The 57,671-nt window shown below is 61.2% G+C and carries 41 protein-coding genes (2 of these 41 only partly in view); 21 read left to right on the top strand and 20 right to left on the bottom strand.

The genetic code is table 11. The annotated features are described in order from the left end of the window. Positions 1–1,059, bottom strand: the 5' portion of a protein-coding gene (locus tag ACUN8C_RS00985) for an ABC transporter substrate-binding protein (protein ID WP_445620526.1). It extends 213 nt beyond the left edge of the window; only the first 1,059 of its 1,272 coding nucleotides appear in the window; the start codon lies at positions 1,057–1,059; its stop codon lies beyond the left edge, outside the window. 257 nt (positions 1,060–1,316) lie between these two features. Between ACUN8C_RS00985 and ACUN8C_RS00980 the strand changes: the two genes are divergently transcribed. After that, complete coding sequence (locus ACUN8C_RS00980; protein WP_445620525.1) at positions 1,317–2,912, top strand: carbohydrate porin; 1,596 nt, start codon at positions 1,317–1,319, stop codon at positions 2,910–2,912. A gap of 96 nt (positions 2,913–3,008) precedes the next feature. Here ACUN8C_RS00980 and ACUN8C_RS00975 read toward each other — a convergent pair whose 3' ends face one another. From ACUN8C_RS00975 to glnA, 6 genes are all read right to left on the bottom strand, one after another. After that, complete coding sequence (locus ACUN8C_RS00975) at positions 3,009–4,346, bottom strand: deoxyguanosinetriphosphate triphosphohydrolase (RefSeq protein ID WP_445620524.1); 1,338 nt, start codon at positions 4,344–4,346, stop codon at positions 3,009–3,011. A gap of 58 nt (positions 4,347–4,404) precedes the next feature. Beyond that, positions 4,405–5,268: an isocitrate lyase/PEP mutase family protein gene (locus ACUN8C_RS00970; protein ID WP_108841008.1), complete on the bottom strand. Its 864-nt coding sequence runs from the start codon at positions 5,266–5,268 to the stop codon at positions 4,405–4,407. A gap of 132 nt (positions 5,269–5,400) precedes the next feature. Then, the gene (ntrC, locus tag ACUN8C_RS00965; protein WP_108841009.1) at positions 5,401–6,816 is read right to left on the bottom strand and encodes a nitrogen regulation protein NR(I); all 1,416 of its coding nucleotides are present in this window, start codon (positions 6,814–6,816) and stop codon (positions 5,401–5,403) included. Beyond that, positions 6,809–7,894, bottom strand: coding sequence for a nitrogen regulation protein NR(II) (gene glnL / locus ACUN8C_RS00960; protein WP_445620523.1), 1,086 nt, complete (start codon positions 7,892–7,894; stop codon positions 6,809–6,811). Before glnL ends, ntrC begins: the two co-directional genes overlap by 8 nt. Before the next feature lie 169 nt (positions 7,895–8,063). Then, complete coding sequence (locus tag ACUN8C_RS00955; RefSeq protein WP_445620522.1) at positions 8,064–8,594, bottom strand: DUF4124 domain-containing protein; 531 nt, start codon at positions 8,592–8,594, stop codon at positions 8,064–8,066. 182 nt (positions 8,595–8,776) lie between these two features. Next, the gene (gene glnA, locus ACUN8C_RS00950) at positions 8,777–10,183 is read right to left on the bottom strand and encodes a glutamate--ammonia ligase (RefSeq protein ID WP_108841011.1); all 1,407 of its coding nucleotides are present in this window, start codon (positions 10,181–10,183) and stop codon (positions 8,777–8,779) included. A 527-nt stretch (positions 10,184–10,710) separates the two neighbouring features. Here glnA and typA point away from each other — a divergent pair. Then, positions 10,711–12,543: a translational GTPase TypA gene (gene typA, locus ACUN8C_RS00945; protein WP_445620521.1), complete on the top strand. Its 1,833-nt coding sequence runs from the start codon at positions 10,711–10,713 to the stop codon at positions 12,541–12,543. Between the two features lie 212 nt (positions 12,544–12,755). On the opposite strand, the gene ACUN8C_RS00940 is transcribed toward typA, so the two are convergent. Together ACUN8C_RS00940 and ligB are read right to left on the bottom strand one after the other, a co-directional pair. Further along, positions 12,756–12,959, bottom strand: a complete 204-nt coding sequence (locus ACUN8C_RS00940; protein WP_445620520.1) for a hypothetical protein — start codon at positions 12,957–12,959, stop codon at positions 12,756–12,758. A 312-nt stretch (positions 12,960–13,271) separates the two neighbouring features. After that, entirely contained in the window at positions 13,272–15,014 is a 1,743-nt protein-coding gene (gene ligB, locus ACUN8C_RS00935; RefSeq protein WP_445620519.1) for an NAD-dependent DNA ligase LigB, read from the bottom strand. A gap of 131 nt (positions 15,015–15,145) precedes the next feature. Between ligB and ACUN8C_RS00930 the strand changes: the two genes are divergently transcribed. Further along, positions 15,146–15,448: a hypothetical protein gene (locus ACUN8C_RS00930; protein WP_445620518.1), complete on the top strand. Its 303-nt coding sequence runs from the start codon at positions 15,146–15,148 to the stop codon at positions 15,446–15,448. 172 nt (positions 15,449–15,620) lie between these two features. Beyond that, positions 15,621–16,253 carry a peroxiredoxin gene (locus ACUN8C_RS00925; protein WP_445620517.1) on the top strand — a complete coding sequence of 211 codons (633 nt, stop codon included), beginning with the start codon at positions 15,621–15,623 and terminating at the stop codon, positions 16,251–16,253. Between the two features lie 114 nt (positions 16,254–16,367). On the opposite strand, the gene wrbA is transcribed toward ACUN8C_RS00925, so the two are convergent. Beyond that, positions 16,368–16,976, bottom strand: a complete 609-nt coding sequence (gene wrbA, locus ACUN8C_RS00920) for an NAD(P)H:quinone oxidoreductase (protein ID WP_445620516.1) — start codon at positions 16,974–16,976, stop codon at positions 16,368–16,370. A 252-nt stretch (positions 16,977–17,228) separates the two neighbouring features. On the opposite strand from wrbA, the gene ACUN8C_RS00915 reads away from it, so the two are divergent. Both ACUN8C_RS00915 and ACUN8C_RS00910 read left to right on the top strand, forming a co-directional pair. After that, positions 17,229–18,398 (top strand): efflux RND transporter periplasmic adaptor subunit, encoded by a 1,170-nt coding sequence (locus ACUN8C_RS00915; RefSeq protein ID WP_445620515.1) that lies wholly within the window; start codon positions 17,229–17,231, stop codon positions 18,396–18,398. Further along, on the top strand, positions 18,395–21,511 hold the full coding sequence (locus ACUN8C_RS00910; protein ID WP_445620514.1) for an efflux RND transporter permease subunit: 3,117 nt from the start codon (positions 18,395–18,397) through the stop codon (positions 21,509–21,511). Before ACUN8C_RS00915 ends, ACUN8C_RS00910 begins: the two co-directional genes overlap by 4 nt. On the opposite strand, the gene ACUN8C_RS00905 is transcribed toward ACUN8C_RS00910, so the two are convergent. After that, entirely contained in the window at positions 21,481–22,284 is an 804-nt protein-coding gene (locus tag ACUN8C_RS00905) for a 2OG-Fe dioxygenase family protein (protein WP_445620513.1), read from the bottom strand. The genes ACUN8C_RS00910 and ACUN8C_RS00905 overlap by 31 nt on opposite strands. Positions 22,285–22,436: 152 nt before the next feature. On the opposite strand from ACUN8C_RS00905, the gene pdxA reads away from it, so the two are divergent. The 3 genes from pdxA to sbmA all read left to right on the top strand — a co-directional run bounded on the left by pdxA (position 22,437) and on the right by sbmA (position 26,879). Continuing rightward, positions 22,437–23,483 (top strand): 4-hydroxythreonine-4-phosphate dehydrogenase PdxA, encoded by a 1,047-nt coding sequence (pdxA, locus tag ACUN8C_RS00900; RefSeq protein WP_445620512.1) that lies wholly within the window; start codon positions 22,437–22,439, stop codon positions 23,481–23,483. A gap of 77 nt (positions 23,484–23,560) precedes the next feature. Continuing rightward, entirely contained in the window at positions 23,561–25,303 is a 1,743-nt protein-coding gene (locus tag ACUN8C_RS00895; protein ID WP_445620511.1) for an FAD-dependent oxidoreductase, read from the top strand. A 331-nt stretch (positions 25,304–25,634) separates the two neighbouring features. Then, on the top strand, positions 25,635–26,879 hold the full coding sequence (gene sbmA / locus ACUN8C_RS00890; RefSeq protein WP_445620510.1) for a peptide antibiotic transporter SbmA: 1,245 nt from the start codon (positions 25,635–25,637) through the stop codon (positions 26,877–26,879). Between the two features lie 95 nt (positions 26,880–26,974). Here the strand turns inward: sbmA and ACUN8C_RS00885 are convergent, their stop codons facing one another. After that, positions 26,975–27,457 (bottom strand): universal stress protein, encoded by a 483-nt coding sequence (locus ACUN8C_RS00885; protein ID WP_445620509.1) that lies wholly within the window; start codon positions 27,455–27,457, stop codon positions 26,975–26,977. A gap of 238 nt (positions 27,458–27,695) precedes the next feature. Between ACUN8C_RS00885 and ACUN8C_RS00880 the strand changes: the two genes are divergently transcribed. Both ACUN8C_RS00880 and ACUN8C_RS00875 read left to right on the top strand, forming a co-directional pair. After that, positions 27,696–28,643 carry a 2-hydroxyacid dehydrogenase gene (locus ACUN8C_RS00880; RefSeq protein ID WP_445620508.1) on the top strand — a complete coding sequence of 316 codons (948 nt, stop codon included), beginning with the start codon at positions 27,696–27,698 and terminating at the stop codon, positions 28,641–28,643. Positions 28,644–28,700: 57 nt separating this feature from the next. Beyond that, a complete protein-coding gene (locus tag ACUN8C_RS00875) occupies positions 28,701–29,282 on the top strand; it encodes a sugar O-acetyltransferase (RefSeq protein ID WP_445620507.1) in 582 nt (193 codons plus the stop codon). A 5-nt stretch (positions 29,283–29,287) separates the two neighbouring features. Here ACUN8C_RS00875 and ACUN8C_RS00870 read toward each other — a convergent pair whose 3' ends face one another. Together ACUN8C_RS00870 and murI are read right to left on the bottom strand one after the other, a co-directional pair. Then, positions 29,288–30,091, bottom strand: coding sequence for an isocitrate lyase/PEP mutase family protein (locus ACUN8C_RS00870; RefSeq protein ID WP_445620506.1), 804 nt, complete (start codon positions 30,089–30,091; stop codon positions 29,288–29,290). Positions 30,092–30,146: 55 nt separating this feature from the next. Next, positions 30,147–30,941, bottom strand: a complete 795-nt coding sequence (gene murI, locus ACUN8C_RS00865) for a glutamate racemase (protein WP_445620505.1) — start codon at positions 30,939–30,941, stop codon at positions 30,147–30,149. Between the two features lie 526 nt (positions 30,942–31,467). Between murI and ACUN8C_RS00860 the strand changes: the two genes are divergently transcribed. The 3 genes from ACUN8C_RS00860 to ACUN8C_RS00850 all read left to right on the top strand — a co-directional run bounded on the left by ACUN8C_RS00860 (position 31,468) and on the right by ACUN8C_RS00850 (position 43,897). Beyond that, a complete protein-coding gene (locus tag ACUN8C_RS00860; RefSeq protein ID WP_445620504.1) occupies positions 31,468–40,257 on the top strand; it encodes a GH36-type glycosyl hydrolase domain-containing protein in 8,790 nt (2,929 codons plus the stop codon). 104 nt (positions 40,258–40,361) lie between these two features. Further along, positions 40,362–42,458, top strand: coding sequence for a hypothetical protein (locus ACUN8C_RS00855; protein ID WP_445620503.1), 2,097 nt, complete (start codon positions 40,362–40,364; stop codon positions 42,456–42,458). A 128-nt stretch (positions 42,459–42,586) separates the two neighbouring features. Continuing rightward, complete coding sequence (locus ACUN8C_RS00850; protein WP_445620502.1) at positions 42,587–43,897, top strand: DUF3100 domain-containing protein; 1,311 nt, start codon at positions 42,587–42,589, stop codon at positions 43,895–43,897. 60 nt (positions 43,898–43,957) lie between these two features. Here the strand turns inward: ACUN8C_RS00850 and ACUN8C_RS00845 are convergent, their stop codons facing one another. The 5 genes from ACUN8C_RS00845 to fhuE form a co-directional block, all read right to left on the bottom strand. Beyond that, complete coding sequence (locus tag ACUN8C_RS00845) at positions 43,958–44,737, bottom strand: carbon-nitrogen hydrolase family protein (RefSeq protein WP_445620501.1); 780 nt, start codon at positions 44,735–44,737, stop codon at positions 43,958–43,960. Between the two features lie 50 nt (positions 44,738–44,787). Next, positions 44,788–45,042, bottom strand: coding sequence for a Txe/YoeB family addiction module toxin (locus tag ACUN8C_RS00840; protein WP_445620500.1), 255 nt, complete (start codon positions 45,040–45,042; stop codon positions 44,788–44,790). After that, the gene (locus tag ACUN8C_RS00835; RefSeq protein WP_445620499.1) at positions 45,039–45,290 is read right to left on the bottom strand and encodes a type II toxin-antitoxin system Phd/YefM family antitoxin; all 252 of its coding nucleotides are present in this window, start codon (positions 45,288–45,290) and stop codon (positions 45,039–45,041) included. The genes ACUN8C_RS00840 and ACUN8C_RS00835 overlap by 4 nt, the downstream gene beginning before the upstream one ends. Before the next feature lie 37 nt (positions 45,291–45,327). Continuing rightward, entirely contained in the window at positions 45,328–45,582 is a 255-nt protein-coding gene (locus tag ACUN8C_RS00830; RefSeq protein WP_445620498.1) for a hypothetical protein, read from the bottom strand. Between the two features lie 110 nt (positions 45,583–45,692). Then, positions 45,693–47,879 carry a ferric-rhodotorulic acid/ferric-coprogen receptor FhuE gene (fhuE, locus tag ACUN8C_RS00825; RefSeq protein ID WP_445620497.1) on the bottom strand — a complete coding sequence of 729 codons (2,187 nt, stop codon included), beginning with the start codon at positions 47,877–47,879 and terminating at the stop codon, positions 45,693–45,695. A 257-nt stretch (positions 47,880–48,136) separates the two neighbouring features. On the opposite strand from fhuE, the gene bioB reads away from it, so the two are divergent. The 7 genes from bioB to ACUN8C_RS00790 all read left to right on the top strand — a co-directional run bounded on the left by bioB (position 48,137) and on the right by ACUN8C_RS00790 (position 56,407). Beyond that, positions 48,137–49,210, top strand: a complete 1,074-nt coding sequence (gene bioB / locus ACUN8C_RS00820; RefSeq protein ID WP_445620496.1) for a biotin synthase BioB — start codon at positions 48,137–48,139, stop codon at positions 49,208–49,210. A 13-nt stretch (positions 49,211–49,223) separates the two neighbouring features. Further along, complete coding sequence (bioF, locus tag ACUN8C_RS00815; protein WP_445620495.1) at positions 49,224–50,423, top strand: 8-amino-7-oxononanoate synthase; 1,200 nt, start codon at positions 49,224–49,226, stop codon at positions 50,421–50,423. Then, positions 50,420–51,178: an alpha/beta fold hydrolase gene (locus tag ACUN8C_RS00810; RefSeq protein ID WP_445620494.1), complete on the top strand. Its 759-nt coding sequence runs from the start codon at positions 50,420–50,422 to the stop codon at positions 51,176–51,178. Before bioF ends, ACUN8C_RS00810 begins: the two co-directional genes overlap by 4 nt. Next, entirely contained in the window at positions 51,168–51,995 is an 828-nt protein-coding gene (gene bioC, locus ACUN8C_RS00805) for a malonyl-ACP O-methyltransferase BioC (protein WP_445620493.1), read from the top strand. Before ACUN8C_RS00810 ends, bioC begins: the two co-directional genes overlap by 11 nt. Beyond that, positions 51,976–52,701 carry a dethiobiotin synthase gene (gene bioD / locus ACUN8C_RS00800; protein WP_445620492.1) on the top strand — a complete coding sequence of 242 codons (726 nt, stop codon included), beginning with the start codon at positions 51,976–51,978 and terminating at the stop codon, positions 52,699–52,701. The genes bioC and bioD overlap by 20 nt, the downstream gene beginning before the upstream one ends. Beyond that, on the top strand, positions 52,698–54,047 hold the full coding sequence (locus tag ACUN8C_RS00795) for an adenosylmethionine--8-amino-7-oxononanoate transaminase (RefSeq protein ID WP_445620491.1): 1,350 nt from the start codon (positions 52,698–52,700) through the stop codon (positions 54,045–54,047). Before bioD ends, ACUN8C_RS00795 begins: the two co-directional genes overlap by 4 nt. Before the next feature lie 266 nt (positions 54,048–54,313). Beyond that, entirely contained in the window at positions 54,314–56,407 is a 2,094-nt protein-coding gene (locus ACUN8C_RS00790; protein WP_445620490.1) for a potassium transporter Kup, read from the top strand. A gap of 28 nt (positions 56,408–56,435) precedes the next feature. On the opposite strand, the gene ACUN8C_RS00785 is transcribed toward ACUN8C_RS00790, so the two are convergent. Then, positions 56,436–57,671, bottom strand: partial view of a TonB-dependent siderophore receptor gene (locus tag ACUN8C_RS00785; RefSeq protein WP_445620489.1) — the 3' portion only. Its footprint extends 816 nt past the window's final position; only the last 1,236 of its 2,052 coding nucleotides appear in the window; its start codon lies off the right edge, out of view; the stop codon is at positions 56,436–56,438.

Raw genomic sequence — 57,671 nt, 5'->3', positions numbered from 1 at the left:
TTCTTTATCCTGATAGAGCGCCGGCAGTGTCGGGTTGTAGGCGCCATCGATGGCGCGACGCTTTTGCTCATCAAGCGAGGTGAGAAAGGCGACCAGGTCGGCGGCCATGTCGGGATGATCGCTGTAGCGCGATACCGCCAGATTCCAGCCGCCCAGCACTCCGGCACTATGGCCATCCTTGCCACCGGCAGGCAGGGGGGCGACATCGACCCGGTCACGAATGCTGCTCTGCTCGGACTGCACCAGATCCCAGGCATAGGGCCAGTTGCGCATGAACAACGCATTGCCCGACTGAAAGACGCCGCGCGCCTCCTCTTCGGTGTAATTGAGCACGCCCCTCGGTGAAATATCGTCGATCCATCCGGCGGCCTGCGACAGTGCCTTCACCGCCTGTGGGTTATTGACGGTAATTTTGCCGTCCTCGTCGACGATGGTGCCGCCGTCGGGATAGCTGGCCATCCACTCCAGCGCGTTGACGGTCAACCCTTCGTAGGCACGGCCCTGAAACACATAGCCCCAGAAGTCACCGTGCCCGGCCTTGCGCTCACCGGCCTGCACGGTATGCGCCGCCTCGGTCAGCGCCTCCCAGGTAGCGGGGACTTCAAGGCCGTATTTGTCGAGCAGATCCTTGCGGTAATAGAGCACACCGGCGTCGGTGAACCAGGGCATTGCCACCAGCCTGCCATCGACGGTGTTGTTGTCGACGATGGCCTCAAAAAAGCCGTCGGTGGCATCTTTTGGCAGATGTTCATTCAGATCGATCAGATGGGGCGCCAGCATGCCGGGCCATACCACATCGATCTGAAACACATCGATGTCTCCGGAGCGCGAGCTGAGAATCTGCTGGTAAAGCGATAGCCGCTCGGTGGCCGAATTGGGTGTGGAGACAACCTCAACACTGTGGCCGCTTTTGGCCTCCCAGCGTTCAACCCCGGCCTTGCAAAGCTGCAGCTCGGCGCCCACGGCGCCGCAGGAAATGGTGAGATCAGCCGCAGCCGCCTGCGAGACGGCGCCGACGACCATCAACAGACAGCCTGCGGGAATCAATCCGGATTTCATGACAGCGCCTCCTGGGCAAACGCCAGATGTTTGGCTTAATCGTTTAAGTCAATCCGGAAAGGTACTTTTCGCCACACGATAGCGACATTGGACAATGGATTTATAACCTTTTGTCACAGAGACCAATGTATGAGTGAAACCTTAACCAAGGCTCTGTAAGTTCCTTTTACGATCCTGCGCCCACTGCGTGCATAACAAGACTGCCAGGCCAACGAGCAGAAGGATCGGGACAATAACCATAAACAAGGGACATCACCATGCCTTCGCCTCACCGCTTCACGCGTCACCCCCTGGCCGTTGCCGTTGCGCTGGCGCTGGCCCTGCCCACCAGCGCGCTGGCGGCTGACAGCTCGATCGAACAACGACTCGCCGAGCTGGAAGCGCGCATCGCCGCCTCTGAACGTCGAGCCAGCCTGGCAGAGCAGCGCGCCGCCCAGGCCGAAGCGGCGCTGGAAAAGCAGCAGGGCTCGCAGCAGCTGGTACAGGGCAACACGTCACAGAACACCGGAGAGGAACTTTCGGCCGGCAGCATTCCCTCTCAGGTGCGCGAGGAAGAGGGTGAAGGCGAAGGGCTATCCATGAGCGTCTATGCCCGTTCAGGGCTTTTGATTGGTAGTGACCGCAAGAGCTCGCCCGGCGGTCCCTACCTGACGCCGGCCGGGCGCTCGGGTGGCGCCGTAGGCCGACTGGGTAACGAGCCGGACACCTACGTTGAAACGGTTTTTGACTATAACCACCGTTCTGAAAACGGGGCGCACTCGCTGTATCGCATCATGCTGGCCGACGGCACCACCACCAGCAACGACTGGACGGCCGACGAGTCAGACCTCAACGTGCGTCAGGCCTTCGTTGAATTCAGTGACCTGCCCAGCTTTACCGGCGCGTTTGAAAACGCCTCGATCTGGGCGGGCAAGCGCTTTGACCGTGACAACTTCGATATCCACTGGCTCGACAGCGATATTATCTTTCTGGCCGGTACCGGGGCGGGTATTTACGACATCAGCGTGACCGACGGCTGGGACACCAGTTTCTCGCTGTATGGCCGCAGCTTCAGCAACTACCCCGTCGTCACCGACGAACAGCCCGAACTCAACGATGACACCGACAACCTGATCCTGACCTCCAACAACCGCTTCGGTCCCTGGCAGTGGATGATCAGCGGCATGTCGGCCAACGATAACGACGAGCGTGACAATGATCCCCGTGGTGGTATAACGGGCGACAACGTCGCTGAAAACGGCTTCCACACCATGGTGGCCTACCATGGCGACAGCTTCTTTGGCATGGGCGAAGGCACCTTCAAGACGGCCTTGATGTACGGCCACGGGCTGGGCGGTGAGGTCAAGGCACTGGGTTCTGACGGCAATCTGAACGAAGATGCCAATACGGCTCGACTGGCCGTCTACGGCACCACCTATCTGACCCCGAACTGGCGCATCGCACCGGCGCTGCTGGCCCAGACCAGTCACGACCGCTACGCCGACGGCGACCGCTATGACTGGGTCACTCTGAGTGCACGGCTGGCCAACGAGCTGACCGAAAACTTCGAGATGCAGTACGAGGCGAGCTATCAGTGGATGGATCTCGACCCTTCGGGATACGGATATCAGGATGACAACGGCAATCCTCAGGTCTTTCAGAGCGTCAACGGCGGTTATACGCGCCTGACCATTGCGCCCACCTTCAAACCGCAGGTTGGCGATTTCTGGAACCGTCCCGAGATTCGCCTGTTCGCCACCTGGAGCGACTGGGACGATGACCTCAACAACTTCTCCAATGATGACGCACTGGGCAGCGACGGCTTTACCGGCAGCGAGTGGACCTTTGGTACACAGATGGAGGTGTGGTTCTAAAAGAACGCGGAGTTTCCAACGAAAGACGCGGAGTGCGGCCATGCCGCACCCCGCGTTTTTTTGGTCCTGATCTGCCTGGCGCCTGCTTTTTTGGCGTTATTCTCCGCGCAGCCTGCCGCCCATCTCCTGGGCGAGATCGACCGCGAAGTTGTCCGTCATGCCGCCAATGAAATCAAGCATGCGGCGATAGCTGTCATATAGCGGCCACTGGGTCTGTGGGGTGTTTTCGCCGATCAGGGCCAGCACGCGCTGATGCTTGAAGCTGGACTGTCCGGTGAAGTGCAGCTCGTGCGCTGCGCCAATAAAGGCTTCCAGCAGGATACCCAGCGTCGTATAGGCGCCAATCTCGAGCTTGGCCTTGCGCGCATTGCGAAAGATGCGGTCGCGGGCAATTTTCTTGGCCTCGCTCACGCCCCAGCCCAGATCCGGATGGCACAGATCGAGCAGATCATCTTCCAGACTGCCCTCCAGCAGTGCCTGCTCATGGGTGACAAAGGTCGCCGCCACTTCATTGACCGCCCGCTCCATGGCCGCCCCGCGCAGCGCCGCTATTCGCCGACGCTGGGAGACGTTCTCAAACGACATGCGGGCGTAATCCTCGGGCTCGCCGCCGGCGATATGGATCAGTACGCCGGCGACTTCTTCAAAGCGCAGGATGCCCATTTCCAGACCATCCTCGAGATCGAGCAGGGCATAGCAGATGTCATCGGCGGCCTCGACCAGCCAGGCAAAGGGATGACGGCACCAGGCATGATCGCTCAATCGCTTGAGCCCGAGCAGACCGGCCACGCGCTCAAGCTGCCGGCTCTCCGACTGGTAGGCCCCAAACTTGCCGGCCAGCCCCGCCCGCTCCACGGTCCAGGGATACTTGAGCATTGCCCCGAGCGTCGGCGCGGTCAGGCGCATGCCGCCGTTGAACTGGTTGTATTCGATCTGGGTGACCACCCGAAACCCCTGGGCGTTGCCTTCATAGGTCAGAAGGTCAGCCCGCTGGGTCGGATTCAGCGCCTCCAGAAAGCCGGTGCCGTCGGCTTCGGCGCGCTTGAACCAGTCGCGAATGGCGTACTCGCCGGCATGACCAAAGGGCGGGTTGCCGATGTCATGACTCAGGCAGGCCGCCTGCACGATCACACCCATGTCAGCCGGCGTGATCCAGCCCGGCAGGCGATCGCTCAAACGCTCACCCACGATCATGCCCAGACTGCGACCCACGCAGCCGACTTCCAGCGAATGGGTCAACCGGGTGTGGATATGATCGTTTTCGGTCAGCGGGTGCACCTGCGTCTTGCGCCCCAGCCGGCGAAACGAGCCTGAAAAGACGATGCGATCAAAGTCCTTGTGGAAAGGACTGCGACCGATTTCACGCTCTCGTTCGGTCGTCTTGTCATCCAGACGCACGGGGGCCAGCAACTGCTCCCACTGCATTTGACTCATGTCGCCTCGCCCCCTGAGACCCGCGCGACAGGCGCCGGCCGTTCAATGATGAATACGTTTATTCGTTGACGTCCATGTAGCGACGCGCCCACTCGCGGTTCTCTTCAAGCGTTGAGTAACGCGTGGAGAGTTCGGAGGCGTTCAGGTTGCCGTCGGCAATCTGGCGCTGCTCGCGCAGACAGTCATAGGTGGCCTTGATGGCAGCAAAATAGGCGCCGTGGCCGTTGACCACCACGCGCACACCGGCCCGTGCCAGCCGCTCACGGTCGCGCAGTTCGGGATTGTCGTAGGTGACCAGCATCAGGGGAATGTTCAGATGTTCGGCGATGCTTTCCAGATGATCAAAATCGCGAATGCCGACCATGCAGATGCCGTCGGCCCCGGCACGCTCGTAGGCCATGGCGCGTGTGGTGGCGTCTTCAGTGCTGAGCACCCCTGCATTGGTACGGGCAAAGATGGACATGGCGGGGTCAATACGGGCCTCAAGAGCGGCGCGAATCTTGCCCACGCCCTCTTCCAGTGGCACCAGATCGGTGGATTTACGCCCGTATTTGGCCGGCAGCAGCGTGTCTTCAATGGTCAGGGCAGCCACGCCGGCCCGCTCGAGCTCGGTAATGGTGCGCATCACGTTGAGCGCGTTGCCGTAGCCATGGTCGGCATCGGCAATGATCGGCAGGCGCGCCACGCGACCGATACGGGTGGCCTGTTCGACAAACTCACTCAGCGTGATCAGGGCGAAGTCAGGTGCCGCCAGCACCTGCAGCGAGGCCACCGAACCGCCCAGAATGCCGACTTCAAACCCCAGATCCGCCGCAATACGGGCCGACATGGGATCAAAGGTCGAAGCGGTGAAGTAACAGTCCTCGCGGGCAAGCAGGTCGCGAAACTGGTAACGCAGATCGTGCTGGGAAGGGGTAGCCATGACAACTCCTGAACATCAGAAAGCGGCGATGGGCCCTGACGGCCCATCCTTGATGGCGATCTACTTTATACGTTTGTCCCATAACGCACCAACACGGCGCACCCCGAATATCAACCGAACGCGCCCGACCTCCTAGTCGGCGCTGTCGGCCAGCGCCGGCAACAACACCTTGAGCTTGCGGGTCAGGGTGTTGCGTCCCCAGCCCAGCAGTTCGGCGGCCTCGCCCTTGCGCCCGCCGGTGTGCTTGAGCGCCGTCTCGATCAGGATGCGCTCGAAATCCGGCACGGCTTCTTCCAGTAAATGGGTATGGCCGGCCGCCAGTGCCCGGTCGGCCCATTCGCGAAAGGCACTGCGCCAGTCGCCGCTGCCCTCGCCAGGGCTTTCGAGATCACGAAGCTCCGGTGGCAGATCATCAATGAGCACCTCGCGGCTGGAGGCCATGACGGTCAGCCAGCGGCAGGTGTTTTCCAGCTGACGCACGTTGCCCGGCCAGGGCAGATGCGAGAGATGCTGCTCGGCAGCCTCGGTAAGCATCTTGGGCTCGGCGGAGAGCTCGCGGGCCGCTTCGGCCAGAAAGTGGCGGGCCAGCCGCGGGATATCTTCGCGCCGCTCGGAGAGTCTTGGCAGATGCACGCGAATCACGTTGAGCCGGTGAAAGAGGTCCTCGCGAAAGCGCCCCTCCTCGACCAGCTTTTCCAGATGCTGGTGGGTCGCGGCGATAATGCGCACATCCACCCGCACCGGGACATGCCCGCCGACCCGATAGAACTCGCCATCGGCCAGCACGCGCAACAGCCGCGTCTGGGTCTCGGCCGGCATGTCGCCGATTTCATCGAGAAACAGCGTGCCACCATCGGCCTGCTCGAAGCGACCGCGACGCTGAGCCGTCGCCCCGGTAAAGGCGCCCTTCTCGTGGCCGAAAAGCTCGGACTCCATCAGATCACGCGGAATGGCGGCCATGTTCAGGGCAATAAAGGACTGATGGCCCCGCGGGCTGTGCTGGTGCAGGGCACGCGCGACCCGCTCCTTGCCGGTGCCCGACTCGCCGTTGATCATCACGGTGATGTGGGAGTGCGACAGCCGCCCGATGGCGCGAAACACCTCCTGCATGGCCGGCGCTTCACCGATGATCTCGGCCTGAATGCCTTCGGGCACCCGGGCCGGGGCCTGACGCTCGCGGGCGTGAGCCACGGCGCGACGCACCAGCGACAGCGCATCGTCGACATCAAAGGGCTTGGGCAGATACTCGAACGCACCACCTTGATAGGACGCCACGGCACTGTCGAGATCAGAATGCGCCGTCATGATAATCACCGGCATGTCGGCGTGACGCTCGCGTACGCGCGCCATCAGATCGAGGCCATCGACGCCCGGCATGCGAATGTCGGTGAGCAGCACGTCGGGCGGCTGTCGATTGATGGCCTCCTCGGCCTGATCGGCCCGCTCAAAGCTTGAGACTTCGATATCGGGCTGAGCGAGCGTGCGCTCGAGTACCCAGCGGATGGCGCGATCATCATCCACGATATAGACGCGGGCCGTATCACTCATGGGTGTCTCCCTTCTCTTGTCGGTCTTGTTCGGGTTCGCTGAATCCTTCCAGCGGAATCAGAAGACGAAATTCGGTATGACCGGGGCGGCTTTCACATTCGATCAGGCCCTGATGCTGATGCAGAATCGACTGGGCGATGGACAGCCCCAGCCCGCTGCCTTCCGCCCGCCCGGAAATCATCGGGTAAAACAGCGACTCGGCCAGCGTCTCGGGCACGCCCGGGCCGTTGTCGATCACACAAACCTCGCACACCAGCCGATGACGCTCGGCCCCCAGAGTGAACTGCCGTCGCGCCCGGGTGCGCAGGGTGACCGTTGGCGATTCGGTGGCGTTTTCATTGAGCGCCTGAACGGCGTTGCGGGTCACGTTCAGCACGGCCTGAATGAGCTGACCGAAATCGCCCATGATCAAGGGCAGACTGGGGTCATAGTCTCGCACCAGCGCGATGGTGTCGGTCTCGGCCTGCAACAGGGCACGTACCCGCTCGACCACCTCATGCACGTTGATGGGCGTTTGTTCGACCGGCCGATTGGGCCCCAGCATTCGATCCACCAGATCGCGCAGGCGATCGGCTTCCTCGATGATGATGCGGGTAAATTCGGTCAGACTTTCATTGGGCAGGTCACGCTCCAAAAGCTGCGCAGCACCCCGGATACCCCCCAGCGGGTTCTTGACCTCATGGGCCAGCCCCCGGGTCAGCACCTTGACCATTTCCTGGCGCGCGATCAGTGACTCCTCGCGCGAGATGCGCATCAGACGATCGCGGGGCTCGAACTCCAGCAACAGCTCGGTTTTCGAAAGCGGCGTGGCGGTATAATCCACCGTAATGCGCTCCCCGCCCGCCATGGCCAACTGTGTTTCGCGCTGGGTATAGGGATGCTGACGGCGCAGGGCGTCTGCCAGCATGGTCGCGATACGACCGTCTTCTCCTTCCAGACACTCAAGCGTTGTGCCCTGCACTCGGGAAAGGCTCAGCCCCATCAGGGCCTCTGCAGCCGGATTGAGCCAGCGAACGCTTAACTGTGCATCCAGCAACACCACGGCCGTAGTGAGATGTTCCAGCAGGCGTTGGTGCATGAAGCCCCTCATAAACGTTGTTTCCCTTTGATAGTGCAAAAAGCGCGCCACATATGACGAATGTCGCACCACAAGGGGAAGGCCTTTTGTCATGTGAGCACGAAAGTGGCCCAGCGATACCCCATCGCAAACCATGATGCACCTTTGTGGTGCAAAAAGACCAGCAGGGTCATTTCTCGCGTGGCGGCGCGTCGTTGCCTGACAGAGCCAGCACCTCAAGCGTCATGACCCTTGAGCGCTGACGAACGGTCCCTGCACTATCAAGAATTTCGGCGACCAGCGCATGACGGCCAGCCGTGAGTCCCATCGCCATCAGCACATGGCTGAAAAGAGGCGATTGATGCCGTTGACCGTCAACGCTCAGCTGTACCCGATCGCCGGGGCGCAGGCGCGGGGTGGTTTCAAGGCGCAGGGAGATACCACGACGGGCCTGTTCGAGAGTCACGGGCGCGGAACGAGGTTTGAGAAGTACTCGCTGATAGGGCGTAAAGCGACCGGGTGCAGCGGGGATAACCACGGAAATGTCAGAGGCCCCGACAGGCGACAGCACACGTGGAGCGCGTATCGCGGCCCGGGTGCCACCGGGATGATCGCTCCAGACGATATTGCCCTGTGCATCCGTGTGGCGATAGACCGCTGCACGGGCAGGCGACGTGGCGGCGGCCAGCAGCAACCAGACCACGATCGTCCACAGCATCATGTGACAAGAGCGACCCGACACGGCAGCGGTTCCACGAAAAGGAGAGGGAACGCTCATTATTGCCGGAATGACCCAACCACCAGACGATAAAAAGCCCCGTTAAAACGGGGCTTTTCCATTGCAGGCCCGAACGCGGGCGCCGCACCTCAAATGCCAGGGGCGCTGGCCCTTGAGGCTATATCTTAAAGACTATAGTACAGATCGTATTCCATGGGGCTTGGCACCATGCGAACCGCGGTCACATCTTCCATCTTGAGTTCGATGTAGGCATCGAGCATCTCTTCGGTGAACACGCCACCTTCGGTCAGGAAGGCGTGGTCATCCTTGAGGGCCTGCAGGGCTTCTTCCAGGCTCGAGGCGACCGTGGGCACGTTGAGCGCTTCTTCAGCCGGCAGGTCATACAGGTTCTTGTCCAGCGCTTCACCCGGATGAATCTTGTTGCGGATACCGTCAATACCGGCCATCAGCAGCGCTGAGAAGGCCAGGTACGGGTTGGCCATCGGATCAGGGAAGCGCGTCTCGACACGCTTGCCCTTGGGGCTTGCGGTGTAGGGAATACGGATCGAGGCAGAACGGTTGCGAGCGCTGTAGGCCAGCATGACCGGCGCTTCAAAGCCCGGAACCAGACGCTTGTAGGAGTTGGTCGACGGGTTGGTGAACGCGTTCAGGGCACGCGCGTGCTTGATCACGCCACCGATGTAATACAGCGCGGTTTCAGAGAGACCTGCGTATTCATCACCGGCGAACATGTTCTCGCCGTCCTTCCAGAAGGACTGGTGAACGTGCATGCCGGAGCCGTTATCACCGGCCATCGGCTTGGGCATGAAGGTCGCGGTCTTGCCATAGGCATGAGCCACGTTGTGGATCACATACTTCATGGTCTGAACTTCGTCGCACTTCTGCACCAGCGTGTTGAACTTCACACCGATTTCGTTCTGACCGGCGTTGGCCACTTCGTGGTGATGCACTTCAACGCTCTGACCCACGGCTTCGAGCGTCGAGCACATGGCGCTGCGGATGTCGTGGAAGGAGTCGACCGGCGGGACCGGGAAGTAGCCGCCCTTGACGCGCGGACGGTGACCCATGTTGCCGCCTTCGAACTTGCCATCGGTCTCCCAGGCACCCTCTTCGGAGGAAATGCGGAAAAAGGAGTGATGCATGTCATTTTTGAAGTGCACTTCATCAAAGATGAAGAACTCGGGCTCGGGACCGAAGAAGGCCGTGTCGCCCAGACCGGTGCTGCTCAGATAGGCTTCGGCGCGCTTGGCAATCGAGCGCGGATCACGCTCATAGCCCTGCATGGTGGCCGGCTCAATGATGTCGCAGCGCAGAACGATGGTGGGATCTTCGGTGAAGGGGTCGATATAGCCCGTACCGTCCTGAGGCATCAGGATCATGTCGGACTCGTTGATGCCCTTCCAGCCGCCGATGGAGGAGCCATCGAACATCTGTCCGGTTTCAAAGAACTCTTCATCGACCATGCGCGCGGGAATGGTGACGTGCTGCTCCTTGCCCTTGGTATCGGTAAAGCGCAGATCTGCCCACTTGATGTCGTTCTCTTCGATCAGGGCAAGCGTTTTCTCTGACATGTGACTCCTCCAATAAAAGGATACTGCTTGAAAACCGTTAACAGGACGCCATCACTTCGCCACCGTTGTATCACGCGCAAGCACAGTGCATGCAAGTCCCGATGTGTCCCCAAATAATGCATGCAGCGTGCCAAAATGGCGCATGACACGCCATCTCTGTTTAAAATATCTTCTAATACAGACGCTTAAAGACATCCTCGGAAGGCATGGGGTCTGTTGCGGTGACAGAATTCGACAAGAGAACCCGACATCAATCGATCATGCTGCACCAATAGCGATCAAAAAACGCCTTTATTGCACCAAAAGAGCGCATCAACGGAAAAGGATCTGTCGTCATCCTGTCACCACAAACCGATTTCATTGCATTTCACAGCGCCCGCGCCACGATTCCAGCTATTCGACCGACGACTTAGCCTATACAATGCGGGGCCAAATTTATTGCACGCTGCTGACATGACCGTTGAAACAACGCACGGTCATGTTCCTACCCTAGAACAGGCGCGTGTACACAAAGGTGAAAACGCGTTATGTCCGACACGCTTACTTCCGGCAATATCGAGAAGCTGAGAAATATTGCCATTATTGCTCACGTTGACCACGGCAAGACCACACTGGTCGACAAGCTGCTGGCACAATCCGGCACCCTGGACCGCAAGGCGGAAAACCAGGAACGCATCATGGATTCCAACGACCAGGAAAAGGAACGCGGTATTACCATCCTGGCCAAGAACACGGCCATTACCTGGCACGACTACCACATCAACATCGTCGACACCCCCGGGCACGCCGACTTTGGTGGTGAAGTCGAACGCGTGATGTCGATGGTGGATTCCGTGCTGCTGCTGGTCGATGCCGTTGATGGCCCGATGCCGCAGACTCGCTTCGTGACCCAGAAGGCATTTGCCCAGGGCCTCAAGCCGATCGTCGTGGTCAACAAGATCGACCGTCCGGGCGCACGCCCTGACTGGGTCATCGATCAGATCTTCGATCTTTTCGATAACCTGGGCGCCACCGATGAGCAGCTCGACTTCCCGATCATCTACTGCTCGGCGCTCAACGGCATCGCCGGCATGGACCCGGAAGATCTGTCCGAAAACATGGACCCGATGTTCCAGGCCATCGTCGACATCGTTGAGCCGCCGACCGTTGAACTCGACGGTCCGTTCCAGATGCAGATTTCGGCACTGGACTACAACAGTTACGTGGGTGTTATCGGTCTGGGTCGCGTCAAGCGTGGCCGCGTGCGTCCCAACCAGCAGGTCAGCGTCATCTCCCGTCACGGCGTCACCCGCAAGGGCAAAATCGGTCAGGTCATGACCCACCTTGGCCTTGAGCGTGTTCAGGCCGATGAAGTCAGCGCCGGTGACATTGTCTGCATTACCGGTATCGATGATCTGTCCATCTCTGACACGATCTGCGATCCGTCCAATGTTGAAGCACTGCCGGCACTGACCGTGGATGAGCCGACCGTCTCGATGACCTTCCAGGTCAACGATTCCCCGTTCGCCGGCCGTGACGGCAAATACGTCACCAGCCGTAACATCAAGGACCGCCTGGATCAGGAACTGATCCACAACGTGGCCCTGCGCGTTGAACAGGGAGAATCGGCCGAGAAGTTCAAGGTCTCCGGTCGTGGCGAGCTGCACCTGTCGGTGCTGATCGAATCCATGCGTCGTGAAGGTTACGAGCTGGCCGTAGGCCGCCCGGAAGTCATCATCCGCGAGATCGATGGCGTGAAGCAGGAACCCTACGAAGAGGTCATCATCGACTGTGAAGAGCAGCATCAGGGCTCTGTCATGGAAGAACTGGGCTATCGCAAGGGCGAGCTGACCAACATGAACCCGGACGGCAAGGGTCGTGTTCGTCTGGACTTCATGATTCCGTCACGCGGTCTGATCGGTTTCCGTTCGCAGTTTCTGACCATGACCTCCGGCACCGGCATCCTGACCAGCCGCTTTGACCATTATGGTCCGCTGAAGGAAGGTGCAGGCGTCGAGCGTCGCAACGGCGTACTGGTCTCCATGGTCGATGGCAAGGCTCTGGCCTATGCCCTCTACACCCTGCAGGATCGCGGCAAGCTGATCATCGATCACGGCACCGAGGTCTATGAAGGCATGCTGATCGGTATCAACAACCGTTCCGATGACATGTCGGTCAACCCGACCAAGGGCAAGAAGCTTGATAACATGCGCGCTTCCGGCAACGATGAAAACATCGTGCTGACGCCGCCGATCCGCTTCACGCTGGAGCAGGCCATCGAGTTTCTGGACAGCGATGAGCTGGTGGAAGTCACGCCCGGCTTCATCCGCATCCGCAAGAAGCATCTCAAGGAAACCGACCGCAAGCGCAACAAGAAGTAAGACCGCGCCAACGCGTTAAGGTGGACAACAAAACGGCCTGCAGCGATGCAGGCCGTTTTTTTATGTCCTGTGTCATTGGCGTGTTCTGCCCGAATGCGCCAGCCGACAACCATCAGAGATCAAAACGCTGCAAGGCAGGAACTGCAGAGACGCAAAGGCCGCTGCCCTTTCGGGCAGCGGCCTTTTTTGCCGTTCACGATCTGGTGTGAAGGTCAGGCAGCGTCGCGGCCTGCCATGGGCGAAAAGCCTGTAGACGGCTGCGTACCTGTACGAGACACAGGTTTGGACGTGCTGACCGGTACCGGCTGCAGTCGACGCATTTCACGATCCGAGGCCCGGCCGGAGAGCATCATCGCGCCCAGCATGAACATGACCAGCAGGGCGTAACCCATTCCGCCAATGATTAACAGTGCCATGGTCCTATCTCCTCTCAACGCGGCGTCAGTGCGACACGTTTTTACAATGGAAGCCAATTTGCACAGCCATATTCCTGATGGTGGTCGCCTGCTCTGCGGCGCTGTGCTCCAACAAACCGCTGATGTCTCCTGCCTGATCGGTATCCCCTGTCCAAAGGATGATTACCGGGTAAGCCGTCGAATCAGTAACTCTATAGTACTTAATGTATCAGAAGGTAACGCAAAGTACACTGAGCAATTAGTATCATGGAAATTGAAAAGAACTATTGGTCTACGACTTTTCAATGTTCCGTATGATGACAAAAACCGACCTCACCCATTTCCTGCATCATCCTTCTGTCGCGAGGATCCTGTTTCGGCGAGCCATTCATCAAGCAGCGCCTGCACCGTTTTGTCCTGCCAGAAGCCTGATAGCGTGGCCGCATCGCTGCTGCTCAGCCCCGGCATCGCCTGCCAGTCAGCGTTTTCAAGCGAGCGCATGAATACAATGTGATTCAAACTATCGGCTGACCGAAAGACGACTTTAGGTTGAGAGCCGTAAAACCGGGCATGAGCCGGCTCCAGTGCGACCAGCCATTGCTGCAGTGACTTTTGCCCTGCCTGATCGAATGCCGCGCGCCACTGCGTGGCCCGAATGTCGCCGACCCCGCTCAATGAGCGCAATGTAGCGCGCGGCAGGTCACGCCAATCAAGCAAGGAAGTAATCATTTCGGCGTCAATTAACCGTTTCCAGGTACCTTCCCCGATGCCGTGCATATCGAGCCCGTCACGGCTGCTCAGATAGGTCAGGCGCGCCAGAAACTGTGCGCGACACCCGGGTGTGAGTGTCAGACAGCTCAGTGCGTTGAACGCTTTCGGGTCGGGAACCTCCAGCGCCACGCGCTGGTCATTGCGAATCACGACCTCATCAAGCCGAGGAATGGTCAGCCCGGCCAGTGAGATCCTGACCTGATCGCCCGGGCGAATGTCGGCTTTTTGCCAGAGTGCAAAAGAGCCGGCGCTGACATGGCGAATCGTGCGGTCATCCAGCGTGACCGGTTCAAGTTCAAGCACCGGCGTGATGCGGCCCGTTCGACCAATACGAAACTCGACATCACGAACCTCGGCAAGCGTATCAGCCACGGGATATTTCCATGCCACGCTCTGTGCAGGCGGCGTATCGCGCCAGACCCGGCCCGGCGGCTGGACGTCACGCTTGATCACCACGCCATCGCTGGCAAAGGGCAGCGCGTGTCGATACCAGTACTGTCGCCAGTGCGCCACGTCCTCGATGGTGCTGACCCGATGGCTCCAGCGCTGCGGATCCATAAAGCCCCAGTCGACCAGCTGCCGGTTACGTGCCGCCAGAGTTTCGGGGCCATCAGGCAGCGCCCAGGCAAAGAATCCGATCCGGTCGCGCGCCTGTGCGCTCAGGTCATGACGCTGCATCAGCCCGGCAATATCGGCGCGCGCACCGGCACTGCCATCGCGGCCTTGCACGTGCTCAGGACGTTTGAGATAGAGTTCGCCCTGAATCACCACCTGCTCGGGCGAGGGGCCATCAAGTTGTTCGGGAATGGCGTCGATGCCGGTAACGCCGGCCAGCCAGTCCTGACCGCTCAGGCCGTTGCCGCGACTGGTCGCCCCCATCAGTTGGCCCTTGTCATACACCAGCGTTACCGCCACGCCATCGACCTTGGGCTGAACCCACAGTGGCCCCGGTGGCAATGCCTTGAGCCAGTGATCGACCGCGGTCTGATCCGGCAGCTTGTTCAGCCCTGTCTGAGCAACGATGTGGCGCTGCTCGCCACCGCTCAGGACAACCGCAGGCAAGGGCTGGCCCAGACAAAGGCGCCAGTGTGCCAGGCGAGCCTGCGCCTGATCATGCACCCCATCTGTCACCAGACGCTCACCGCGCTGATAATAGGCCTCATCCCAGCGAGCAACCCGAGCGGCCAGAGACTCGATACGTCCCTCGATTGCCTCCGGTGCCGGACACGGTCCGGAGGTTGCCATCGCAGGCATTGCCAGCCACATCAGTGTTACCCCGCCCATCACCCACCGCTGCCATCCCATAGTTTCCTCATGCGTCAATATTCGTCACCCCTGAGGTCACTATCGACAAGAGAGAGTCGTTCTGAAGACGAATGCCTTCAGCGCAACAGGCGCAAACTGCTAGACTTTTGAGACCAACGAGGAGACATGTCATGAGCAACGCACGCGCAATCGCATGGGATCAGGATGGCGTCGATCATGTCGCCGACCATGAAGAGTTGACCCAGTTTTTGCATAAGAAACCCGGGGCCGGCGACATCATCACGGCGCGCTACAAGGGCGCCAATGTGCGTCTGAAAGTGCTGGAGCGTCAGGGGGAGGACACCTCGGTGGCTGAAGTGCTGGGCCTGAGTGCCGAGGACGAGACCCGCGTCAATGAGCACGAAGGCCTGCGCAAGGGCGAGACCGTACTGGTGGCTGACCGGGACCGGGCCTTTATCCGTTATAGCAATTGATGCTTTGACAGCCTCTTTTTATACTTTAATGGAACCAGGTTAGGACAACTCGTTGTTTGGTTCTGCGGCCTGAAGTCGTCATTATCTGACCATGACATCCTGTCGGATCTGACCCTGGCCGCAGGCCCTTCATACCGACACCCGTTTTTATTGATGGCCAAAGGAGTGACAAATGGCGCTGCAACTTGGCGATACTGCACCGGATTTCTCTCAGGACAGCACAGAGGGAGTGATCAATTTTCACGAGTGGCTGGGCGATAGCTGGGCGATTCTCTTCTCTCATCCCAAGGACTTCACCCCGGTGTGCACCACCGAGCTGGGCGAAGTGGCCCGTCTGAAGCCCGAGTTCGACAAGCGCAACACCAAAGCCATTGGCCTGTCGGTTGACCCGATTGAAGACCACCACGCCTGGAAGGGCGACATCGAGGAAACCCAGGGCTGCGGGCTCAATTTCCCGCTGCTGGCCGATGCTGATCGCAGCGTCAGCGAGAAGTACGGCATGATCCATCCCAATGCCAACGATACCCTGACGGTCCGTTCGGTCTTTGTCATCGACCCTAAAAAGAAGGTTCGTCTGACCCTGACCTATCCGGCCAGCGCCGGGCGCAACTTCCAGGAAATCCTGCGCGTGCTCGACAGCCTGCAGCTGACCGACAATGAAAAGGTCGCAACGCCGGTGAACTGGCGTCAGGGCGATGACGTCATCATCGTGCCGTCGCTGAGCAACGAAGAAGCCGCCAAACTCTTCCCGCAGGGCTGGGACGAGAAAAAGCCCTACCTGCGCATGACCAGGCTCAACAAATAAGGCGCTGACAGTGCGGGCATGATCACGGCCCGCCTCACGCCATAAAAAACGCCCGGCCATCATCTGGCCGGGCGTTTTTTTGATCACGTTGTCTGACCAGGAAAGATCGCTACATTACAGCACCTGCGCGGTCAGCTTTTTGGCAAAGCCTGCCACGTACTCGCCCTGGAAGCGGGCAATTTTCAGCTCGCGCGCGCTGGGCTGACGCGAACCGTCCCCGCCGGCCAGCGTCGAGGCGCCGTAAGGGGTGCCGCCGCTCACTTCAGAGATATCGAACTGCTCCTCGACCCCATAGCCGATCGGCACGATCACCATCCCGTGGTGTGCCAGCGTCGTCCAGCTCGAGGTGATGGTCATCTCCTCGCCGCCGCCGGTACCGGTGGAAGTAAAGACACTGGCCAGCTTGCCGCGCAGGGCACCTTTCGCCCACAGCCCACCGGTCTGGTCCAGAAAGGTGCGCATCTGCCCGGCCATATTGCCATAGCGGGTCGGCGTGCCAAGGATAATGGCATCATAGTCGACAAGCTCGGACGGCTCGGCCACCGGGGCGGTCTGATCCACCTTGCCACCGGCCTTTTTGAAGGCTTCCTCACTCATGGTCTCGGGCACCCGCTTGATGGTGACCTCGGTGCCGGACACCGAGCGAGCGCCCTCGGCGATCGCTTCGGCCATGGTTTCGATATGGCCATACATCGAGTAATACAGTACCAGTACACGTGACATCGATGTTACCTCCCTCAAAAACGCTGAAATAAATGCAGCAGAATGCGCGCCGCTGAATCAGCCTGGCGCAACCATCGTCATACTGCCTGTTTTCCGGTTCATGACAAGCCATCCCTGCGTCACCTTCAGGGGATCGCCCGGCAAGCCTTAAGCGCGTTTGAACACAAGACGTTGCGACCCGGCGGGATCATCGTATGCTGATGGGCACACGCCTCATTAATGCCGGGCGCCTACGCCTGCGGAAACCTGCCCATGCTTGAGTCTCACGATGCCCGTCGCCCGCTGATCTGGCTGGCAGCGCTGATTTCCGTGGCGCTGGCCCTGATCTTCTGGTGGTGGCTGGCGCGTGAGCGAGCCCCGGAGGATGCCAGCGCGCCCTCTCCCATCGCCGTCGGTGTTGCCGAGGTCATCGAGCGCGACCTGAATGCCACACTGAATACCGTGGGCGATGTCGAGGCTACCGACTCTATCGAGATCGCCTCGCTGGTCACCGAGCGCATTACCGGGCTGCACTTTGACAGCGGCGAGCGGGTCAACAAGGGTGATCTGCTGATCCAGCTCGATGATCGCGCCGAGCAGCAGGGGCTGCGCGCCGCCCGCGTGATCGCCGAGCAGGAGCAGCGCGAACTCGATCGTCTGCAACCGCTGGTACGCCAGGGCTCGATTGCCACCCAGCAGGCGGATGCCCAGCGCAACCGGCTGGAAAGTGCCCGGATCGAGGCGGCCCGACTCACCGCTGCGCTGGAAGATCGCACCATCACCGCACCGGTCAGCGGCCTCATGGGCCTGAGTCACTTGAGCGTCGGGGAGCTGATCAGCGCTGACACGCCGCTGGTCACGCTGGACAGCATTGACCGGGTACAGGTCGACTTCTCGCTGCCCGAGCGCGAGCTGCAGCGCGTCACCGAAGGCATGAGGGTCATGGCGCACTCGGTGGCCTGGCCGGGCCAGACCTTTCCCGGCGAGGTCACCACCATCGACCCGCGTCTGGATCGGGAGACGCGCACGCTCATGGTCCGGGCCCGCTTTGACAATCCCGACCTGGCCCTGCGTCCGGGCATGCTGCTCGATATCGCCCTGCTTCTGCCCGCCCGGCAACGCCTGGTCGTACCGGAAACCGCGATCATGGGGGAGCGTGACCGTCAGTGGGTTTATGTGGTGACCCAAACGGCGCAGGACCATCGCGCCGACCGGGTCGAGATCAATGTTGTGGCACGTGGCCCCGGCTGGGCCGCCATCGAGGCCACCGGTGAAAACACCTCGCTGAAGCCGGGCGCTTCGGTGGCCATCAGCGGCCTGCGTGACATCGGTGAGGATCGCGCTCTGGTGCTCGATGAGACCGCCGCGCGTGACACGAGCGCCCTGTTTGAATCGCAACCGGCCGATAAGCGCACCGCACCGTCGGAGACGCCCACCCCATGACCCTGACCGACCTCGCCGTAACACGACCGGTCGGCACCGTGGTAGTCTCCCTGCTGCTGGTGCTGTTTGGCGTGCTGGGCTTTCTTGAACTGCCCATCCGTGAATACCCCTCCATCGAGGAGCCGGAGGTCTCGGTCGAGATCGTCTGGCCCGGCGCCTCTGCAGCGGTGGTGGAATCGCGCGTCACCCAGACCATTGAAAACGTCGTTGCCGGCATCGAAGGCGTGGTCAGCGTCGAATCGGAAAGTAACGATGGTGAATCCGAAGTCACGCTGACCTTTGCCAGCGATATCGATCTGGACACCGCCGCCAACGACGTGCGCGATCAGGTGTCGCGGGTGGCCGATGCCCTGCCGACCGGCGCCGAGGCCCCGGAGATCAGCAAGGACCAGGGCGGCAGCGATACGCTCATGATCCTGTCGGTACAGACCGACCGAATGAGCGCCATGGCGCTGTCGGACTATGCCGACCGGTCGCTGCTGGATCGGTTCTCGACCATTGGCGGCGTCTCACGCGTACGGCTTTGGGGGTCGCAGCTGCCGGCCATGCGCGTGGATCTGGACCGTCACGCCATGACGGCCCATGACATTACCGTTGACGACATCACCAATGCGCTGGCCAGCGAAAACGTCGAATATCCGGGCGGGCGGATCGAATCTGCCACCCGGGAATTCACCGTACGCCTGCTGCCGGGCTATGACACGGCCGATGCCTTTCGCCGCCTGCCGCTGCGCCGGGGCGAGGGCACCCGCACCGTGACGCTGGGTGATGTGGCCACGGTCACGCTGGGTCCGGAAACGCGGCGTGAGCGCTTTGAGGTCAATGGTCAGCCCACCGTCTCGATTGCCATCAGCCGTCAGAGCACGGCCAATACGCTGTCCATCTCGCGCGATGTGCGTGCAACGCTTGAGGATCTGCGCGATGAGCTGCCCGAAGGCATGCACATCAATATCGTCTCCGATGACACCCTCTACATTTCAGCAGCGCTCAAGGAGGTGCTGCTGACGCTGGTCATCGCGGTGGTCATGGTGGTCGGTGTGATCATCCTTTTTCTGGGCTCGTGGCGCGCGGCGCTGGTCGCGGCCACGGTGATTCCCATTTCGCTTTTGGCCTGCGGTATGATCCTGCTGGGACTGGGGTTCAGTCTCAACATGCTGACCCTTCTGGCACTGGTGCTCTCGGTGGGGCTGGTGGTAGATGACGCCATCGTCATGATTGAAAACATTCAGCGCCACCTGGAAGAGGGGGATGCACCACTGGTGGCCGCCTTTCGCGGCGCCCGTCAGGTCGCCTTTGCCATTATTGCCACCAGCCTGGTGCTGATGGCGGTCTTTTTGCCCATCACGCTGATGAGTGGCCAGACCGGGCGCCTGTTTACCGAGTTCGCCGTCACGATTGCCGCTGCCATCGCCTTTTCCACCCTGGTATCGCTGACGCTGACGCCGGTCATGGCCTCGTGGCTGCTGACCGGTCACTCCAGGCGTCAGGGCTCGCCGACAGGACGGCTGATGGACGGCGTCACGGCGCGCTATCAGCGCCATCTGAGCGACATGCTGCATCGTCCGGTACTGGTCGGCGGTGGCTTTGTGGCCATGGTGATCGTCACCGTCGCGGTCATCACGACACTGCCCACCGAGTACGAGCCCTATGACGACCGCGGCGCCCTGCGCATCAATGTGCAGGCCGAGGAAGGGGTCAATTTCGAGGAGATGGCGCGGCGCATGCAGGTCATGGGACAGCGGCTGGCACCCATCCTCAATGACCGGGCACTGGTGGATAACGCCTCGCTGCGCGTGCCGTCACCCGGCAACAGCGAAGGTGCGGTCAACAATGGCCGCTGGATCATCAGCTTCACGCCCTGGCAGACGCGTGACCAGAGCACCCGCCAAATGGCCGCGCGCATCAATAAAGCGCTGGAGGGGTTTTCCGAAGTCAGCGCGACGACGCTGCTGCCGCGTGGGCTGAGCTCGGGCAACGCCACGCCGGTGCAGTTCGTGGTGGGGGGACCGGACTACGCCACCCTGGGTGCCTGGCGCGATCAGCTGATGGCCGCCTGGCAGGACTACCCCGGCCTTGAGGCGCTCGACAGTGACCTGATCGAGACCACGCCGCAACTTCAGGTGCGTCTGGACCGTGAGCGCGCCGCGCAGCTCGGGGTCAGCGCCGAAACGGTGGGCCGAACGCTTGAGTCCTTTTTCGGCGAGCGCAGCCTGACCACGTTTGAGCGCGACGGCCAGTCCTATGATGTGATCCTGCAGGGGCTGCGCGAGCAGCGCCTGACGCCACAGGCGCTGGAAGATATCCGGGTACGTACCGGCAGCGGCGCGCTGGTGAGCCTGGCCAACCTGGTGCATCTGGAAGAGATTGCGGTCTCTCCCACGCTCAACCGCTATAACCGGATTCGCGCCGTCACCTTCTCGGCCAATGTCGCCGAAGGCTACAGCCTGTCGCAGGTGCTCGATCACATGAATGCCACGGTCGACGCCACTCTGCCGGAGCAGGCGCGTATCGATTACAAGGGCGCCACACAGGACTTTCTCGAGGCCGGGCGCGATCTACTGCTGGTGTTTACCGTAGCCATCGCGGTCACCTGGCTGGTGCTGGCAGCACAGTTCGAGAACTTCATCAGCCCGCTGGTGGTGATGCTGACCGTGCCGCTGGGGATGCTGGGCGCCGGCATGGCGCTGTGGCTGATGAGCGAGAGTCTCAACCTGTATGCCCAGATCGGGCTTTTGATGCTGATCGGGCTATCGGCCAAAAACGGTATCCTGATTGTCGAGTTCGCCAATCAGCTGCGCGATGACGGGGTGGCGCTGCGCGAGGCCATTTTGCAGGCTTCTCAAACGCGCCTGCGCCCGATCCTGATGACCTCAATCTCGACCATGGCCGGTGCCCTGCCGCTGGTGATGGCCACCGGCGCCGGGGCAGCCAGTCGCTTTGGCCTGGGCATCACGCTGCTGGCCGGCTGCGCCAGTGCCACCCTTCTGACCCTGGGCGTGGTGCCGATCGCCTACTACTGGCTGGCCGGCCATCAAAAGCCCCCGGGGCATCGCCGCCAGCAGCTCAAGGCCTCACTGGAACGTCACACGTCCGAGACACCGCCGCAGACGTGATCCGACGGTTGACGCTTGAAGGTCAGCACCAGCAGATCGCGGTGGCCAGGACGCGAGGCGTCCTTGGCCACGATGGGCGTGACGCCGTGCAGCACCCGGGTGTCGTCGACCAGCGCCATGTCCAGCGGCTCGGCCAGAGTGAAGGCGGCCAGCTCACGACGATCCAGATCATGTATGTGTGAGACGCCCTCCCCCACGTTGTGACGCCCCACCATCACCATCGCCACGAAATCCACGCCGTCGCGGTGAAGCCCTTCGGGCGTGGGCAGACCGGCAGTGATGTCACCACCCACCTCGATTCGAAACTGGTGCATCTCGACGTGCCAGTCGACCCCGGGCGCGCAGCGTCCAAATACGCCCAGCGTCAGTTCGCAGAGAAAGGCGAACGTGTGTGTGGCCAGCACCCCACCTTCCACCGGTTCGAAATGACGTTCGATGCCGCCGTTGAGCCGATTGAAATCCGTGGTCTGAAAATGGGCCTGATGGGGCTTTCGAACCAGCGCGGACGCACCGGATGCGGCACTGAACACTGCATGACGCCTGCGCCGGTAGCGCCCGCCATCGCCCATGAAGCGATCCGGGGCCAGATCGTTCCAGTAGCGGGCAAGCGCGTCATGGTCCCGGGTGCGATGCTCGTGGGCCGCGCACCAGTCATGAAAGACCGGGGCGATCTCGCCGGCCGGCGCCAACAGATAGCCGTCGCGCTCAAGCCGCTCGGAAAGCGACGTTGAAAGCGTTTCAAGCGGGGCATCATGCGTTGGCACATCAGACATCAGGGTCACCACCGGGAATGAAGCAAGGGGTAGAGCCACCACGCGTCAGACCGGACCTGACGCCGCGCGGGGCAGAGCGCTATTATGGCACTGTCGATCACCGCCGCCCATGACATCGTGCTCAGGGCGCACGTCTACAAAAGGCCCCTGTCATGTCCGCATCCCACAGCGCCCCCATTGCCATCACCATGGGCGACCCGGCCGGCGTCGGTCCGGAAATTATCACGCGTCTGGGCTGCTTGCCGCGCACGAGTGATACGCCGCTGCTGGTCATCGGCGATATCGAGCGGCTGCGCGCCATGGCAGAGCGGCTGGGACTGGCACTGACGCTTGTGCCCATCCAGCACCCGAGCGATCTGGGCGCTCACGGCGTCACGCAAGGGCGTCTGGCCGTTCTGCCGGCAGGCCCATCCCTGCCGCCTGATCTGCCCTATGGCCGGGTCGATGCCCGCGCCGGGGCCGCGGCCTATTCTTACATCAGTCGCGCCATCGACTTCGCGCTTGAAGGCTCAATCAGCGCCATCGTGACGGCCCCGCTCAACAAGGCCGCCATGGCCGCCGCCGGCATTACCTACCCCGGACATACCGAGATTCTCGCCGACCGCGCCGGCACCCAGGATTTCGGCATGATGCTGGCCAACGACGAGCTGCGCGTGATGCTGGTGTCGATTCACCTGTCGCTGCGCGAGGCCATCGAGGCCGTCACTCCCGAGCGCGAACTGCGCGCCATTCGCCTTGCCGCGCGCGCCTGTCACGCCTACGGCATTGAACACCCGCGCATCGCAGTCGCCGGGCTCAACCCGCATGCCGGCGAAGGCGGCCTGTTCGGTCACGAGGACGACGCCATTATTGCGCCGGCCATCGCCCGCGCCCGGGAAGAAGGCATCGACGCCTCCGGTCCCTGGCCCGGCGATACGGTCTTCATGAACGCCCGTCGCGGCCACTTTGACGCGGTCGTCGCGCAGTATCACGATCAGGGGCTGATCCCGGTGAAATATCTGGGGGTAGAGAACGGTGTGAACATCACGGTGGGGCTGCCCTTCGTGCGCACCAGTGTCGATCATGGCACCGCCTTTGATATTGCAGGTACCGGGCACGCCGATCCATCGAGTCTTCTGTACGCGCTCAAACAGGCCGAGGCGATGGTGCGCGCAGGCGCCGCAAATCGCCCGGTCGGATGCAACATCGGCCAGCGGTAGTACACTGAAGGCATGACAACGCCTCTACGGGGTCTCCCGTCACGGCGCGCCATTTTCTTGATACGCGGAGCAAGGCGATGCAACTCAGGCAGAGCAATATCGACAGGCTGGCCGACGGTGCGGTCTACGACACGCTGATCATCGGCGGCGGCATCAACGGGGCAGTTTGCGCGGCAGCGCTGGCCGGGCGCGGCGTGAAGGTCGGTCTGGTGGAACAGGGCGACTTCGCCGGCATGACCAGCATGTGGTCGTCCAACCTCATCTGGGGCGGCATCAAGTACATGGAGTCGCGGGATTTCAAGCTGGTGCGCGAACTCTGTGTCTCGCGTAACCATCTCATCAAGCACTACCCCTCGACCGTGCAGGAAATCCGTTTTCTCACCACGATCACCAAAGGCTTTCGCTGGAATCCGCTGATGCTCTGGGCGGGCACCTGGATCTACTGGCTGTTCGGCAACTGCTTTACCCGAGTGCCGCGCCTGCCGAGCCTTGGCACCATCAACCGCGAAGAGCCGGTGATCAACACCAAATCGGCGACCGGCTGTTTCGAGTATTCCGACGCCTTTTTGCACGACAATGACGCCCGCTTTGTGTGGAACTTCGTGCGCACCGCCATGAACAGCGGCTGCGTGGCGGCCAACTATGTCGAGGCCACCGGCTTTGAGCGTCAGGGCAAACTCTGGCACGTGGGTCTGCGCGATGTCATGAGCGGCCGCGAATGGACGGTCAAAGCGAAGACGCTGGTCAACGCCTGCGGCCCGCTGGCCGATCGCACCAACGCCCTGGCCCACAAGAAAACCGAGCACAGTCATGTCCTTTCCAAGGGCATCCACCTGATCGTCGATCGCATCACGCCCAACAAGCGCGTGCTGGCGTTTTTCGATGAAGACGGGCGGCTGTTTTTCGCCATCCCCATGGGCACGCGCACCTGCATCGGCACCACCGACACCCGCACCGAAGACCCGCATGCGGCCATCACCGATGACGACGTCAAATTCGTGCTGGATAACATCAACGCGCGCCTGTCACTGGACAAGCCGCTGGACCGCGATGACATCATCGCCACCCGCTGTGGCGTGCGACCGCTGGCCGTACAGAACACCAGCGGCGGCGACCGCGACTTCCTGCAGCTCTCGCGCAAGCATGAGATCGACTCCGACATCGATCAGGGCTTTATCAGCATCTTTGGCGGCAAGCTCACCGACTGTATCAATGTCGGCGAGGAGATCGTTGATCTGGTCAAGACCATGGGCATCGACATCCGCTTCCCCGATTACCGCTGGTACGGCGAGCCGGTAGATGCCGTGCGCGACGAGTTCTTCCACCAGGCGCGCCTGATGAAGCTCGATGATTACACCGATGCCAGCGCCTCCGAGCCCCTGTCGACCCGGCTGTGGCGGCGCTACGCGGCGCACGCCATCGGTATCCTCGAGTACATTCGCGAGGACCCGCGCCAGGCAGAGATTCTTATCGAAGGGACCGAATACATCCGCGCCGAGGTTCGCCAGGCCGCGCGTCGCGAGATGATCACTAAACTCGAGGACTTCCTGCGTCGCCGCTCCAAGATCAGCCTCGTCTCGCGCCAGGAAACCATCCGCCAGTCGGCAGGGCTTATGGAAGCGTGCGAGCTGCTGTTCGGCGAGGATGCCCGGATGCGCTTTGATGAATATTTCCGCGATCATCCCGTGACCAACGGCATCGCTCGTGATCCCGGCGCAGGTCCACTGCCGGCCGATGGGGCCACCAATGACCCCGCCACCGAGCACGAAAAGGCCTCGAAGGATCAAAAGGAAGGGGATTTCGAGACGCTGAACTGGTAGTCGCCTCTCTTCCTTGATCAGCGCCATCAGCGCGGCGCTGATCAAACGGCTTACCACCATGACACGTTCATCCGCCGCCGCGCGGGTGGCGTTCTCGCCGTTGCCAGACGGTTTGCATACGTGCTCACACAGGTCGGGATCATGGTACGCGCCGGGGGCTGACACCTCCGCCCGTGATTCCATGGCATGTTGGAGCGCGCCACTGTGGTATAAGCCACCGGGGTCACCCGGCAAGACGATCGGGGAACGCAACCTCGTCCACGGGGTCGATGAAGAATGCGCAGCCCCACGGGGCCTGTTTGAACGTTGTCGCTACCGCAGGAACTCTATCGTGTTACGGTCGTTTTTTCCCAACCCGCCCCTTTTTTTCTCAAGCGTTCTGATCTGGGCGCTGATCTGCACCGCCCTGTGGCAGCTGGGCGCCAGTGACTGGGGCGCCGCCGTTGGCCTGCCGCCGCTGGCCGAAGGGGCGGCGCTCCCCGTGGATGTCTCGCGCTTCTGGGCGCCACCCATGCTCTGGTTTTATCTTTACTACGCCCTGTGCGTGGCGGTCTTTGCCGCGGCGTGGGCCCTGTTTGATCGTCATCGCTGGCAGCGCTGGTCGATTCTGGGCAGTGCTCTGATCATCTTTATGACCTGGTTTTCGGTGCAGACCAGTGTGGCCGTCAATGCCTGGTACGGGCCGTTCTGGGACATGATCCAGCAGGCGCTGGGGGGTGACAGCGGTGTCACGGTTACCGATATCTACACCGGCATGTTCAGCTTCGCAGGCATTGCCTTTGTGGCCGTGACGGTGGGCGTACTCAACTATTTTGTGGTCAGCCACTACATCTTTCGCTGGCGCTGGGCGATGAACAACTTCTACATGCGCCACTGGTCACAGCTGCGCCATATCGAGGGTGCCGCCCAGCGTGTACAGGAAGACACCATGCGCTTTTCCACCACGCTCGAAGGCCTGGGGGTGAATCTGCTCAAGTCGGTGATGACGCTGATTGCCTTCATGCCGCTGCTGGTGACGATGTCACAGAACATTACCGAGCTGCCCCTGGTGGGCCATATTCCCAACGCCCTGGTATGGGCGGCGATCGCCTGGTCGCTTTTTGGCACCGTGTTGCTGGCCGTGGTCGGCATTCGGCTGCCGGGGCTCGAGTTTCGCAATCAGCGTGTCGAGGCGGCCTACCGCAAGGAGCTGGTTTACGGCGAGGATGATCCCGAGCGCGCAGCGCCGGCCACCGTGGCCACACTGTTTAATCGGGTCAGGCAGAACTATTTTCGTCTCTACTGGCACTACGCCTATTTTAATATTGCCCGCATTTTCTATCTGCAAGCCGATGTGGTCTTCGGGCTGATCGTGCTGGCGCCCTCGATCGTCGCCGGCAAGCTGACGCTGGGGCTTTTGCAGCAGGTCCTCAACGTCTTTGGTCAGGTCCGCGAATCGTTTCAGTATCTGGTCAATTCCTGGTCAACCGTTATCGAGCTGCTGTCGATCATCAAGCGTTTGCGCGCCTTTGAATCCGTAATCGATCACAACGCCCCTGCCGATGAGACCCTGAGCGCCACCGACACGGCTTCCTGAGCCTGGTTCGACCCGCACCGTCGAGCGCCGATGCCTATGTGGCATCGGCGCCCGGCACTGATCGATGCGCCACGCATGAACCCTTCATGGCAGCCTCAGCGAACCGGCGCGTCGCCCGGTTCGGCATCGGGCACATGCAGCGTGATCACCGTGCAGTGGGCCACATGAGAGACCTTGTGCGACACGCTGCCCACGACCAGACCTTTCAGGTCACTGAGGCCGCGACTGCCCATCACGATGGTATCGATGTCCAGCGCCTCGGCCAGCTTGACGATGGTTCTTTCCGGCCGGCCGGGGGGATTGTCCTCGACATGAAAATGAACCTCGCTCGAGGGCGAGCCCACCTGTGACCAGGCTGACCGCAACAGCGACTCGCCCTTTTCATGCCCCTTTTCCGGCGTGTAATCCAGCGGCGTCGACCCGGTCTCTGCCCCCAGGTGATCGACCGCCACGGTCGGCTCGACAATATGGAGAAGATGCAGGGTGCCGCCATCGGCCCGCTGCATCAGGCAGGCATGCTCAAGTGCCCTTTGGGCGCTGCGGGACCCGTCAATGGGCACCAGAATTTTATGTGTCATGATCTCTCTCCTTTCTTCGGCTATTGACCACCCGGCCTTGCGACAAATGCGCAGGCCAGGCAATACAGCGAGAAATGGCGCTGGACCCACCGCATAACGAATCCGGCCCCTCCTCTCTTACATTAGCACCCAATCAATGCCTGTTGCGCCGCGAGACACGTCACGCCGGACGACTGCGACCATCAGCCGCTACACTGTATGGATACCAATACTGCGACCACGCAAGGAGCCCTCTGTCATGCCGATTCATCTGCTGGTCGTGACCCGCCTGTCACGCCATCATCAGGCCCGCATCGAGGCCGCCGGCGTTCATCTTCATATGGCCGAGGACGATGAGGCCCGCCGCGATGTTCTGAGCCGTCACCGGGACGACATTCGCGCGGTCATGACCATCGGCACCATCGGGTTCAGTGCCGAGGAGATGGACGCCCTGCCGAATCTGGGGCTGATCTGCGCTCAGGGGGTGGGCTTTGAAGGCATTGACGTACAGGCCGCCCGCGAACGCGGCATCGTGGTGACCCACGGCCCCGGCACCAATGCCGAGACCGTTGCCGACCACACGCTGGGGCTGATGCTGGCCTGCCTGCGCCGCATTCCCCAGGGCGATGCGGGTCTTCGAAACGGCCAATGGCAGGAGATCCGCCGCGGCGCCCCGGTGCTGCATGGCAGGACGCTGGGGCTTTTGGGCATGGGCAACGTGGGTCGGGCCATCGCCCGGCGCGCCCACTACGGCTTTGACATGCCGATTGTCTACTTCGCTCGCCAGCCGAAGTCAGATCTCGACTGGCAGCACGAATCGGATCCAGAACGTGTGGCCGAACAGGCCGACGTGCTGGTGAGCGCCCTGCCCGGCGGCCCGGAGACCCATCACCTGATCAATGACGATCTGCTGGGCGTCATGAAATCCGACAGCATCGTGGTCAATGTCGGTCGCGGCAGCGTGGTGGACAGTGACGCACTGGCACGCGCCGTGACAGACAAGCGAATTGCCGGCGCCGCGCTCGATGTGTTCGAGCATGAGCCTGAAGTGCCTCAGGCGCTCAGGGACGAGCCGCGCATCATCATGACGCCGCATACCGCCGGCCTTTCACCCAGCGCACTCGATGCCACCGTTGAGCTGGTGATCCAGAACCTTGAGGCCTTTCGTGACGGCAGGGCGCCGGTGACGCCGGTCTCCGGCACCTGAATGGCGGGGCCTGGGCACCGGCCTTTTTCGATGTCATACATGCCACGGGAGAACACCATGAGCGATGACCACTCGACAGCGCACCGTTCACAGAAACAGAAGATGCTCGCCGGCGAGCTCTACGTTGCCGATGACCCCGAACTGGCGCACGATGCCGCCGTTGCCAAGGCCGCCATGGCCGAGTTTGCCAGACGTTTTGAGCACGATGTCGACGCCGCCCACGCCGTGTTGAAAGGGCTTTTCAAGGCGTTGGGGGATACGGCGCACATTCGCCCGCCACTGTATGTCGACTACGGCTTTAACATCAGCCTTGGCGAGGGCGCCTTTGCCAATTTCGGCCTGATGGCGCTGGACGTGGCGCCCATCATCATCGGTCGGGACGTACAGATCGGCCCCAACGTGCAGCTGCTAACGCCGACCCACCCGATTGACGCCCAATCGCGCCGGAACAAGCTGGAAGCCGGCGCCCCCATCGTTATCCATGACAACGTCTGGCTGGGCGGCGGCGCGATCGTACTGGCCGGCGTCACCATCGGCGAGAACAGCGTCATCGGTGCCGGCGCCGTCGTGACCCGGGACATTCCCGCCAACGTCGTGGCCGTCGGCAATCCGGCCCGCGTGATTCGTCAGCTGACTTAAACCGCCTACACCGGTGGCATCAGCTCGTTGAGGTCTTTATAGCCATACGCGCTCAGGTCCTGCGTCGAGAGTCTGCCCGTGGTCATGAAGGCACTGGCCACGGCGGCATTGGCGCCGTACAGGAACTCGGCGATGGCCGAGCCGGCACTCAGGCGTCTGACGCCGAGTTCGCGCAGCGTCTCGATGTCCGGCAGCTCGGGGCGATAGAGCAGATTGACCGGCAGCGTGGTCGACTGACACAGCTCACCGATTTCATCGGCATTCACCATGCCCGCAGCAAACAGGCCATCGGCCCCGGCACTGCTGTAGAAGCCTGCCCTTGTCAGCGTCTCGGAAAGCCGCTGTTCGGGCGGCACCAGTGCCTTGAGGGTGACATCGGTGCGCGCGTTGATAAATAAATCCACGCCGTGGGTATCTGCCACGGCCCTGGCGCGCTCGATCTTGCGACAGAGTATTTCGGGACTGGCATGCCCGTCTTCCAGGTTGATGCCCACCGCGCCGGCCGCCACTACTGTCTCGACCACTCGTGCCACCTCGTCAGGATCATCGGAGTAGCCGCCTTCGATGTCCACGCTCAGCGGCACGGTCAGCACCCGGACCATGGCCCGTACGCTGGCCTCCAGAAGCTCAAGCGGCAATTGATTGCCATCCCGATAGCCCCAGGACCAGGCCAGCGCCGCGCTGCTGGTCGCCACTGCCCGACCGCCCCGGGCTTCCACGATGCGGGCGCTGCCAGCATCGGTGGCGTTGGCCAGGACTAAAAGCCCCTCGTCATGCAGTTTCCGAAATACCTGATCTGTTCTTGCCATGCCGCCTCCCGACCCTTCTATCGCTTGATTGCATACCGATACCCCTTATCCAGCGTCATACCGGCGCAGGCTCGCCCACCAGCATTGCCCTGAACCCCTCGGCCCTGATTCGTGCAGCCAACCCGGCATCTTCCATGGGACCGCCGGTCGTATAAAAACGCCCACCGCCACTGTCGCCCTGCTTTAACGAGGCATCACCCAGCACGTCCTCCAACCGCCGGGCGACGGCGTCACCGGAGTCCACCAGCGTGACATGCGCGCCCACCATTGCCGCAATCGCCTCTTGCAGCAGCGGATAGTGGGTACAGCCCAGCACCAGCTGGTCGAGCGCGTGCCATTCGGGTGCCTGCAGAGGAGAAAGCTCACGAGCCAGCGCGTCGGTGTCGAGCGTGCCGTCGCGCCAGTACTGCTCGGCCAGCGCAGCAAGCCCCGGGGCGCCTACCTTCACCACCCGACAATCGCCGGCAAAGCGTTCAATCAGGGTCGCGACGTGCACGCTTTTCACCGTTCCCGGTGTGGCCAGCACCCCGATGACGCCGCTTGTACTGGCCGCTGCCGCCGGGCGAATCGCCGGTACTACGCCCACCACCGGGATCGAAAGCCTCGCCCTGAGCGCCGGCAGCACCACGGTAGAGGCGGTATTGCAGGCGATCACCACCGCATCGACGGGATGGGCCGCCACCGCACGCGTGACCAGATCACAGACCCGCGCAACCAGCGACTCAGAAGCGAGACCACCATAGGGAAAGGCAGCGTGATCGGCCATGTAGTGCTGCACCAGCCCCGGCAGGCGACGACGAATGGCGCGCGCGATGGTCAGTCCGCCGATGCCGGAGTCCAGTAGCCACACGGCGCGTCTTGTTTGCTGAATCACTGTTTTCAGTCTCTCGCAATCGCCCGCAAGCCCGGGCCACCCGGCCCGGGGCGTGACGCCAAAGCCTCATGATGCGGGAGGCTTTCTGTATACCGCAAACCACGTTGACGACACGATCAGCATCGATAAGAGCGAATATAAAACAACGCGCCTCGCTAACCGTCCCATCGCCATCCATACTACAGGGGACGACCTGTCCGGATTTGCGTCAGGCGCGTGTCTCTTCCCGCCGTTTCCCCCCGGCCCACGCGCACTTCCCTGACGCCCCTCCCCTCACCTCGTTCATTATGCCACCGGCCTGTCCCGCACCCCCCTGCAGCGGGGCAGGCCTGCGAGGGCATGATGTCGCTCTGGCCGGTCCGGCGCCTGGAAATCCCTTCCCGCGTTCGCCCCGCCCGCATTCTCGTTTGATGACGAGAAGGAGAACGACGATGGATCGATGTTTTCCTGTTCCCTGCAGGTTTGACCCCTGGTCAGTCGCAAGCCTTCCGGCGGTGCGCCAATGAGGCCCTGGCAGTGGCTCACGCAAAAGCCATCGGCAACACAGGCCCCCTGGGATGCCACCGCGCCGGTGCGGGAAGAACTGTTCGGACCCGAGCGGCTTGAACAGCACGCCGAGAGTCTGGCACTGGCACAGCCGATCACCGCCCGTCCGCCCCGGGTCGTCTCGCTCTACCAGCGCCTGGGAGACAATATCGCCGCCCTGGGGGTGACCCACCACCGCCTGATCGTGGATGCCGCCCATCATCACGACACCGTTCCGGCCGCCGAGTGGCTGCTGGATCACTATCACCACGTCGAGAAACACGCCGGCGACATTCGTCGCGACCTGCCACCGGGCTACTACCGCCAGCTTCCCAAACTCGCCGAAGGCCCGTTTGCCGGCTATCCGCGCGTTTTCGGTTTTATCTGGGCCTACATTGCCCACACCGACAGCCGCTTCGATGCCTCGACCCTGATTCGCTTTCTCGACGCCTATCAGCGTGTCGAACCGCTGACCCTGGGCGAGCTCTGGGCAGTGGCGATCTCGCTGCGTCTGGTGCTGGTGGAAAATATCCGACGGCTGGCCGATCAGATCATGGGCGCCCGCGATGCCCGCAACACCGCGGATGCCCTGTGTGAGCGGCTGCTTGTGACCGGGGTTGACAGCAGTCAGGTACTCGCCGAGATGGCACCGCAGGTTCCAGGCGCCTTTGCCGAGCACTTCTATGCCCAGCTGGCCAAGCGTCTGCGCGATCAGGACCCGGGGCGTTCGCCGGCGCTCTACTGGCTCGAGCAGCAGATGGTGCGCCTTGAAACCACTACCGCGACCGTGGTTCATAACGCCCATCACCGTCAGGGTGCGTCAAACATCAGCGTGCGCAATGCCATCACCAGCCTGCGCCACATCGCCGATTTCGACTGGGCCATGCTCGTTGAGCAGGTCAGTCTGGTGGATCACTGTCTGCGCGATCGCAGTCGCTTTGGCGAGATGGATTTCGCCACCCGCGATCGCTACCGCAATGCCATCGAGCAGCTCGCACGGGGTGCCGGCTGCGATGAACTGACGGTCGCCCGCCGCGCGCTGGATGCCGCCGATGCCCCTACAGAAGCCGGGGCATCCGAGGCAAAGACGGTCCACCACACGGACCCCGGCTACTACCTGATCGACGAAGGCCGACCGGAGCTCGAGCACGCTCTGGGCTTTCGCGCCCCGCCTGCCCTGCGGCTTCGCCGGGTAGTGCTCGGGCTGGGGCTGACCGGCTATGCCACGGCCTGCTGGCTGCTCACCGCCGCGATATTGCTGCTGGCGTTCTGGGGGCTCGAATCGGCCGGCCTGGTTTCCGTCTGGGCATGGGTCTGGCTGGCGCTGATGGTGCTGCCCGCCAACGATATTGCCTTGTCACTGGTCAACCGCATGCTGGGTATGGGCGTGGGGGGCGAGGCCCTGCCGGGGCTGGCGCTGGAAGACGGCGTGCCCGCATCGCTTGAAACGATGGTCGTCATTCCCGCCATGCTCGGCAGTGACGACGAGATCAGCGAGCTGGTCGAACGCCTGGAGGTGCACTATCTCTCCGGCACTGATGGCGCCCTTACCTTCGCGCTGCTGCTTGACGGGCTCGATGCCGACAGCGCCGAGCTGCCGGACGATGCCCGTCGCCTGCAGCTCGCCGGTGACGCCATGGCAGTGCTCAACCACCGCCACGGCTCCGGCCCCGGCGGAACACGGTTTTTGCTGCTCTATCGGCGGCGTCAGTACAATCCGGGCGAAGGCAGATTCATGGGCTGGGAGCGCAAGCGCGGCAAGCTCGCCGAGCTTAACCGGCTGCTGCGGGGAGCCACCGATACCTCCTTCGTTGCCGTGGGCGGTCAGGCGCCCCGGGTGCCGGCCGGGGTCAAATACGTGGTCACGCTCGACAGCGATACCCGACTGCCTCGCGACACCATCACCCGACTGGTCGGCAAGATGGCACATCCGCTCAGCCAGCCGGTGTTTGATCGCGACGGTCGCGTTACCCACGGCCACGCCATCCTTCAACCGCGCGTGACACCGTCCCTGCCGATCGGCCGTCAGGGATCGCGCTATCAGCGTCTTTTCTCCGCCCCCGGCGGGCTGGATGTCTACAGTGCGGCGGTGTCGGATCTCTATCAGGATCTTTTCGGTGAGGGGTCGTTTGCCGGCAAGGGCATTTATGACGTGGATGCGCTTGAAACGGCACTTGCCGGGCGCATCCCCGAGAACAGTCTGCTCAGCCACGATCTGCTTGAAGGGATCTTCGCCCGCGCGGGTCTGGCCTCCGACGTCGAGGTGGTCGAGGCAGAGCCCGAGCGCTACGACGTGGCCGCCCGCCGCCAGCATCGCTGGGTACGCGGCGACTGGCAGCTGCTGCCCTGGATCGTGGGCCGTGGAGCCAGCCGTCGCGCGATCGGCGCGGTCGGGTGCTGGAAGATCATTGATAACCTGCGCCGATCGCTGCTGGCACCGTGTCTTTTTGCCGCTTTCGTGGTCTGCGCCATCTTCCAGACACCGGTTGCCCTGGTGGCGGTTCTGCTCACCCTCGCCGCGCTGGTCATTCCGGCACTTTTGCCGATCAGCTTCGCGTTCAAGCCCCGTCATCGCGACGGCGACTGGCGCCACCATCGGCGAACGCTGGTCCGCGATCTGGTACTGGAGACCGGTCGCTGCCTGTTGAATGTGGCCCTGCTGGCCAACCAGGCCTGGCAAATGGTGGATGCCATCGGGCGTACGCTTTATCGCGTCTACGTTTCCCGCCGACATCTGCTCGAGTGGACCACCGCCGCGGCGCTGGTCAGGGATTGCCACGCAGGTATCACGGGATTTGCGCGCGCGATGGCCGGTGGCCTTCTGCTCACCCTCGCTGTCACACTGATTCTGGCGCTTTTTGATCTGCCCGGCTGGCCGATGCTGCTGCCGCTGCTGGCGGCCTGGCTCGCCGCGCCCCTGATGGCGCTGTGGACCAGCCGTGCCCCGGGCGACACTGCCGATAACCTCAAACTCGATACCGCGCAATCCCGCACGCTGCGCCATATTGCCCGACGCACCTGGCAATTTTTCGAGACCTTCGTCACGCCGGCCTCTCACGCGCTGCCGCCGGACAACTTCCAGCTTGACCCCGAACCGATCATCGCCGAGCGCACCTCGCCCACCAACATCGGGCTTTACCTGCTCAGCTGCGTGGCGGCACGGGATTTCGCCTGGATCGGCACCCGCGGCGCCGTCGAGCGACTGGAGGCCACTTTTGCCACACTCGACACGCTCGAGCGCTGCCGGGGGCATTTCTACAACTGGTATGACACCGCCACACTGGTACCGCTGGAGCCGCGCTACGTCTCGGGCGTCGACAGCGGCAACCTGGCCGGCCATCTGATCGCGCTGGCCAACGCCTGCGAGGCGTGGATCAATGTCCCCCTCGTCGATCGCCCGCAGGCGGGTCTGATCGACACGCTGTATCTTTTCCACGAAGACGCCGCGCGCGACGAGACGCTGGCACCGGCCACACGAACCCGACTGCTCACCGAACTCGAAGCGCTGATGGCGCGCCTCGATGACAGCGCCCACTGGCGCGACAGCACCGCCGACATGCAGCGTGCTCTGGCGGTCTGGCGCACCCTGCTGGCAACGCCGACCTCGCCGACACCGCGCAGCCAGACCGGCGACGCCGAAGACATGACCTCGCACGATGCCGATCCGGGCGTAGCGCTCGAGCAGGATAATTCACCGGCGGGAACCGATGACCTGACGCAGCGTGCCACACCCGCCTGGTGGTTAACGTGTCTGGAGCGCTGTCTTGAGGAACATGACGCGGACCTCAATGCCGCCCGGGACGACGTCGACGGGGCGCGGCTGGCAACACGTCTGCGGACACTGGCAAGCCGCGCCCGCACCCTCACCCACGAGATGGACTTCGCCTTTTTACTGGTCGCCGAGCGCAGGCTCATGTCGATCGGCTATAACCCGCGCGAGGACCGCCTTGATGAGGGCTGCTATGACCTGCTGGCCTCCGAGGCGCGGCTGGCCAGCCTGGTAGGCATCGCCAAGGGCGATCTGCCGACCCGCCACTGGTTCCGGCTGGGCCGCACGGTGAGCCCGCAGCCCGATGGCGTGGTGCTGATCTCGTGGTCGGGCTCGATGTTCGAGTATCTGATGCCCTCGCTGGTCATGCGCGCACCGCGCGACAGCCTGCTTGAGCAGACCAATCGGCTGGTGGTGTCATGCCAGCGCAGCTACGCCGAGCAGCGCGGCGACCCCTGGGGCATTTCGGAGTCGGCCTACAACGGTCGCGACACCAACCTCAACTATCAGTACTCCAACTTTGGCGTGCCTTCGCTCGGCTTCAAGCGCGGGCTGGCCGACAACTTCGTGCTGGCCCCCTACGCCACGGCACTGGCAGCCATGGTCGCGCCCCGTGCCGCCATCGACAACTTCGAGCGTCTGCGGGAACTCGGCGCCGAGGGCCGCTACGGCTTTTTCGATGCGATCGACTTCACCCCGACTCGCCTGCCGGTGGACCAACGCTTTGGGGTGGTACGCAACGTCATGGCCCATCACCAGGGCATGACCATTGTCGCCATCGCCAATGTGCTGCTTGGCGGACGCATTCGCGCCCACTTCCACGCCGAACCGATGATTCAGGCCAGCGAGCTTTTACTGCATGAACGCCTGCCCCGCGAGGTCGCCACACTCCCCTCGCCCAACGACACCGAGGCGGCAGTGGTGGTCGAGAAGGCCCCGAACGAGGCCGCCGTGCGCCGACTGACAGGCTCGCCTGCATCGCCGCCGGTCACTCATCTGCTCTCCAATGGCCACTATACGGTGATGCTGACCGATACCGGCGCCGGCTTCAGTCGCTGGGGAAAGCGGGCGATCACGCGCTGGCGCGAGGACCCGACCGTTGATGACTGGGGCAGTTTCATTGCCCTTCGCGACCGCGAGACCGGCCGGCGCTGGTTTGCCGGCGGCCATCGCGAACTTGCCAACACCTCCGCGCAGGACGATAACGTCACTCATGAGGTCGAGTTCGCCGAGGATCACGCCCGCTTCATACGCCATGACAGGGCGTTGACCACCACGCTAGAGGTGCTGGTCTCCGGTGAGGAGAACGGCGAGGTGCGCCGGGTCACCGTCACCAACAACAGCGAGCGTGACGTCACGATCGAACTGACCTCTTACACCGAGCTGGTGCTGACCACGCCGGCCACCGATGATGCCCACCCCGCCTTTGCCAAAATGTTCGTCGAGACCGGCACCATTCCCGAGTATCAGGCGCTGACGGCCACCCGACGCCATCGCGACCCTGGCGAGGACCCCATCTGGGCGGGCCATTTCGCCCGGATCGACGATGCCAGCCGCGAGACGCTGCGGCGTTACGAGAGTGCTGACGCGGACACCGACGAGGACACCGACGCCACGCCCCGATGCTTTCGCTTCGAGACCGATCGCGCCCGGTTCCTGGGCCGCGGCCGCACGCTGGCCACGGCCGCAGCACTGACCGATATCTCCTTCGACGGCGCCGAGCCGATGCACAACGGTCGAACCGGTGCGGTGCTTGATCCGATCTTCTCGCTGCGTCATGTCGTTCGTATCGCCCCCGGGCACGCCGCCCACGTCGACTTCTGGACCGTGGTCGCCGACAGCCGCGACGAGCTGGTCGCGCTGATCGATCGTCACCACGACGCCGGCGCCTTCGAGCGCGCCAGAACGCTGGCCTGGACGCAGGCACAGGTGCAGCTGAGCCATCTGGATATCGCGCCTGATGAAGCCGCCGACTTCCAGCGCCTCGCGGCACCGATCCTCTATCACGATGCCCGCTTTCGCGCCGCCGAACCGATCCTCCAACGCGGAATGTCCCAACAGTCCGATCTCTGGGCGCTGGGCATCTCGGGCGATCTGCCCATCGTGGTGCTGCATCTGGCCGATACCGAGGAAGTCGGCTGGGTACACACCCTGCTACGCGCCCGGGAATACTGGCGCGCCCGCGGGCTCGGGGTCGATCTGGTGATTCTCAATGAGCGCGCCTACTCCTACCTTCAGGAGCTTCAGGACGCCATCGAGACCACCGTACGTACGCACCGCTCGCCGCCGCACGACAGTCACGATCCTTCGCTGGGCATGGTAACGATCCTGCGTGCTCATCAACTGACCCCGGCGGCCAGGGATCTGGTCCTGGCCGTGGCCCGCGTGGTGCTCCGTGCCCACCAGGGGCCGCTGCATCGTCAGCTCGCCACACTGCTGTCAGGGGAAGATGCCCTCTCTGCCGAGCCGGTCATGGCCGGCATTCCCCCGAGCGCGGAGACCCTGATTCATCACGACCCGATCTTGCGGCCCCCGGTGCATCACGAACGGGACCGTCATGACACCAGGACAACGCTTGAGTTTTTCAACGGCATCGGCGGTTTCGCCCACGACGGCCGCGAGTACGTCTGCGTGCTCGACAGTGGCGCCACCACCCCACAGCCCTGGATCAACGTCATCGCCAATCCGGGCTTTGGCTTTCAGGTCTCCGCCGAGGGCAGCGGCTACACCTGGGCGGACAACAGCCGCGACAACCAGCTCACGCCCTGGTCCAACGATGCGGTCAGTGACCCGTCCGGTGAGGTGATCTATATCCAGAACGCCGCCAGCGGCATCATCGAGACCGTCACCGCCGCGCCGTATCGCCCGGGCCGCAAGGACTCGCGCTTTATCGCCCGCCACGGTTTCGGGGTCAGTCGCTTCGAGCACGACACGCCCGCGCTTTTGATGACGCTGGTACAGTTCGTGCCGCAGGAAGATCCGGTCAAAGTCTCGCAGCTCACGCTCACCAACCGCACGGCCACGGCGCAGCGCCTGATCATCACCCACTACGCCAGCTGGGTGATGGGCAGTTCGAGAGCCAGAAACGCGCCCTATCTGACGACCGAGCACGATCCCGAGACCGGCGCGCTGCTGCTGACCAACCCCTGGAACATGGCCTTTCCCGACCGGGTCGGCTTTGTGGATCTCGACGCCCGCCAGAGTAGCTGGACGGCGGATCGCCGCGAGTTTCTGGGCGCGGGCACGCTGGCCGAGCCCGAAGCGCTGAGCCGCCGTCAGCCCCTGAGCGGTCGGGTTGGCGCCGGCGTCGATCCCTGCACGGTGCTGCAGTGCACGCTCACGCTGGCCCCACACGAGAGCGTCACCCTGGCCGCCCTGCTGGGTCAGGCCGGTGACGTCGAGACCGCTCGCGCGCTGATCACACGCTATCGTCACGCCGATCTGGTCGCGGAGCTGGCAAGTGTCGAGGCGTACTGGCACACCTTCCACAACACGCTGCAGGTCAAGACGCCGGATCGCGCCATGGATGTGATGCTCAACGGCTGGCTGACCTATCAGACGCTGGCCTGTCGCATCGTGGCCCGCTCGGCGTTTTATCAGGCCAGCGGCGCCTACGGCTTTCGTGACCAGCTCCAGGACGGCATGGCACTCACCTTCGCCCGGCCCGAGCTGGCCCGTCACCACCTGCTGCGTGCCGCCGGACGCCAGTTCGTCGAGGGCGACGTACAGCACTGGTGGCTGCCGCACTCCGGTCAGGGCGTGCGCACCCGCATTGCCGATGACCGGGTATGGCTGGCCTTTGCTACCGCAAGCTACGTTCAAAGCGCCGGTGACCCCGCCGTGCTCGATGAACCGGTCGGCTTTCTGGAAGCACCGCCGCTGGCCGCCGGCGCCCATGATGACTTCTCCCAGCCGACGCCCGCCCATGAGACCGCGCCGCTGTTCGAGCACTGCGTGCGAGCGCTGGAGCAGACGCTGGCGCAGTTTGGCGAGCACGGCCTGCCGCTGATTGGCACCGGTGACTGGAACGACGGCTTCAATCGGGTCGGCGAAGGCGGCCGCGGCGAGAGCGTCTGGCTGGGCTGGATGCTGCTGCGCACGCTGGCACTGTTTGACCCAATCATCACGCCCCGCGACCCCGAGCGCGCCGCACGCTGGCGCAACCGACATGAGGCGCTTCGAGAGGCGCTCGAGACCCACGCCTGGGACGGCGCCTGGTATCGCCGCGCCACCTTTGATAACGGCGAGTGGATGGGCACCAGAGACAGTCTTGAGTGCCGAATCGATGCCATCGCCCAGTCCTGGGCAGTGCTTTCCGGTGGTGCCGACCCGGCGCGGGCCGAGCAGGCGATGGCCTCGGTATCGGAGCATCTGATCCGTGAGGACGACGGCCTGGCGCTGCTGTTCACCCCGCCCTTTGACAAGAGCCCGCAGGAGCCCGGCTATATCAAGGGCTACCCGCCGGGGCTGCGCGAAAACGGCGGCCAGTACACCCATGCCGCCACCTGGTCGATTCTCGCCTTTGCAAGGCTGGGTCAGGCCGAGCGCGCGCACAAGCTGTTCTCGATGCTCAACCCCATCAACCACGCGCTCAACCGTGAAGCGGTCGAGCGCTATCGGGTCGAGCCCTACGTGGTTGCCGCCGACGTCTATTCCGAACCGCCCTACACCGGCCGCGGCGGCTGGACCTGGTACACCGGCTCCAGCGGCTGGCTCTATCAGGCCGGCGTACAGGGCATTCTCGGCATTCGACGCGAGGGCCGGGAACTGATCGTGAACCCGTGCATCCCCGATGACTGGCCGGGGTATTCAGCCACCGTGGAGCTTGAAGGCAGCCGGGTAGAGATTCGCGTCGAGCGGGTCGGGGCCGGGGAGACGGCGGGGGTGACGCTGGATGGGGAGCGGGTGGAGGGTGCCGAGGAGGCAAGAGTGGCGCTGGATGGACGGGGTCATGAGGTGGTGGTGTGGTTAAAAGAAACAAAAAATCGTTTCCACTAAAAGCTCATGCCATGCAAAAAATGTCAATTAGTCAGAATATTCTTTTTAGGTAGAACAAAACCCTCAAAACCATTAAAGTTTACTACTTGAGACATCATTAATTTATGGATGCGGGGGCTTTAGTGGGACAAATAAAATCAGAAGTAAACTCAGGAATTTTATTTGGGCATCCTGATCATAGAGCTTTATTGACGCCCTTTTTAAACGGATTTGATGTAACTTGGGGACGATCTCTTAGAGAGCACAACACTGATTTGCACGTATATTTTTTATTACCCGAGCAGCATTTCAAAGAATCTTATGGGTTCGAAAATGAAGTTCTTTTAGTGTATTCCCCTTACGAAAGACTTGAGCTAAGAACTTTCCAAGCAATTGAAAAAATATTACATTCCTCTCCTGCGAAAGGTCGAGTAGAAACTTTAAGCTATTTCTTGGTGACCGATGTAAGAAATATCGAAGAAGCGATGGAATCTTATGTTGACTCGCGGCAAGATTCAAGAATAGTTATCCCATTCTTCAAAAACGATCTTCTTAATGCAAAACTAAGAGGCGATGACTGGTTTATAAGAAATAGACTAAATAAACATTTTTTTGGCAGAGATCTTTTCAATTACACCTTGCCACTTGTAGATGATGCTTATTTTTTTGGTAGACAAAATTTGCTTATGAGCTATTTAGACTCCATTAGGCAATGCGAAAATAGAGCGATATTTGGCTTAAGAAAAACAGGCAAGACATCTTTCCTATACAAGTTAGGCAGAACTTGTTCAAAAGAAAAAATTGCGAATGTTTTTTATTTTGACTGCAAAGTCCCTCATGTCCGAAAATCAAGATGGAACGAATTACTTTTAGATATAGCAAATGAAATTGCTGAAAAAATAAAAATTAAACTATCTGGTGATTTTAGCGAAAGAACAGCATCAAGAGACTTTGAATATGTTATTAAAGAAGCCCAAAACCAAAAAATAAAAATATTACTTATGCTGGACGAAATAGAATATATTTCTTTTGTTTCACCAGTAGACAAACATTGGAATGAAGATTACATAGATTTTTGGCAAACAATGTGGTCATGCCAGAGTCGCTATAAATGTATATCTTTTATTATTGCAGGAGTTAACCCAACAATCGTAGAAAAAGATTCTATAAATGGCATTCAAAACCCACTCTTTGGAATTGTTCCTCATCAGTATCTTACTGGACTATGCTCTGAAGAAGTGAAGATAATGATAAAAAAACTAGGCAAAAGAATGGGATTGAAGTTTGAATCTGATACTTGTTGTAAAATTCATAATTGGTATGGAGGTCACCCCCTTCTTACAAGACAAGCCTGCAGTAATCTCAATACTTTTTTGAACGGTAAAAATGAAAAACCGATACAAGTCGATGGAAAAAAATTTAATGAACACAAGGGTCAGATAGATAGAGAGTTAGTTTTCTATAGCGACCATGTGATTTCAGAAATCAGGCAATTTTATCCAGAAGAGTATCGTCTACTTGAACTTTTATCTATAGGGGAAGAACTAGAGTTCCGAAAAAAATCTCAAGAATCTCCAGAAATAAAGCACTTAAAAGGATATCAACTAATAAAAGAGGATGGAAAAAACCATATCATAAATATACCTGTGGTAGCTAAAAGAATTGCATTAGAGTCACAGAGATTGGAAGGCAGAGAACTCATATATCCTATCGTCGAAAAAAACCAAAGAGAACCATGGCTAAAAGGTAGAATAGAGCAAATATGCTCGGAAATGCGCGTGCTTGAGAAGTTAATTGAAAAGCATAAAAAGCCGTTTCTTTTTGGCCCCAACTCTTTCCCAGAAGCAGAACAACTTTCAAATATAAACGTAGCTGACACAGCTGAAAATTTTTCTTTTTTTATAAACGCATTAAACCGAAGCTTTGTAGAGTCTATAGAAAGATACGGCAAAAGCAAAAGTGACTCAAAATATTTTTGGGGTACCATTCAAAAAGAGTATATTTTTTTATGGCCTACTTTAGACCGTATCAAGGTCTATAGAAACGAGAGAGACCATCTTCATCTGAATGATCAAGCCTCTACAAAGCTTTTTTCATTTTTAGAAGAAGATTTGGAAAAAAGAGATTTCTCACAACTGGATGGAGCCTATTTCGTTATCCAGCAAAGAATTCTGGATAGATTCTTACTTGCAACGCTAAGAGAAATGGATCAATTTTATTAGTAGATCTTTATGAATAAAAATACTCACAGAAGCTAGAGCACTATACACTTCATAATGCCTCCGACTCCCCTACAATAGGCGCCGGCCGGTCGCTGCCGGCCGTTTGTACACAACAACAGGAACGCGTCATGAAGTCTGCCAACCGGGTGTCACCGCTCAATTTTCTGCGCCTGCATGGGCTGGTCGTCATCCTCTCGCTGCTGGCCGAGTGGATCGGCATTATCAAGATACCGGCCGGGGTCGGGACGCTACTGCTGCTGCCGCTTTTTTATACCTTTGCGCTGGCCATCGTGCTGAACCCGCATCTGACCACCCGATTTCACGCGCTGGTGCCGCCGCGTCTGAGCGCTGCGGCCGCGCCGATCACCCTGATCGCGATCATGCCGTTCATCGCCCGCTTTGGGTCCACCATTGGGCCGGCGACCGATCAGATCGTCAGCGCCGGTCCCGCGCTGATTCTTCAGGAGCTGGGTAACCTGGGCACCATGCTGATCGCCCTGCCCTTTGCCGTGCTGGTGCTGAAGATGGGACGCGAGGCGATCGGGGCGACCTATTCGATAGCGCGGGAGCCCAACATCGCGATCATCTCGGATCGCTACGGCCTCAAGGGCCTCGAAGGCATCGGCGTGATGGGCGTCTATGTGGTCGGCACCATGTTCGGCACCCTCTGGTTTGCGCTGATGGCGGGCTTTCTGGCGTCGATGGATCTGTTTGATCCTCATGCGCTCGCCATGGCCTGCGGCGTGGGCAGTGCCAGCATGGTGGCTGCCTGCTCAGGCGCCCTGACCGAGGCGGTGCCGGCCCTGCGCGAGGAGCTTTTGGCCTTCTCCGGCGCCAGCAATCTACTGACCTATGCCACCGGACTTTATGTGTCGCTGTTTATCGCTCTGCCGGTCGCCGAATGGCTCTATCGTCGCCTGAATGCCAGACGCCAGAAAAAAGGGGGCACGCAGGATTCAACCGAACAGGCAAGCGGCGGCGAACAGGGCGGTGACGCCGTACGCCCCGAGCAGCAGCTGGGCCGTACGGCGCTGACGCTGGCCGCCGTGTGCGTGGTGGGCTGGCTGAGTAATACCATCAGCAGCGGCGAGCTCTGGGGCGCGCTGCCGGGCATGGTGATGCTGTATCTCATGACGCTGGCCGGGCTGGCCGTGACGCGCCTCATGCCCTTCTACCTGCCGGCGGTGGCGTGGGTCTCGCTGATCAGCATTCTGGTGACGCTGCCGTTTTTCCCCGGCAGTGCGTGGCTGGTCGAGCAGCTTTCAGCCGTCAACTTCCTGGCCATCGTGACCCCGGCACTGGGCTATGCCGGCCTGGCCCTGAGCCGGCACGAGTTCGTGATGTTCCGCCGTACCGGCTGGAAGCTGGTGATCGTGTCGCTGCTGGTGTTTACCGGCACCTACCTCGGCTCGGCCGCAGTTGCCCAGCTACTGCTCTGACACTCAAATCACGCATCACGAAAAAGCCCACCGGACGGTGGGCTTTTTTATGCTGCTCCGTCACGATGCCTCCTCCATCGTAATAACGCGCCCGGACGCGCCATCCACCGCCCCTTTTCTGATCGTGCAGAGCACCAGAGCGGCATCCTTGGCTTCAGCCCCAACAGCCCGCTCCCCGCTGGTATTCCAGCTGCCGCTTCTGCCGCAGGTCTGCCAGCCGCCGGTGTGGGACATATGGTTGGAGAGCAGTACCGGCAGCTGATGGCGCCGTGCAATACCTGCAAGCAGCTCGGCATCAACGTCATAGCCGGCTTCGGAAATCAGCGCGCTGACCAGGTACACCTGCGCGTTCCGGACAGCGGCGGCTTCCGCATGGGCAGGGTGGGCAAAATCGGCGCAGATCGCCAGCGCGAGGCGCACGCCGTTGACGGTAAAGAGACACTCCTCATGGCCCGGCGAGCAGTACGCGGCTTCACCCTCATGCAGATGCTGTTTGGCATACAGTGTGCGCTTCCCGTCGGGAAAGCAGATGAGCGCCCCGATGTGGGGCCTGCCGCCGTCGTTGAACAGCGGACAGCCCACGACCACGACCAGGTTGTGGGTCGTGGCAGCATCCGACAGCGTCTCGAACACCTCGGCATCGGATGGCATGGCAAGCGCTTCCAGCAGATCCGGTTCGTAGCCGATCAGCGACAGCTCGGGAAACATCACCACGTCGGCGCCGTGCCGGGCGGCCTGTTCGATGTAACGCAGGTGGGTAGCGAGATTATCTGCCACGGTACCGCGGGTAATCGGCAGCTGCGCCAGAGCAATGGTGATGTCGTGGGTGCTGCCGGTCATATCGATGCCTCTTTTGTGTTGATACCGCCATGAACCGGTGGTGTCAGGCTTTAATAGTGATATCGAAGCTGCGCAATCATCAGCGCGTCGTCTGTCACTTTATAAACAATTCGATGCTCGTCATTGATTCGTCGGGACCAATAACCTGAAAAACCGTGTTTGAGCGGCTCCGGTTTACCCACACCTTCAAATGGCTGGCGCTGAATTTCCTTGATCAGCTTGTTGATACGGCTCAGCACTTTTTTGTCGGTTTTCTGCCAGTACAGGTAGTCCTCCCAGGCGTTTTCGGAAAAAAGAAGCTTCACTCAAGAAGCTCCTTCTCCCGGCCGTCGCCCTGCTCCAGCTCGGCCATGGATTCCAGCAGGCGGCGGGCATTGTTGGGTGAGCGCAGAAGATAGGCCGTTTCCTGCAGGGCTTCGTAGTCTTCCAGCGAGAGCATCACCACCGAAGGTGCCTTGCTGCGCGTGATGATGATGGGTGCGTGGTCTTCACACACCTGCTCCATGGTTTTGGACAGTTGGCCTCTGGCAGCGGTATAGCTGATGGCATCCATAATGCTTTCTCCTGTACAGGATTTTGTACCGTACAGATTATTGTACATACCAATAAAGCGCGCAATGGTTTTTCACTGCTGCCGGTGGTACAGGAATTTTCGAGATACTGACGGCAATGGAAACACCACACACGTCGCCGCCCAGCGCGGTCTCCCACATCCACTGCATCGTGATCAGCTGCTCATCAGCGATAAACGCCGCAAGGCCACGGAATGCCAGCAGGTCCATGAACACATGGGCTTCATGGGGAAAGATGAAACGGGCAAGGGTCACAAGCGAACCGGTGGACATGACAGAACTCCACGAGTGTGGCGGTGGCGCCCAGTGTCGCACGATCATTTTAGCGAACACGAATAAAAACGGCCGACAGAATTGTCGGCCGTATTCTTTATGGCGAAGGATTAGAACGAGTACGTCAGCGTGGAGGTGATGTTCATCGGCTCGCCGTAAACGCCGTAGCCGTCGAGGTAGCTGTAGTACTTCTTGTCGAAGAGGTTACGCACGTTGACCTGCAGCGCCAGATCCTTCGTGAAGGCGTAACGGCCGAAAAGATTGACCAGCGTGTAGCTGCCCTGCTCGACCTTTTCATCGCCCTGTGGCCCGGGCACATCTCGCTCGAAGATATGGCTTTGCCAGTTGAACCCACCGCCCACGGTCAGCGCTTCCCACTGCGGGACACGGTAGCTGGCAAACAGGTTCGCCTGGGTGCGGGGCTGACCCGTGCTGAAGGCACCCTCATCATCTGTCGCGGTGTAGTGGGTAAAACCGGCGGTCATGTCGAGATTGTCAGTTACCGCACCGGTCACTTCAGCATCGAAGCCCTTGCTGACGACACCCTGCGCCGCCGAGTAATAGTTACGCCCGCCACTCAACAGCTGGCCTGCCACTTCACCAACGTTATCCTGCTCGATACGAAATACCGAGAAAGAGGCATTGACCAGACCGTCGTACCAGGCGGCCTTGACGCCGGTTTCATAGTTTTTACCCACGATCGGCTCCAGATAGCTGCCACCAAAATCCAGATAATCCTGCGGCTGGAAGATTTCGGTGTAGCTGGCAAAGGCCGACCAGGTGTCGTTGATGTCGTAAATCAGGCCGCCGTAGGGCGTGACTTCACTCTGGCTCTGACGATCATTGCCTGTACCGTTGGCCCAGCTTCGCCCGGTCCAGTCGGTATAACGCGCGCCGACGATCAGCGTCACTGGATCAGCGAGTGAAAGCCTTGCAGCCGTGTAAACGGATTTCTGCTGGGTGCTGGCGCTTTCGGAAGGAGCAAAACCAGCCCAGTCCGGCTGTGACAGCGAACCATTCCAGTCATTGAAATTGCCCGTATCACCTCCTGACGGATAGGTGTTGGTGACCGGATCGTAACGCCCCTCATAGTCATTGGACTGCTTGCTGTAGCTGCCGCCAAAAACCAGCTCATGCTGGCGCCCCATCAGCTCAAACGGACCGTTGGCATAGGCATCGACCGAATCTACCTTGCGCTCGCCACGATTCCAGCCGGGAAAGACCGATACGCCCTGCCCGGTCGTACGGTCCGGGAACCCGGAAAGATAGGCCAGCTTGCCATCCATATTGGTTTTTTCGTGGGTGACGTTCCCACGCAGCTGCCAGTTGTTGGCAAAATGATGCTCAAGCCCGGCAAACACCTTTTCCGACTCAAACTCATAACGGGACCAGTCCGGTGCCGGGCTGAAAGAGCGGGTGTAATCGGTACGCCCGCCATCGCTGTACCACAGCGGGAAGCCGCCCCAGGTAGGCGAGCTGTTGTGGGTGTTCTGATAGTCATAGCCGACCGAGACGGTGGTGTTCTCGGTGACATCGGCATCAATGATGCCGTAGCCGAAATTTTTGCGGCTGCCGTAGCGGTCCAGATAGCTGTCGCGGTCCTCATAACCGCCGATAAAGCGGGCACGCACGTCGCCGGATTCGGTCAATGGGGTGGTGACATCCACCACGCCGCGCTGCTTGTCCCAGCTGCCCAGCGTGCCGGAGACAGACCCTGTCAGCTCGCGGCTGTCGGCGTGCTTGCGCACGAAGTTGACCGAGGCCCCCGGATTGCCGGCGCCGGTCATCAACCCATTCGCACCGCGCACCACCTCAATCCGATCGTAGATCGCCGTATTGAGTGCCCCTTCGCCGAAATACCAGCGGCCGTCGGTATTGAGCGTCGGGATGCCATCATACTGATAGCTGTTGATATTGAAGCCGCGTGCAAAAAACTGCACCCGATCACTGTCGATACGCCGGACAGAGATGCCCGTGGTGTTCATGAGCGCGTCTTCGATGGTCTCGAGGTTCTGATCCTTCAGGCGCTGCTCGGTCATGATGCTGACCGTCTGCGGGATTTCCTTTGGCGCCAGGTTCATGCGGGTGCCGGCACCGGTAGTGCGCCGGGTATAGCCGATGTTGTCGTAAAGGCTGGTGGCCGTGACGGTGAGGGTATCAATGGTGGCGTCATCGGCCTGAGCCATGACAGGTGACATCAGACAGGCGCCGGTGGTCACGATCGTCAGAACGTGTCGACCGGTACGACGCGGGCGCTGAGAGACAGGCGCACGCCGACCGCAGGATGGCTTTTTCATGGAGTCCCTTGCTGACGCGCCTGGCGCGCCGTTTATAGATGTTATGGACCACGAATTTTGATGAAGCGGTTAATGCAAAGTCAACGTTTATAACAATTATTCTCATTTTCAAGCGAAAAACTATCGCATCGTCACAGCCTGAGCTGATCGAAACCCAATGACATGCCTACTCCGTTAACTTTTTAGAAATTTGAAGTTAACCAGTGAGACTGGCAAGGTAGCCGTTATCTTTTAAAACCCATCAGGTTAACCGCGCCATGCCCATCTCCGATCACGGTTCTCCCCGAGCCGAACATTACCGTCACGACTGGCAGCGTCACGAGATCGAAGCGCTGCTCAATCTGCCCTTCAACGATCTGCTGTTTCGGGCACAGAGCGTGCATCGCCAGCACTTTGATCCCAACGCCGTGCAGATCTCGACGCTTTTGTCGATCAAGACCGGCGCCTGCCCGGAGGACTGCAAGTACTGCCCGCAGTCAGGTCACTACAACACCGGCCTTGAACGCGAAAAGCTGATGCAGGTCGAGGCCGTGCTGGAGGAAGCGCGCCGGGCGAAGGCCGTAGGGGCAAGCCGTTTCTGCATGGGCGCGGCCTGGAAAAACCCGCGGGCAAAAGACATGCCGTATGTGCTGGAGATGGTGCGCGGCGTGCGCGCCATGGGGCTGGAAACCTGCATGACGCTGGGCATGCTGACCCGGGATCAGGCCGAGGCGCTCGAGGATGCCGGGCTTGATTACTACAACCACAATCTGGACACCTCACCGGAGTACTACGGCGAGATCATCACCACTCGCACCTACGCCGACCGGCTGGAGACGCTCGATCACGTGCGTCAGGCCGGCATGAAGATCTGCTCCGGCGGCATCCTGGGCATGGGCGAGAGCGTCAACGACCGCGCGGGGCTGTTGCAGCAGCTCGCCAACCTGCCGGTCCATCCGGAAAGCGTGCCGATCAACATGCTGATCCGCATCGAAGGCACACCGCTTGCGCACGTCGAGGATCTTGACCCTATCGAGTTCGTGCGCACCATCGCGGTCGCGCGCATTCTGATGCCCGCCTCCCACGTGCGCCTGGCCGCCGGGCGCGAGCTGATGAGCGATGACACTCAGGCCCTGGCCTTTTTAGCCGGCGCCAACTCGATCTTCTATGGCGAGCGGCTGTTGACGGCGCAGAACCCGCAGGCCGATCACGACCAACGCCTGTTCAAGCGGCTGGGGCTTTACCCGGAGCCGCGACACGATGTCGATGACGCCACCCATGAGGCGGTGCTCAACGACCGGATTCGCCAGGCACGGATCAAGGCTATGACCACCGATGCCGCCGCGCATTGAGAAGGTCTTCGAGATGAACGCTTCTGACATGACGGCCTTTGAAACGACCCTTCACCATCGCCTCGAGCAGCAAAAAGCGGCCGGGCGTTACCGCCAGCGTCGCAGCCAGTGCGATGCCGGCGTCCGTACCCGCATCGATGGCCGGGACATGCTGACCTTTTGCAGCAACGATTATCTGGGGCTGGCCACGCATCCGCGTGTGGTCGAGGCCTTGTGTGACGGCGCGCGTCGCCATGGCGCCGGCGGTGGCGCCTCGCATCTGGTCAACGGCCATCAGGAGATCCATGACCGGCTGGAAGCGCACCTGGCGCAGTGGACCGGGCGTGAACGGGCGCTGTTGTTCTCCAGCGGCTACCAGGCCAACCTGGGGGTGATCTCGGCGCTGATGTCCCGCGGCGGCCATGTTGTTCATGACCGGCTCAACCACGCCTCGCTGCTGGATGGCACACGCCAGTCAGGCGCCCGCCTTCATCGCTTTGATCATGGCGACGTCTCGATGGCCACGCAGATACTGGCCGAACTTTCGCCGGAATCCTCCCGGCTGCTGGTCAGCGATGGGGTCTTCAGCATGGATGGCGACAGCGCGGATATAGCGGCGCTGGCCGTGCTGGCACAGCGTCATGACGTTCCACTGATGATCGACGACGCGCACGGTCTCGGCGTGCTGGGCGCCTCAGGTGCCGGTACGCTGGAGGCGCAGAATGTGGGGGCTGACCGAGTGCCCATTCTGGTGGGCACGCTGGGCAAGGCACTGGGCACCCAGGGTGCCTTTGTAGCCGGCAGCCACACGCTGATTGAGGCCCTGATCCAGTTTGCCCGCCCGTTCGTCTATACCACCAGTCTCTCACCGGCACTGGCCGCGGCCACCCTGGCCGCGCTGGATATCGTGCAGACCGAGCCTGAACGACGCCGCCACCTTCACCGTCTGATCCAGCGCTTTCGCCAGGAGCTGACCGGGCTGGCGCTGCCCGGCATCACGCTGATGCCCTCCGAGACGCCCATTCAACCGCTGTTGATTGGCGGCGAGCAGGCAGCGATGGCACTGTCCGAACGTCTGCATGAAGAAGGTATCCTGTGTACTGCCATCCGCCCACCCACGGTGCCACCGGGGCAATCACGGCTGCGCGTGACGCTGTCGGCGGCCCACGCCGATGCAGACCTGGATCGACTGCTCTGCGCTCTTGAGCGCTGCTGTCGGACAGCAAACTCATGATGCCCGCCGCTCCAACCCTGATCCTGCTGCCCGGATGGGCCATGGCTCCTTCGGCACTGGCCCCGCTGGCTGCGGCACTCAAGGCGCCACTGCCCGACTGGACCATCGAATGCGCGACACTGCCCTCACTGGACGACGATACCCTTGAGGTATGGCTCGATGAGCTGGATGACCGGCTGCCCGATCACGCGTGGCTGGCCGGCTGGTCACTGGGCGGCATGCTGGCCATTGCCCTGTCCGCCCGGCGTGGGTCGCGCTGTCCCGGCGTCATGACCCTGGGCAGCAATGCCAGCTTCATCACCCGCCGGGACTGGGGCTGTGCCCTGCCCTCGGCCACGCTGGCGGCCTTTCGAGCCCGCTGGGCAAGCGCCCCCGAGAAGACCCTGTCGCGCTTTATGGCGCTCATTGCTCGCGGCACCACGCCGCTCTATCCGATGATCCGCCAGCTTGAGGCCCATGCGATGACCATGAGCGTCGAGCAGGCGCTGGCCGGACTCTCGCTGCTTCAACACATCGATCTGCGTTCACATCTGACGCGCGCCTCATGCCCCGGGCTGCATCTTTTTGCCGAATTTGACGCTCTGGCCCCCGTCAGCGCCTGTACCGCCATCAGCGAGCGCCTACCCGAGAACAGCAGGGTTCATCAGCTTTCTGACACCGGTCACGCTTTCCCGCTGGAGCATCCCGAACAGTGCGCCCGACGCATGGCGGCCTTTATCGAGTGGCACGGCAGGAGAAGCGCGCATGACTGCTGAAGCGGCACCGACCCTGAAACACCGCATCGCCGAGTGCTTTTCAAAAGCCGCGCCCCATTACGATGACCACGCCGGGCTCCAGCGCGACGTGGCCAATGTACTGCTGAACGCCCTTCCGGTGGGTCAAGCGCCGAGGCATCTGGTGGATGTCGGCTGCGGCACCGGATACGTCACCCGCGGGCTGCGCGAGCGCTACCCCGGCGCGCTGGTGACAGGCGTGGACCCGGCCCTCGGCATGCTCGAGACCGCCGCCCGCCGCCACGGCCATGACCGGCTGTGCTGGCAGCTCGGCGACGCCGAGTACCTGCCTTTTGAGGGCGCCAGTCTGGACATGGTGGTCTCAAGTCTTGCCATCCAGTGGTGCCCCTCACCCGCCGGGTTTCTTCAGGAGGCCGAACGCACGCTGCGTCCGGGCGGATGGCTCGCCTTTACCACCCTGCTCGACGGCAGTCTTGCCGAGCTGAAAACCGCTCTGGCCACGCTGGACGATTGCCCCCGGGGCAATGCGTTCATCACGCCTGAGGCGCTCTCGGCGCAGCTGCAGGCAAGCCGGCTGACCGAACGCACCCTGAACTGCACCGATTACCGGGTATTTCATGACAGCGGCGTAGAGAGCCTGCGGGCGCTGAAGGCCGTCGGGGCGGCGACGCCCGATAGACCGTCCCGCCACGGCCTGATGAGCCGCCGACGCTGGGCCTGCATGACGCAAACGCTGGAGCGCTTTCGCAGGCCGGAAGGCTTGCCCACCACCTATCGGGTCGCTTTTGTGGTGATGCAAAAGCCCGATGGTTTCTCCCATGACGGATCGATCCCCTGACATGACCCCTGCCGCCTTTTTCGTGACCGGCACCGATACCGATGCCGGCAAGACCCTGATTGCCTCGACACTTTTGTATGCCGCCCGCACCAGGGGGCTGAGCACCGCCGCCGGCAAGCCCGTGGCCTCCGGCAGTGAGCGCACCTCACAGGGTCTGCGCAACGCCGATGCCCTGGCCCTGCAGGCCCAGTGCGAGCCTGCGCTTTCCTACGATGCGGTCAATCCAGCGGCGTTTGAACCGGCCATTGCACCGCATATTGCGGCCAGTGAGGCCCATGTCGAGCTATCGGTGGCCGCCCTTCTGGCACCCATGCAGACGCTGCTCGCCCAAAAGGCCGATTTGACCCTGATCGAAGGCGCCGGCGGCTGGCGCGTGCCCTTGAACGATGAAGCGTCGCTCTGCGATCTGGCCGTGGCGCTGGATCTGCCGGTCATTCTGGTGGTCGGTGTGCGGCTCGGCGCCATCAATCACGCCCGGCTGACCCTAGAGGCCATCGAGCGTGATGGATTAAGCGTCGCCGGCTGGGTCGCCAACGTCATCGATGACCGCACTGCCCGGCTGGAGGAGAACCTGGCAACGCTTGAGCACTGGCTGAGCCGGCGCGGCGGCATTCCCTGTCTGGGGGTGGTGCCACACCTTGCGGACCCGACCCCGGAGCGGGCCGGTTTTTATCTTGATATCACTCCTCTGGTTGGAACCTCATGAACGATAACGCCACATGGATGCAGCGCGATCTCGCCAGCCTCTGGCATCCCTGCACGCAGATGAAGGACCACGAAACCCTGCCGGTCACCCCCATTCGCTCGGGCAAGGGGGTGTGGCTCGAGGATTTCGAAGGCAAGCGCTACCTGGACGCCATCAGTTCCTGGTGGGTCAATATCCTCGGTCACGCCAACGAGCGCATCAATGACCGGATCAAGACTCAGCTGGACACGCTTGAGCATGTGATTCTCTCGGGTTTTACCCATCAGCCGGTGATCGAACTCTCCGAGCGGCTGGGCCGGCTGGCACCCGAAGGTCTGGGCCACTGCTTTTATGCCGACAACGGCTCGTCGGCCATCGAGGTGGCGCTGAAGATGAGCTATCACTACTGGCACAACCAGGGGCGGCCGGAGAAGCGGCGCTTTCTGACCATCACCAACGGCTATCACGGCGAGACGCTGGGCGCGCTGTCCGTGGGCGATGTGGCGATTTTCACCGACACCTATCGCTCGCTGCTGCTGGATGTCATCAAGGTGCCGGCGCCGGATGGCTTCGGTCTGCCGCGTGATCAGTGGGTCGATCAGGCCCGGGCGGCCTTTGCCCACATGGAGGCCGCGCTCGAGCGTCATGGTGATGAACTGGCCGCCGTGATTGTCGAGCCGCTGATCCAGTGTGCCGGCGGCATGCGCATGTACCCGCCGCAGTATCTGACCTGGCTGCGCGAAGCGTGCGATCGACACAACGTGCAGCTGATATTTGATGAAATTGCCGTCGGCTTCGGGCGTACCGGCACGATGTTCGCCTGCGAGCAGGCCGGCGTGCGTCCGGACTACCTGTGTCTGTCCAAGGCGATCACCGGCGGCTATCTGCCGCTGTCGGTGGTGATGACCACCGATGAGATCTACGCCGCCTTCTATGACGACTACTCAACGCTGCGAGCCTTTTTGCACTCGCACAGCTACACCGGCAATCCGCTGGCCTGTGCCGCGGCGCTGGCCACGCTCGATATTCTGGAAGATGACGATGTCATCGCGGCCAATCGAATAAAGGCGGCACACATCGAGCAGGTCACGGCACCGCTGAGCGAACACCCGCACGTCGGCGATGTGCGCCAGACCGGCATGGTGGTCGCCATCGAGATGGTGAAGGACAGGGCGACCCTTGAGCCCTATGACTTTCGCGAACGTCGCGGGCTCAAGGTCTTTCAACACGCCATGTCTCGCGGCGCCATGCTGCGCCCGCTGGGCAACGTCATCTACTGGATGCCACCCTACGTGATCACCCCTGAGGAAATCGACTTTCTCGGTGACGTGACCCGCGAAGGGCTGGAGATAGCGACCGGGCAGTAGCACCAAAAACAGGATTCGCGGAGCGCCACCCCCGGCCCCGCCGCGACATTCCCCCTCACGTTCTCGGGCCATTACACCATTGGTCGGCAGGGCACCGTCCGGGTTCGACAGTCGAACCCGGGCTCACTACTATCGAAATAATAAAGATCAGAACAGCGGCCGCAGGCAGGCGTCAGCTCACAGCGATGGTGATCACCGCAGGGTCGAGGCTTTCGAAGGCGGCATAACAAAAAAGACGATCACGTCACACCATCGGTGGTAGACAGATGTCCGATAAAAAGACAGCGCGCGACGCAGACCGGAAGGCAGAAAACCAAAGCGCCGAAGATCGGAATGCAGAAGACCCGAATGGAGAAAAAAAGGAAGACGCGCTGGAGCGCGCCTCGACCAGAAGCGAACAGGAGCAGATTGCCCAGCCCTGGTCGCATGAGGAGCAGGCCGAAAGCGGCGAGGCCGAAGAGCGCAGCCTCAGTACCAAACGTCTGTTCGTGCTCGGGCTGGCCGCACTGGGCGTCTCCTACGGTGATATAGGCACAAGTCCTCTCTATGCCCTGCGCGAGTGTTTTCGCGGCTCAAGCAATCTGGTGCCCAGCGATGCCAACGTGATGGGCATTCTGTCGCTGATTTTCTGGGCGCTGATTCTAGTGGTCTCGACCAAATACATGCTGTTCGTCACGCGGGCCAACAATAATGGCGAGGGTGGCATGCTCGCGCTGGTCGCCCTGCTCAATCCGTGGCGCAGGAATGCCGGTCGGCATTCGAAGTTTCTGCTTCAGCTTGGCGTATTCGGCACCGCACTCCTCTATGGCAGTTTCATGCTCACCCCGGCGATCTCGGTGTCCAGCGCGGTAGAAGGCCTGAACGTGGCCACCACCATTTTCGAACCCTATGTGATCCCGATCACCATCGTGATTCTTGTCCTGCTGTTTGCGATCCAGTCGCGCGGCACCGAAACGGTCGGGCGTTTCTTTGGGCCGGTGATGATCGTGTGGTTTCTGACCCTTGCCCTGCTCGGCGTCTACGGCATTGCGCACGAGCCGAGCGTGCTCAAGGCGATCAATCCGCTGCGGGCGGTGGAGTTTTTCACCCTCAACCGCTGGACGGGCTTTGTGGTGCTGGGGGCGGTCTTTCTGGTGGTGACCGGCGGCGAGGCAATGTATGCCGACATGGGGCATTTTGGCCGACGCCCGATCCAGCTGGCCTGGTTCGGGCTGGTCCTGCCGGCGCTGCTGCTCAACTATTACGGCCAGGGCGCGATGCTGATCCATTCACAGGGTCAGTCCGCCGCCCAGCCGTTTTATAACCTTGCCCCGGACTGGGCGCTTTATCCGCTGGTGGTGCTGTCTACGGTGGCCACCGTGATCGCCTCGCAGGCGGTCATTTCAGGGGCCTTTTCGCTGACCCGCCAGGCCGTTCAGCTCGGCCAGCTGCCACCGATGCGGCTGTTTCAGACCTCATCCGAGGAGTACGGCCAGATCTATGTGCCCACGCTGAACTGGCTGCTGATGCTGGCGACCATCGGTCTCGTACTGGGGTTTCGCACCTCGACAAACCTGGCCTGGGCGTACGGCGTGGGCATCTCCTTTGCGATGACGATCACCACGATTCTCGCCTTTTTCATCATGCGTGAGCGCTGGCAGTGGTCAATGTGGGTGGCCGGGCCCATTACCGTGGCCTTTTTACTGGTCGATCTGCCGTTTTTCGGCGCCAACCTGCTCAAGGTACCGCACGGCGGCTGGTTCCCGGTGCTGACCGCAGTGGTCATGTTCACACTGATGGGCACCTGGCGGCGCGGCGGCGAACTGCTGCGCAAACGGCTCGCACATGATGAAGCGCAGCACGATGAAGAACAGGATCCGCTCAAGGACTTCGTGGCCGAACTGGCCACCAGCGAGACGATCCGTGTCGAAGGCACCGCGATTTTTTTGACCGGCAGCGATGCCGGCACCCTGCCAATGCTCCAGCATCATCTGCAACACAATCGCGTGCTGCACGAACGCGTGCTGCTGCTGACGGTGCGCACCGAGGATTCACCGCGGATCCCGGCCGCCGAGCGACTCGAGATCGATGATCTCGGCCAGGGCGTTTACCGGGTCATCGTGCGCTACGGATTCATGCAGACCCCCAACGTGCCGGTGGCCGTGCGTTTCGCCGAACACTTCGGCATCGAGGTGGACATGGAACAGGCCACTTTCTATGTCGGCCGGGCCACCATCATCCCCACCGACGAGGTGGAGGGCATGATGCTCTGGCGCGAGAAGCTTTTTGCCTTCATGTCACGCAACGCCATCCAGCCTACGTCGTACTACAAGGTGCCGCCGCAGCGGGTGGTCGAACTCGGGTTGCGCGTGGAGATCTGATCGGCGTCGCGTCGGTCAGTGGCCGTCCCTACCAGTGATAGCGCAGCGTGGTCAAAACGGATCGACCATCGCCGTAGAAGCCACTATTGCTGACGTTGTCGACGTAGGTCAGATAGTCCCGATCAAACAGGTTGGTGACGTTAACGGCCAGATCCACATTCTCGGTGAGATCGTAACGGGCCATGGCATCGACCAGCGTATAGGAAGCGGCCTTGTCGCTGTTTTCATCGTCGACCCAGGTGTCGCCGACAAAGCGGGTGCCCAGCCCCAGGGTCAGATCACCGCGGGTGCTGTCGCCGGGGATCGTATAGTCGGCCCATACCGAGGCGATGTGGCGCGGCACCAGCATCGGGCGATTGCCCTCGTTGCCGGTCAGGCCGTCTTCCTTGATCTCGGGATCCCAGTACGAATACGCCGCCGTCATGTTGAGCCGGTCGTTGAGGGCCAGCTTGCCTTCAAGCTCGAGTCCGCGAACGTTGATTTCACCGACCTGGCGATAAATGCTCGGTGTTACCTGTTTGGTGACGTTTTCCTGGGTGAGATCGAACGCGGCCAGTGTCACCAGTGCATTGTCGGTCGGACGATATTTCACGCCGACCTCATACTGTCGCCCCTCCTCGGGCTCGGCGCTGCCCACGATCAGACTGCGGCTTGAAGGTGGCTGGAAGGACTCCGAATAGTTGGTGTACAGCGACAGGTTCTCCAGTGCCTTCCAGGTCAGACCGGCCCGTTTGGTAAAGGCGTAATCACTGTATGTCGCATCAGCCGTGTCTGTTTTGATCTCGTCGTAGCGACCGCCCAGCGTCACGATCCAGCGATCATCGAAGGTCAGCTCTTCCTGTAAATAGGTGCCGCGTGACAGCTGTTTCTGGCGAAAGTCAGAGGGCGCACCCAGCGTCACGCAGGCATCGCCGCAATAGCGCGGATTGCTGATATCGATCCCGCCGGCGCTGCCAAAGCGGGAGCGCTCGTCGACCTCATCGTTGTTGTAATCAAACCCTGCCAGGGTCCGGGTCCTGATGCCCTCAAACTCGTGATCAAACTGCAGCTGGTTGTCGATGGCGTACTGATCGCGCTCGCCGGCGACCACATAGGCATCTCGACGGTCGGCCGGATCGGCATCGCTGAGATAGACGTGCCGGTAGTCCATGTCCAGATGGGTATAGCGGGCGTTCTGACGAAAGGTCAGCCCGTTCTGGAAATTGTGCTCGAACAGATAGCCGACATTGCGCTCGAAGCGATCCATATCGTTGAAATCGGGCTC

It is taken from the genome of Kushneria sp. Sum13, assembly GCF_052692355.1.
This window is presented reverse-complemented; position numbering and strand designations above follow the sequence as displayed.

Coding starts and splice junctions, on each gene's coding strand:
- ACUN8C_RS00925 (WP_445620517.1), top strand. CDS start 15,621: ATGGCGCTGCAACTTGGCGATACTGCACCGGATTTCTCTCAGGACAGC.
- ACUN8C_RS00870 (WP_445620506.1), bottom strand. CDS start 30,091: ATGGCAAGAACAGATCAGGTATTTCGGAAACTGCATGACGAGGGGCTT.
- ntrC (WP_108841009.1), bottom strand. CDS start 6,816: ATGAGTGATACGGCCCGCGTCTATATCGTGGATGATGATCGCGCCATC.
- glnA (WP_108841011.1), bottom strand. CDS start 10,183: ATGTCAGAGAAAACGCTTGCCCTGATCGAAGAGAACGACATCAAGTGG.
- ACUN8C_RS00910 (WP_445620514.1), top strand. CDS start 18,395: ATGACCCTGACCGACCTCGCCGTAACACGACCGGTCGGCACCGTGGTA.
- bioC (WP_445620493.1), top strand. CDS start 51,168: ATGACTGCTGAAGCGGCACCGACCCTGAAACACCGCATCGCCGAGTGC.
- ACUN8C_RS00980 (WP_445620525.1), top strand. CDS start 1,317: ATGCCTTCGCCTCACCGCTTCACGCGTCACCCCCTGGCCGTTGCCGTT.
- ACUN8C_RS00955 (WP_445620522.1), bottom strand. CDS start 8,594: ATGATGCTGTGGACGATCGTGGTCTGGTTGCTGCTGGCCGCCGCCACG.
- ACUN8C_RS00795 (WP_445620491.1), top strand. CDS start 52,698: ATGAACGATAACGCCACATGGATGCAGCGCGATCTCGCCAGCCTCTGG.
- ligB (WP_445620519.1), bottom strand. CDS start 15,014: ATGGGATGGCAGCGGTGGGTGATGGGCGGGGTAACACTGATGTGGCTG.
- glnL (WP_445620523.1), bottom strand. CDS start 7,894: ATGCACCAACGCCTGCTGGAACATCTCACTACGGCCGTGGTGTTGCTG.
- bioB (WP_445620496.1), top strand. CDS start 48,137: ATGCCCATCTCCGATCACGGTTCTCCCCGAGCCGAACATTACCGTCAC.
- ACUN8C_RS00975 (WP_445620524.1), bottom strand. CDS start 4,346: ATGAGTCAAATGCAGTGGGAGCAGTTGCTGGCCCCCGTGCGTCTGGAT.
- ACUN8C_RS00830 (WP_445620498.1), bottom strand. CDS start 45,582: ATGTCCACCGGTTCGCTTGTGACCCTTGCCCGTTTCATCTTTCCCCAT.
- ACUN8C_RS00835 (WP_445620499.1), bottom strand. CDS start 45,290: ATGGATGCCATCAGCTATACCGCTGCCAGAGGCCAACTGTCCAAAACC.
- bioF (WP_445620495.1), top strand. CDS start 49,224: ATGAACGCTTCTGACATGACGGCCTTTGAAACGACCCTTCACCATCGC.
- ACUN8C_RS00885 (WP_445620509.1), bottom strand. CDS start 27,457: ATGACACATAAAATTCTGGTGCCCATTGACGGGTCCCGCAGCGCCCAA.
- ACUN8C_RS00970 (WP_108841008.1), bottom strand. CDS start 5,268: ATGGCTACCCCTTCCCAGCACGATCTGCGTTACCAGTTTCGCGACCTG.
- ACUN8C_RS00855 (WP_445620503.1), top strand. CDS start 40,362: ATGGATGCGGGGGCTTTAGTGGGACAAATAAAATCAGAAGTAAACTCA.
- ACUN8C_RS00940 (WP_445620520.1), bottom strand. CDS start 12,959: ATGGCACTGTTAATCATTGGCGGAATGGGTTACGCCCTGCTGGTCATG.
- bioD (WP_445620492.1), top strand. CDS start 51,976: ATGACGGATCGATCCCCTGACATGACCCCTGCCGCCTTTTTCGTGACC.
- ACUN8C_RS00905 (WP_445620513.1), bottom strand. CDS start 22,284: ATGTCTGATGTGCCAACGCATGATGCCCCGCTTGAAACGCTTTCAACG.
- ACUN8C_RS00880 (WP_445620508.1), top strand. CDS start 27,696: ATGCCGATTCATCTGCTGGTCGTGACCCGCCTGTCACGCCATCATCAG.
- ACUN8C_RS00915 (WP_445620515.1), top strand. CDS start 17,229: ATGCTTGAGTCTCACGATGCCCGTCGCCCGCTGATCTGGCTGGCAGCG.
- ACUN8C_RS00895 (WP_445620511.1), top strand. CDS start 23,561: ATGCAACTCAGGCAGAGCAATATCGACAGGCTGGCCGACGGTGCGGTC.
- pdxA (WP_445620512.1), top strand. CDS start 22,437: ATGTCCGCATCCCACAGCGCCCCCATTGCCATCACCATGGGCGACCCG.
- ACUN8C_RS00845 (WP_445620501.1), bottom strand. CDS start 44,737: ATGACCGGCAGCACCCACGACATCACCATTGCTCTGGCGCAGCTGCCG.
- fhuE (WP_445620497.1), bottom strand. CDS start 47,879: ATGAAAAAGCCATCCTGCGGTCGGCGTGCGCCTGTCTCTCAGCGCCCG.
- ACUN8C_RS00875 (WP_445620507.1), top strand. CDS start 28,701: ATGAGCGATGACCACTCGACAGCGCACCGTTCACAGAAACAGAAGATG.
- ACUN8C_RS00810 (WP_445620494.1), top strand. CDS start 50,420: ATGATGCCCGCCGCTCCAACCCTGATCCTGCTGCCCGGATGGGCCATG.
- ACUN8C_RS00850 (WP_445620502.1), top strand. CDS start 42,587: ATGAAGTCTGCCAACCGGGTGTCACCGCTCAATTTTCTGCGCCTGCAT.
- ACUN8C_RS00930 (WP_445620518.1), top strand. CDS start 15,146: ATGAGCAACGCACGCGCAATCGCATGGGATCAGGATGGCGTCGATCAT.
- ACUN8C_RS00790 (WP_445620490.1), top strand. CDS start 54,314: ATGTCCGATAAAAAGACAGCGCGCGACGCAGACCGGAAGGCAGAAAAC.
- wrbA (WP_445620516.1), bottom strand. CDS start 16,976: ATGTCACGTGTACTGGTACTGTATTACTCGATGTATGGCCATATCGAA.
- typA (WP_445620521.1), top strand. CDS start 10,711: ATGTCCGACACGCTTACTTCCGGCAATATCGAGAAGCTGAGAAATATT.
- ACUN8C_RS00860 (WP_445620504.1), top strand. CDS start 31,468: ATGAGGCCCTGGCAGTGGCTCACGCAAAAGCCATCGGCAACACAGGCC.